The organism is Rhizobium sp. 21-4511-3d (assembly GCF_053522545.1).
In genome coordinates, this window is the sequence record NZ_JBNWCF010000007.1 from 54749 (window position 1) to 110469 (window position 55721).

The 55721-nt window shown below is 61.3% G+C and carries 54 protein-coding genes, 2 tRNA genes and 1 riboswitch (2 of these 57 running past the window's edge); of the genes, 33 read left to right on the forward strand and 23 right to left on the reverse strand.

The annotated features are described in order from the left end of the window. Positions 1 to 2276, reverse strand: the 5' portion of a protein-coding gene (locus ACQZ5H_RS16505) for a ligase-associated DNA damage response DEXH box helicase (protein ID WP_449098408.1). It extends 235 nt beyond the left edge of the window; the window shows 2276 of its 2511 coding nt (coding positions 1-2276); it begins with the start codon at positions 2274 to 2276; the stop codon falls past the left edge of the window. A 44-nt stretch (positions 2277 to 2320) separates the two neighbouring features. Then, positions 2321 to 2956, reverse strand: a complete 636-nt coding sequence (locus ACQZ5H_RS16510) for a YitT family protein (RefSeq protein WP_449098409.1) — start codon at positions 2954 to 2956, stop codon at positions 2321 to 2323. A 161-nt stretch (positions 2957 to 3117) separates the two neighbouring features. On the opposite strand from ACQZ5H_RS16510, the gene ACQZ5H_RS16515 reads away from it, so the two are divergent. The 3 genes from ACQZ5H_RS16515 to ACQZ5H_RS16525 all read left to right on the forward strand — a co-directional run bounded on the left by ACQZ5H_RS16515 (position 3118) and on the right by ACQZ5H_RS16525 (position 5123). Then, positions 3118 to 4050: an alpha/beta hydrolase gene (locus ACQZ5H_RS16515; protein ID WP_449098410.1), complete on the forward strand. Its 933-nt coding sequence runs from the start codon at positions 3118 to 3120 to the stop codon at positions 4048 to 4050. 81 nt (positions 4051 to 4131) lie between these two features. Continuing rightward, on the forward strand, positions 4132 to 4635 hold the full coding sequence (locus tag ACQZ5H_RS16520; RefSeq protein WP_112714362.1) for an Rrf2 family transcriptional regulator: 504 nt from the start codon (positions 4132 to 4134) through the stop codon (positions 4633 to 4635). Positions 4636 to 4661: 26 nt separating this feature from the next. After that, positions 4662 to 5123: a carboxymuconolactone decarboxylase family protein gene (locus ACQZ5H_RS16525; RefSeq protein ID WP_413710937.1), complete on the forward strand. Its 462-nt coding sequence runs from the start codon at positions 4662 to 4664 to the stop codon at positions 5121 to 5123. 43 nt (positions 5124 to 5166) lie between these two features. Here ACQZ5H_RS16525 and ACQZ5H_RS16530 read toward each other — a convergent pair whose 3' ends face one another. The 3 genes from ACQZ5H_RS16530 to ACQZ5H_RS16540 all read right to left on the reverse strand — a co-directional run bounded on the left by ACQZ5H_RS16530 (position 5167) and on the right by ACQZ5H_RS16540 (position 7178). After that, positions 5167 to 5322: a hypothetical protein gene (locus ACQZ5H_RS16530; protein WP_199626134.1), complete on the reverse strand. Its 156-nt coding sequence runs from the start codon at positions 5320 to 5322 to the stop codon at positions 5167 to 5169. An 82-nt stretch (positions 5323 to 5404) separates the two neighbouring features. Beyond that, on the reverse strand, positions 5405 to 6040 hold the full coding sequence (locus ACQZ5H_RS16535; protein ID WP_130279116.1) for a YitT family protein: 636 nt from the start codon (positions 6038 to 6040) through the stop codon (positions 5405 to 5407). A 205-nt stretch (positions 6041 to 6245) separates the two neighbouring features. Then, complete coding sequence (locus ACQZ5H_RS16540; RefSeq protein WP_449098411.1) at positions 6246 to 7178, reverse strand: tetratricopeptide repeat protein; 933 nt, start codon at positions 7176 to 7178, stop codon at positions 6246 to 6248. A 142-nt stretch (positions 7179 to 7320) separates the two neighbouring features. Here ACQZ5H_RS16540 and ACQZ5H_RS16545 point away from each other — a divergent pair, with 142 nt between their 5' ends. Genes ACQZ5H_RS16545 through ACQZ5H_RS16555 form a run of 3 tightly spaced genes read left to right on the forward strand, consistent with a single transcriptional unit; the run spans position 7321 to position 9464 of the window. After that, positions 7321 to 7587, forward strand: coding sequence for a DUF6460 domain-containing protein (locus ACQZ5H_RS16545; RefSeq protein WP_025555281.1), 267 nt, complete (start codon positions 7321 to 7323; stop codon positions 7585 to 7587). 2 nt (positions 7588 to 7589) lie between these two features. Next, positions 7590 to 8087, forward strand: a complete 498-nt coding sequence (locus tag ACQZ5H_RS16550; RefSeq protein WP_449098412.1) for a CAP domain-containing protein — start codon at positions 7590 to 7592, stop codon at positions 8085 to 8087. 30 nt (positions 8088 to 8117) lie between these two features. Then, positions 8118 to 9464 carry an MATE family efflux transporter gene (locus ACQZ5H_RS16555; protein WP_449098413.1) on the forward strand — a complete coding sequence of 449 codons (1347 nt, stop codon included), beginning with the start codon at positions 8118 to 8120 and terminating at the stop codon, positions 9462 to 9464. On the opposite strand, the gene ACQZ5H_RS16560 is transcribed toward ACQZ5H_RS16555, so the two are convergent. Together ACQZ5H_RS16560 and ACQZ5H_RS16565 are read right to left on the reverse strand one after the other, a co-directional pair. Beyond that, on the reverse strand, positions 9440 to 10528 hold the full coding sequence (locus tag ACQZ5H_RS16560) for a quinone-dependent dihydroorotate dehydrogenase (RefSeq protein ID WP_449098414.1): 1089 nt from the start codon (positions 10526 to 10528) through the stop codon (positions 9440 to 9442). The genes ACQZ5H_RS16555 and ACQZ5H_RS16560 overlap by 25 nt on opposite strands. After that, positions 10528 to 10878: a DUF952 domain-containing protein gene (locus ACQZ5H_RS16565; protein WP_449098415.1), complete on the reverse strand. Its 351-nt coding sequence runs from the start codon at positions 10876 to 10878 to the stop codon at positions 10528 to 10530. The genes ACQZ5H_RS16560 and ACQZ5H_RS16565 overlap by 1 nt, the downstream gene beginning before the upstream one ends. Positions 10879 to 10994: 116 nt before the next feature. On the opposite strand from ACQZ5H_RS16565, the gene ACQZ5H_RS16570 reads away from it, so the two are divergent. The 5 genes from ACQZ5H_RS16570 to ACQZ5H_RS16590 all read left to right on the forward strand — a co-directional run bounded on the left by ACQZ5H_RS16570 (position 10995) and on the right by ACQZ5H_RS16590 (position 14126). Then, positions 10995 to 11393: a hypothetical protein gene (locus ACQZ5H_RS16570; RefSeq protein ID WP_449098416.1), complete on the forward strand. Its 399-nt coding sequence runs from the start codon at positions 10995 to 10997 to the stop codon at positions 11391 to 11393. A 90-nt stretch (positions 11394 to 11483) separates the two neighbouring features. Next, positions 11484 to 12131: a response regulator gene (locus tag ACQZ5H_RS16575; protein ID WP_449098417.1), complete on the forward strand. Its 648-nt coding sequence runs from the start codon at positions 11484 to 11486 to the stop codon at positions 12129 to 12131. Positions 12132 to 12235: 104 nt separating this feature from the next. Continuing rightward, entirely contained in the window at positions 12236 to 12901 is a 666-nt protein-coding gene (locus ACQZ5H_RS16580; protein WP_112713502.1) for a S24 family peptidase, read from the forward strand. 11 nt (positions 12902 to 12912) lie between these two features. Further along, positions 12913 to 13650, forward strand: coding sequence for a thermonuclease family protein (locus tag ACQZ5H_RS16585; RefSeq protein WP_449098418.1), 738 nt, complete (start codon positions 12913 to 12915; stop codon positions 13648 to 13650). Positions 13651 to 13712: 62 nt separating this feature from the next. After that, positions 13713 to 14126: a tellurite resistance TerB family protein gene (locus ACQZ5H_RS16590; protein ID WP_112714368.1), complete on the forward strand. Its 414-nt coding sequence runs from the start codon at positions 13713 to 13715 to the stop codon at positions 14124 to 14126. Here ACQZ5H_RS16590 and ACQZ5H_RS16595 read toward each other — a convergent pair. Further along, positions 14123 to 14995 carry a transporter substrate-binding domain-containing protein gene (locus tag ACQZ5H_RS16595; protein WP_449098419.1) on the reverse strand — a complete coding sequence of 291 codons (873 nt, stop codon included), beginning with the start codon at positions 14993 to 14995 and terminating at the stop codon, positions 14123 to 14125. The two genes, ACQZ5H_RS16590 and ACQZ5H_RS16595, sit on opposite strands and share 4 nt — an antisense overlap. A gap of 61 nt (positions 14996 to 15056) precedes the next feature. Between ACQZ5H_RS16595 and ACQZ5H_RS16600 the strand changes: the two genes are divergently transcribed. The 6 genes from ACQZ5H_RS16600 to ACQZ5H_RS16625 all read left to right on the forward strand — a co-directional run bounded on the left by ACQZ5H_RS16600 (position 15057) and on the right by ACQZ5H_RS16625 (position 24037). After that, positions 15057 to 16961 carry a glycosyltransferase family 2 protein gene (locus ACQZ5H_RS16600; protein ID WP_449098420.1) on the forward strand — a complete coding sequence of 635 codons (1905 nt, stop codon included), beginning with the start codon at positions 15057 to 15059 and terminating at the stop codon, positions 16959 to 16961. Between the two features lie 277 nt (positions 16962 to 17238). Beyond that, positions 17239 to 19263: a methyl-accepting chemotaxis protein gene (locus tag ACQZ5H_RS16605; protein ID WP_449098421.1), complete on the forward strand. Its 2025-nt coding sequence runs from the start codon at positions 17239 to 17241 to the stop codon at positions 19261 to 19263. Between the two features lie 183 nt (positions 19264 to 19446). Further along, positions 19447 to 20220, forward strand: coding sequence for an ABC transporter permease (locus ACQZ5H_RS16610; RefSeq protein WP_449098422.1), 774 nt, complete (start codon positions 19447 to 19449; stop codon positions 20218 to 20220). 21 nt (positions 20221 to 20241) lie between these two features. Continuing rightward, positions 20242 to 20877, forward strand: coding sequence for an acyltransferase (locus ACQZ5H_RS16615; protein WP_449098423.1), 636 nt, complete (start codon positions 20242 to 20244; stop codon positions 20875 to 20877). Positions 20878 to 20994: 117 nt separating this feature from the next. Beyond that, the gene (locus tag ACQZ5H_RS16620; protein ID WP_449098424.1) at positions 20995 to 23202 is read left to right on the forward strand and encodes a capsular polysaccharide export protein, LipB/KpsS family; all 2208 of its coding nucleotides are present in this window, start codon (positions 20995 to 20997) and stop codon (positions 23200 to 23202) included. Between the two features lie 127 nt (positions 23203 to 23329). Beyond that, positions 23330 to 24037: a CatB-related O-acetyltransferase gene (locus tag ACQZ5H_RS16625; RefSeq protein ID WP_449098425.1), complete on the forward strand. Its 708-nt coding sequence runs from the start codon at positions 23330 to 23332 to the stop codon at positions 24035 to 24037. 57 nt (positions 24038 to 24094) lie between these two features. Here the strand turns inward: ACQZ5H_RS16625 and ACQZ5H_RS16630 are convergent. Continuing rightward, positions 24095 to 24168, reverse strand: a tRNA-Gly gene (locus tag ACQZ5H_RS16630). A 43-nt stretch (positions 24169 to 24211) separates the two neighbouring features. Beyond that, positions 24212 to 25306: a 2'-deoxycytidine 5'-triphosphate deaminase gene (locus ACQZ5H_RS16635; protein WP_162708642.1), complete on the reverse strand. Its 1095-nt coding sequence runs from the start codon at positions 25304 to 25306 to the stop codon at positions 24212 to 24214. A gap of 73 nt (positions 25307 to 25379) precedes the next feature. After that, a riboswitch (SAM riboswitch) is annotated at positions 25380 to 25458 on the forward strand. Positions 25459 to 25500: 42 nt separating this feature from the next. Here ACQZ5H_RS16635 and ACQZ5H_RS16640 point away from each other — a divergent pair. Together ACQZ5H_RS16640 and apaG are read left to right on the forward strand one after the other, a co-directional pair. Then, the gene (locus ACQZ5H_RS16640; protein WP_413710923.1) at positions 25501 to 26685 is read left to right on the forward strand and encodes an O-succinylhomoserine sulfhydrylase; all 1185 of its coding nucleotides are present in this window, start codon (positions 25501 to 25503) and stop codon (positions 26683 to 26685) included. Positions 26686 to 26897: 212 nt separating this feature from the next. Then, a complete protein-coding gene (apaG, locus tag ACQZ5H_RS16645; protein WP_199626117.1) occupies positions 26898 to 27290 on the forward strand; it encodes a Co2+/Mg2+ efflux protein ApaG in 393 nt (130 codons plus the stop codon). Between the two features lie 3 nt (positions 27291 to 27293). On the opposite strand, the gene ACQZ5H_RS16650 is transcribed toward apaG, so the two are convergent. The 3 genes from ACQZ5H_RS16650 to ACQZ5H_RS16660 all read right to left on the reverse strand — a co-directional run bounded on the left by ACQZ5H_RS16650 (position 27294) and on the right by ACQZ5H_RS16660 (position 30537). Further along, complete coding sequence (locus ACQZ5H_RS16650; protein WP_199626116.1) at positions 27294 to 28286, reverse strand: Hsp33 family molecular chaperone; 993 nt, start codon at positions 28284 to 28286, stop codon at positions 27294 to 27296. Positions 28287 to 28380: 94 nt separating this feature from the next. Continuing rightward, positions 28381 to 29298, reverse strand: a complete 918-nt coding sequence (gene argF / locus ACQZ5H_RS16655) for an ornithine carbamoyltransferase (protein WP_112713528.1) — start codon at positions 29296 to 29298, stop codon at positions 28381 to 28383. A gap of 39 nt (positions 29299 to 29337) precedes the next feature. Then, the gene (locus ACQZ5H_RS16660) at positions 29338 to 30537 is read right to left on the reverse strand and encodes an acetylornithine transaminase (protein ID WP_449098426.1); all 1200 of its coding nucleotides are present in this window, start codon (positions 30535 to 30537) and stop codon (positions 29338 to 29340) included. Between the two features lie 426 nt (positions 30538 to 30963). Here ACQZ5H_RS16660 and ACQZ5H_RS16665 point away from each other — a divergent pair, with 426 nt between their 5' ends. After that, positions 30964 to 31497 (forward strand): GcrA family cell cycle regulator, encoded by a 534-nt coding sequence (locus ACQZ5H_RS16665; RefSeq protein ID WP_112713532.1) that lies wholly within the window; start codon positions 30964 to 30966, stop codon positions 31495 to 31497. 81 nt (positions 31498 to 31578) lie between these two features. Here ACQZ5H_RS16665 and phoB read toward each other — a convergent pair whose 3' ends face one another. The 7 genes from phoB to phoR all read right to left on the reverse strand — a co-directional run bounded on the left by phoB (position 31579) and on the right by phoR (position 39299). Continuing rightward, positions 31579 to 32262: a phosphate regulon transcriptional regulator PhoB gene (gene phoB, locus ACQZ5H_RS16670; RefSeq protein WP_112713534.1), complete on the reverse strand. Its 684-nt coding sequence runs from the start codon at positions 32260 to 32262 to the stop codon at positions 31579 to 31581. Between the two features lie 33 nt (positions 32263 to 32295). Further along, positions 32296 to 33009: a phosphate signaling complex protein PhoU gene (gene phoU / locus ACQZ5H_RS16675; RefSeq protein WP_112713536.1), complete on the reverse strand. Its 714-nt coding sequence runs from the start codon at positions 33007 to 33009 to the stop codon at positions 32296 to 32298. 44 nt (positions 33010 to 33053) lie between these two features. After that, positions 33054 to 33869, reverse strand: a complete 816-nt coding sequence (pstB, locus tag ACQZ5H_RS16680; RefSeq protein ID WP_112713538.1) for a phosphate ABC transporter ATP-binding protein PstB — start codon at positions 33867 to 33869, stop codon at positions 33054 to 33056. A gap of 15 nt (positions 33870 to 33884) precedes the next feature. After that, the gene (pstA, locus tag ACQZ5H_RS16685; RefSeq protein ID WP_449098427.1) at positions 33885 to 35207 is read right to left on the reverse strand and encodes a phosphate ABC transporter permease PstA; all 1323 of its coding nucleotides are present in this window, start codon (positions 35205 to 35207) and stop codon (positions 33885 to 33887) included. Then, complete coding sequence (gene pstC, locus ACQZ5H_RS16690) at positions 35204 to 36685, reverse strand: phosphate ABC transporter permease subunit PstC (protein ID WP_449098428.1); 1482 nt, start codon at positions 36683 to 36685, stop codon at positions 35204 to 35206. The genes pstA and pstC overlap by 4 nt, the downstream gene beginning before the upstream one ends. Before the next feature lie 159 nt (positions 36686 to 36844). Then, positions 36845 to 37879, reverse strand: a complete 1035-nt coding sequence (locus tag ACQZ5H_RS16695) for a substrate-binding domain-containing protein (RefSeq protein WP_112713544.1) — start codon at positions 37877 to 37879, stop codon at positions 36845 to 36847. A gap of 199 nt (positions 37880 to 38078) precedes the next feature. After that, complete coding sequence (gene phoR, locus ACQZ5H_RS16700) at positions 38079 to 39299, reverse strand: phosphate regulon sensor histidine kinase PhoR (protein ID WP_449098581.1); 1221 nt, start codon at positions 39297 to 39299, stop codon at positions 38079 to 38081. A gap of 238 nt (positions 39300 to 39537) precedes the next feature. Here phoR and ppk2 point away from each other — a divergent pair, with 238 nt between their 5' ends. Together ppk2 and ACQZ5H_RS16710 are read left to right on the forward strand one after the other, a co-directional pair. Next, positions 39538 to 40419 (forward strand): polyphosphate kinase 2, encoded by an 882-nt coding sequence (ppk2, locus tag ACQZ5H_RS16705; protein ID WP_449098429.1) that lies wholly within the window; start codon positions 39538 to 39540, stop codon positions 40417 to 40419. 8 nt (positions 40420 to 40427) lie between these two features. Next, positions 40428 to 40850: a hypothetical protein gene (locus ACQZ5H_RS16710; protein WP_449098430.1), complete on the forward strand. Its 423-nt coding sequence runs from the start codon at positions 40428 to 40430 to the stop codon at positions 40848 to 40850. 9 nt (positions 40851 to 40859) lie between these two features. Here ACQZ5H_RS16710 and ACQZ5H_RS16715 read toward each other — a convergent pair whose 3' ends face one another. Then, entirely contained in the window at positions 40860 to 42068 is a 1209-nt protein-coding gene (locus ACQZ5H_RS16715; protein ID WP_449098431.1) for a regulator, read from the reverse strand. Positions 42069 to 42322: 254 nt separating this feature from the next. Here ACQZ5H_RS16715 and ACQZ5H_RS16720 point away from each other — a divergent pair, with 254 nt between their 5' ends. The 4 genes from ACQZ5H_RS16720 (at position 42323) to ACQZ5H_RS16735 (ending at position 46178) form a co-directional block, all read left to right on the forward strand. Continuing rightward, a complete protein-coding gene (locus ACQZ5H_RS16720; RefSeq protein ID WP_449098432.1) occupies positions 42323 to 43282 on the forward strand; it encodes an NAD(P)H-dependent flavin oxidoreductase in 960 nt (319 codons plus the stop codon). A 120-nt stretch (positions 43283 to 43402) separates the two neighbouring features. Continuing rightward, positions 43403 to 43478 (forward strand) — tRNA-Thr (locus tag ACQZ5H_RS16725). Positions 43479 to 43689: 211 nt separating this feature from the next. Continuing rightward, positions 43690 to 44493, forward strand: a complete 804-nt coding sequence (locus tag ACQZ5H_RS16730) for a hypothetical protein (protein WP_449098433.1) — start codon at positions 43690 to 43692, stop codon at positions 44491 to 44493. Positions 44494 to 44687: 194 nt separating this feature from the next. After that, positions 44688 to 46178, forward strand: a complete 1491-nt coding sequence (locus ACQZ5H_RS16735) for an MDR family MFS transporter (protein ID WP_449098434.1) — start codon at positions 44688 to 44690, stop codon at positions 46176 to 46178. A 3-nt stretch (positions 46179 to 46181) separates the two neighbouring features. Here the strand turns inward: ACQZ5H_RS16735 and ACQZ5H_RS16740 are convergent, their stop codons facing one another. Continuing rightward, a complete protein-coding gene (locus ACQZ5H_RS16740) occupies positions 46182 to 47078 on the reverse strand; it encodes a GntR family transcriptional regulator (protein WP_130279141.1) in 897 nt (298 codons plus the stop codon). Between the two features lie 228 nt (positions 47079 to 47306). Between ACQZ5H_RS16740 and ACQZ5H_RS16745 the strand changes: the two genes are divergently transcribed. From ACQZ5H_RS16745 to ACQZ5H_RS16775, 7 genes are all read left to right on the forward strand, one after another. Next, complete coding sequence (locus ACQZ5H_RS16745) at positions 47307 to 48809, forward strand: altronate dehydratase family protein (protein ID WP_112713563.1); 1503 nt, start codon at positions 47307 to 47309, stop codon at positions 48807 to 48809. A 33-nt stretch (positions 48810 to 48842) separates the two neighbouring features. Then, positions 48843 to 49862 carry an aldo/keto reductase gene (locus ACQZ5H_RS16750; protein WP_449098435.1) on the forward strand — a complete coding sequence of 340 codons (1020 nt, stop codon included), beginning with the start codon at positions 48843 to 48845 and terminating at the stop codon, positions 49860 to 49862. A gap of 9 nt (positions 49863 to 49871) precedes the next feature. Beyond that, on the forward strand, positions 49872 to 50324 hold the full coding sequence (locus ACQZ5H_RS16755; protein ID WP_449098436.1) for an RbsD/FucU family protein: 453 nt from the start codon (positions 49872 to 49874) through the stop codon (positions 50322 to 50324). A gap of 204 nt (positions 50325 to 50528) precedes the next feature. Beyond that, positions 50529 to 51515: an ABC transporter substrate-binding protein gene (locus ACQZ5H_RS16760; RefSeq protein ID WP_112713569.1), complete on the forward strand. Its 987-nt coding sequence runs from the start codon at positions 50529 to 50531 to the stop codon at positions 51513 to 51515. Positions 51516 to 51636: 121 nt separating this feature from the next. Continuing rightward, positions 51637 to 53190 (forward strand): sugar ABC transporter ATP-binding protein, encoded by a 1554-nt coding sequence (locus ACQZ5H_RS16765; protein WP_112713571.1) that lies wholly within the window; start codon positions 51637 to 51639, stop codon positions 53188 to 53190. Between the two features lie 28 nt (positions 53191 to 53218). Beyond that, the gene (locus tag ACQZ5H_RS16770) at positions 53219 to 54193 is read left to right on the forward strand and encodes an ABC transporter permease (RefSeq protein ID WP_112713573.1); all 975 of its coding nucleotides are present in this window, start codon (positions 53219 to 53221) and stop codon (positions 54191 to 54193) included. Positions 54194 to 54252: 59 nt separating this feature from the next. Then, entirely contained in the window at positions 54253 to 55272 is a 1020-nt protein-coding gene (locus tag ACQZ5H_RS16775) for a zinc-binding alcohol dehydrogenase family protein (protein WP_449098437.1), read from the forward strand. 6 nt (positions 55273 to 55278) lie between these two features. Here the strand turns inward: ACQZ5H_RS16775 and ACQZ5H_RS16780 are convergent, their stop codons facing one another. Continuing rightward, on the reverse strand, positions 55279 to 55721 hold the 3' portion of the coding sequence (locus ACQZ5H_RS16780; RefSeq protein ID WP_449098438.1) for a copper homeostasis protein CutC. 280 nt of this gene lie beyond the right edge of the window; the window shows 443 of its 723 coding nt (coding positions 281-723); the start codon falls outside the window, past its right edge; its stop codon occupies positions 55279 to 55281.

Consider the following 55721-nt stretch of genomic DNA (forward strand, 5'->3'; position numbering starts at 1 on the left):
TGATCCGGCTCGTGGCTGCGCAGCACGTCGTAGATCAGATCGGCCGAGACGGTGACCTGCCTTCCGGTCTTTTCCTTTCCGGGATGACGGCGCTCGATCAAGCCTGCAATCACGGCGCAATTGCGGAAGGTGCGCTTCAAAAGGAAGGATTCGTCGAGCCAGGCTTCGAGATCGTCGCCGAGCATGTCCTCGTCGAAAAGGTCGGCGAGACTGAGGCGGCCGCTACGGATCATCTCGCCCAGATCCTCCAGGCCCCAGATGCCGAGCGAATAATCGGTGCAGACGAAGCCGAGCGGTTTGGCGCCTGCGCGTTCGAGGCGGCGCGTCAGCAGCATGCCGAGCGTCTGGTGCGCCAAGCGTCCTTCGAAGGGATAGGCGACCATGTAGCAACGGCTGCCGCGCGGGAAAGTCTCGATCAGCAGTTCGTCGCGCCTCGGCAGCATCGACTTGTCCTTCTGGATCGACAGCCAGTCGCGCACCTGATCCGGCAGATCGTCCCAGCGATCGGGATCAGCGATCATCGAGCGGACCTGATCGGCGAGATAGGTCGAGAGCGGAAACTTGCCGCCGGCGTAGGAGGGGATCTTGGGATCGAGCGAGAAGGCTTGCGATGCCAGCGCCTCGTTCTCGCGGATACCCTCGAAACGCAGCACCTTGCCGGAGAAGATGAAGGTGTCGCCAGGAGAGAGCTGCTCGAAGAAATACTCCTCCATCTTGCCGAGCACTGCGCCGCCACGGCCGATCCGTCCACCCTCGCCGCGCTTGACCATCTTCAGATTCAGCATCGGGCTTTCGACGATGGTGCCAAGGTTCAGACGGTATTGCTGGGCGACCTGCGGATTGGAGACGCGCCAGAGACCATCCTTGTTTCTGCGAATGCGGGCATAGCGCTCATAGGTGCGCAGCGCATAGCCGCCGGTAGCGACGAAATCGACGATCCGTTCGAAGGTTTCCCAGGATAGAGACGCATAGGGAGAGGCGCTGGTGATCTCGTCATAGAGCTGCAGCATGTCGAAGGGAGCGGCACAGGCCATGCCGAGAACATGCTGAGCCAGCACATCCAACGCGCCCTGCCCGACCGGCGGCGTGTCCTGCGCGCCGATATAGTTGGCGTCGAGCGCCGCCTGGCACTCCATCACCTCGAAGCGATTGGCGGGGACGAGGATCGCCTTGGAGGGTTCGTCCATGCGGTGATTAGCGCGGCCGATGCGCTGGGCAAGGCGGGAGGCGCCCTTGGGGGCACCGACATGGATGACCAGATCGACGTCGCCCCAGTCGATACCGAGATCGAGCGTCGAGGTGGCGACGACGGCACGCAGCTTGTTGGCGGCCATCGCCGCCTCCACCTTGCGCCGCTGGCTGACATCGAGCGAGCCGTGGTGCAGCGCGATCGGCAGGTTATCCTCGTTGATCGTCCAGAGCTCCTGAAAGAGCATCTCCGCCTGAGAGCGGGTGTTGACGAAGAGCAGCGTCGTCTGGTGATCGAGGAGCTCTTTGTAGACATCGGGGATCGCATATTTGGCGGAATGGCCGGACCAGGGGATGCGCTCTTCCGTTCTCAGGATCGAAATCTCCGGCTTGGCCCCGCCTTCGACGGTGACCAGACCGGCGTGATGTTCCCGCCCCTCTTCCTGCGCGACCAGCCATTTCTGCAAGTCCATCGGCTCTGCGACTGTGGCCGACAGGCCGATCGTCTGCAGGTTCGGCGCCAGCCTGCGCAGCCGGGCGATGCCGAGCGACAGCATGTGGCCGCGCTTCGATGTGACGAGCGAATGAAGCTCGTCGAGCACGACATATTTCAGATCCTTGAAGAAGCGCTCCGCCTCGCCATTCGCAAGCAGCAGCGCCACCTGCTCCGGCGTCGTCAGCAGGATATCGGGCGGATTGAGCTTCTGGCGCTGGCGCTTGGCATTCGGCGTGTCGCCGGTGCGGTTCTCGATGGTGACGGGCAGGCCCATCTCCTCGACGGGCTTCGTCAGGTTGCGCTCGATATCGACGGCAAGTGCCTTCAGCGGCGAGACGTAGAGCGTGTGGATGCCTGTGAAGGCCGAGCCCGGCGGGATCTTGCCGCGACGGGTGAGATCGGTGAGTGCCGGGAGAAAGCCGGCGAGCGTCTTGCCGGCGCCAGTCGGCGCAATCAGCAGCGTGCTCTCACCGGCTTCGGCGCGTGCCAGCAATTCCAGCTGATGGGCGCGCGGCCGCCAGCCCTTTTCCGCAAACCAGCGGATGAAGGGGGCAGGCAGGGCGATGCTGGTTTCGGCGTCGACGTGATCCACGCCATAAAGGTAGTGAAATCAGACCGAAAGAGAAGGGCATCGCCTCACATGGCGATGTAGCGGTCCTTGCGGTGATTGATGGCGAGCGTGAGATTCAGGACCACGGCGCCAAGCACCGAGCAGGCGATGATGAAGGGGCTCGCGACAAAGAACGACAGCGCAAGAATGACGCCATCGAAGCCGAGCTGCACCAGACCGGCCCGCCAGCCAAAGCGCTCCTGGATATAGAGCGCCAGAATGCCCACACCGCCAAGGCTGGCGCGATGGCGAAACAGCGCCAGCATGCCCGCGCCAATGACCAGGCCGCCGAACAGCGCACCGACCATCGGATCGACATGCGAGAGGCTGATGAAGCGCGGCACGATTTCCGACAGTGCGGAGGTGAGCGCGATGGCGGCGAAGGTCTTGACGGTGAAAGCCGGGCCGAGACGGCGGAAGGCGAGATAGTAGAAGGGCAGGTTGACCGCGAAGAAGCAGAGACCGAAGCTCCAGCCGGTGGCGTAGTGCAACAGAAAGGCCATGCCCGCCGTGCCGCCCGTCAGAAGGCCTGCGCCGGAGAGAAGCGAGACGCCGAGCACCGCCAGCATGCTGCCGGCGACCAGTCCCTGGGCATCATCGAAGAGCGAGTGGCGATCCGCCGAAGAGTTCAGGGCGCCTGCGAAAGCAGTCCGAGCGGCCATTATTTTCCCCTCTGAGTTTTCGTTCTTTCTATCCTGGCGCCGCTGCTTGGCAAGATGATTTCGGGGGTGGGATCACATGCGGCCTTTTATCCATTCCAGCGGCCTGCATTTTCGCCGCATTCCGGGCGCCGCCTGACGGTCAACGCAGATGAGAGACATCGATGCCGACACGCCGCGCGATCCTCGCCACGATGGGCGCCCTCGCCCTGTTTCCCCGGACCTCGAATGCAGCGCCCGCTGCTGCCGCTAGCCTGGCGCTCTGGCCGGGCACTCCCCCTGAAGGCGGCGGCCCGTCCGGCGATGTCGAGGAAAATGCCAAGGGCGCGATCAGCAATATCGCGGTGCCCAAGATCGACATCTACCAGCCGGCCTCGCCGAACGGCATGGCGGTTCTGATTGCTGCCGGTGGCGGCTACAAGCGCATCGAGATGCGGAACGAGGCGCTGCCAGCCGCCCGCTGGCTGAATGCGCGTGGCATCACCGCCTTCGTGCTCTCCTACCGGCTCCCGGATGAAGGCTGGGAGGCCGGTCCGCTGGCGCCATTGCAGGATGCGCAGCGGGCGTTGCGACTGATCCAGGCCAATGCCGGAAAGTTCAAGATCGATCCCGAGCGGCTGGGCGTCCTGGGCTTTTCGGCCGGTGGGCACCTTCTGGGCATGGCGGCGGCGCGGTCGGCATTCGCGTCCTATCCGGCGATCGACGATGCCGATGCGCTGTCGGCGCGGCCCGCCTTCGCAGCCCTCGCCTATCCCGTCATCACCCTGAAGCCGCCCTATGACCATACGTCGACGCGCAAGGTGCTGATCGGAAGTCATCCGAGCCCTGCCCTCAGTTCGGAATGGTCGGTCGAAGACCATGTCAAAGCCCACTGCCCGCCGGTGTTTCTGGCGCAGGCGGAAGACGATCCGGTTTCCGATCCACAGAACACGCTGATCATGCAGGCGGCGTGCGAGCAAGCGCATGTGCCCGTCGAACTGCACCGGCTGGCCGATGGCGGACATGGGTTCGGCATGGGCAAGCCCGGCACCGCCTCGATGCAATGGCCCGGCTTTTTCGCAAGCTGGCTCGACAAGCAGCCACTGTCTCCCGGCTGAAAATCGGTACGTTTCAAAAGCCGCTTGACTCCTGCGTTAATCGTGGATATTTTTTATCCACGATTTGAGGAGATGATTTCGATGAAACTCAGCGACGGTGTCGAGCAGGCTATTCACTGCGTGGCGGTTCTCGCCGGCTTGTCCGCCGATGGCGTGCTTTCGGCGGCAGCCCTTGCGGAATTTCACGGTGTCTCGACCAGCTATCTGCTGAAGCATATGCAGGCGCTGTCGGGCGCCGGTCTGGTCAAGACCGTGCCCGGGCCGAAGGGCGGATACCGGCTGGCGAAGGAACCGGGCGAGATTTCGCTGCTCGACATCGTGCTCGCCGTCGAAGGCCCGGCACCCGCCTTCCGCTGCAGCGAAATCCGCCAGCGCGGGCCGAACCCGCTGCCGCAGCGCTATTTCACCAAGCCGTGCCAGGTGACGGCGGCGATGCTGAAGGCGGAGCGCGCCTACCGCGCCGAGCTCGCCAAGACGAAAATTGCAGACATTCTGGCGGACCTTTCCGCCGATGACGACGGAGGCATCGCCGCCCGCGGCTGCGCCTTCATGGAATTGCACGAACGCAAATCAGCGGCTCGCTGAGCCTCAACCCCCAAAGGAGAATGACGATGCAACCCCGTTTCAATTTCGCCAAAGCCTCGCAGGATGCCTACAAGGCCGTCGTTGCCCTCGAGCAGTATGTGCAAACATCCGGCCTCGAGCGCCGCTTCATCCACCTGATCAAGCTGCGGGCATCGCAGATCAACGGCTGCGCCTATTGCGTCGACATGCATGTGAAGGAAGCGCGTCACGACGGTCTCTCCGAACAGTGGATCAATCTGATGTGCGTCTGGCGTGAATCGCCGGTCTACGACGCGCGGGAACGGGCACTGCTGGGCTGGGTCGATGCTGTCACGAACATCGCTTCGACGGGCGCTCCGGATGCGGATTTCGAAACGCTGAAGGCGCATTTCAACGAAGAAGAGATGACCAAGATCACGGTTGCCATCGGCACGATCAACGTCTGGAACCGTCTTGCCGTGAGCTTCCGGGCACAGCACCCGATCGATCAGCCGGCAAAGGCCGCCTGAGCCTGCGAGCCCCTCTCTCCATTTGGGGAGAGGGGTTCATTCATCAATTCGTCTTGGGTGCGGTCTGGGCCGGCCGTTCGGCTGTGGGATCGACGCCATTGAAGAGCTGGCGGAGGGTCTGGGAGATTTCCTCGGCTGAGGCACCCTTCGCGTATTCTTCCTTCATGCGGCGTCTGACAAGCTTTTCCAGTTCTGACATATCGTCACCTCATCATTTCCGGCGCGGGATGAGTTTCGCGCTGCAGCATGGATGAGGCAAGTTACGATTTGTTCACGCACGCTCACAGAGCGATGTAGCGATCGGCGCGATGGTTGATCGTGAGAAAGAGATTGAGCACGACGGCGCCCAGCACCGAGTAGAAAACCACCGGCGGCGTGGTGACGAAGAAGGCGGCGGCAAGCACGCACATATCGACGGCGAGTTGCACGAGGCCGGCGCGAATGCCGAAGCGCTCCTGCATGTAGATGCCGAGAATGCCGACGCCGCCGAGGCTGGCGCGGTGGCGATAGAGCGCCAGAAGACCGAAGCCGAGCAGCAGACCGCCGAGAAGAGCGGCCCAGGCCGGATGGATCGTGGCGATCGCCATGACTTTCGGCTGCAGACTGGTCAGCGCCGAGGTGAGGCCGATGGCGATGAAGGTCTTGATCGTGAAGGCGACGCCGAGCCGCTTCCAGGAGAGATAGAAGAACGGCAGGTTCAGGAGGAAGAAGGCCAGGCCGAAATTGATGCCGAAGGCATAGTGCAGCAGGAAGGCGATACCGGCGGTGCTGCCGGTGAGCAGGCCGGCGCTGGCGAGCACATAGAGGCCGAGAGCCGAAATGAGCGCGCCGGAGAAGATGCCCTGCACGTCCTCGACCGGGGTATGCCGGGTGGCGGTGGTGTTCCAGAAACCGAGGGCACTGATGAGCTGGGTCATGTCGCTAATCTCCAAACGGCAGACAAGTTCAAGAGCGCCGGAGACATTCCCGCGCGACGGATTTTCAATGATGAGAGGGCCGAGGCGTTCCTGCTGATCGCGGCGCTTGTCGGCTATGGGCTAAATTATCAGGCTTTTCGCAGGTGCGAGCAAGCGAAATATGTAAGCAATGTTGACCTATTTCAAAATCGCAACAAAGATGCGTTCAGCCATTTCGCCGCGTAAGGAAGAGAATGCCGGAAACCGGTTTGCCGCCATCTTTGCGAATGGTGGTTTTCTCGACTTTCAGGATATCGAAGCCGTAGCGGGCGCAGAGACCACGCACATAGGCTTCGGAGTGGGCGTAGCGCAGCGACGGCGCCAGATGGAAGCCATCGCCCTCGCCTGCATCCTCGACCGAGAAGGCAAAGTCCGCGCCTGAGGCTGCAAGCCGGGCGGTGATTAGGAAGACGCTTTCGAGATTGCCGAGATACATCAGCACGTCGGCAGCCGTGACGAGATCGGCCCGGCTCTCGGGCTCGCCCGAGAAGATGCCGGAAGCTTCCGGCTCCAGCGACAGGTCGGCCTGCGCCAGAAGCGCATAGACGTGTTTCTCCTCGGCCTTGGCCAGCATGTTCTGCGACAGGTCGTAGCCTTCCAGCCGCGCCACTTGGCCTGCGATCTCAGGCCCGAGCAGGCCGGTGCCGCAGCCGAGATCGACGGCCAGCGTGTAGTGCCTGCCGGTGGAAGTGACGAGGGCGGCAAGCTTCTGCGGCACGGAATAGTCGAGCTTCTCGACGAGCGAGGTCTCGAAGCGGCCGGCATAATCATCGAAGAGCCGCTCGACATAGCGGCTCGGCGGCTGGTCCGGGGTTTCGGTTTCGCCGAGCAGCGCGAGCTTCAGCGTTGCGCCGAAGATGTCATCGGGGTCGAGCGCCAAGGTTTTCCGGTAGGCTTCGGCAGCCTCAGTGCGATGGCCGGCCTTCTCGCGGTAGGTCGCCAGCCGGTACCAGCCGGCAGCCCAGCCGGGTGTGAGCTCCAACGCCTGCTCCATCAGTTCGGCGGCCGCGTCCGGCTCGCCGCCCTCATCGAGCATCTTGGCGTAATCGGCGCGGCGGTCGGCGATGACGTCGCCTGAAGTGAGCTGGCTCTGCTGCATGATGAGACCCGTTGAATGCCCGCGCATTTGGCTGCGGCCACAAAAAAACTCAAGTCCTATTTCAGAGGCGAAGCCGTCGGCTCTGGAAAAGGCTTGCGGGCAGCGATTCGCGACCGTATCTCAGAGCAAACAGGAGATGTGAATGTCCGATCAGGTGAACAAGTTTCTCGGCGACTCGCTCGGCCGCACATTGGTGAAGCTCTTGGTGGTTTCGCTGATCGTCGGCTTCGTGATGACGATCTTCGGCTGGACGCCCTATGAGATCGTTTACGGCATTCGCGATTTCATCCGGGAAATCTGGTACCGTGGCTTCTCGGCTCTCGGCCGCGTCGGCGATTACCTGCTGCTTGGCGCCACGATCGTCATCCCGATCTTCGTCATCATTCGTCTCTTCAACTACCGCCGCTGACCATGACCTTCACAATCGTTTCCCGGCGCGGGCTGCTGCGTCTTTCAGGCCTCGCGCTCGTCGCGGGCGTCGCAAGCTGCACCACCACACCGAAAATGTCCTCGACGCCCTCAGACGGCCAGGACGAGACGGCGGCGGCCCTGCCCCTCGTCAACCAGCTGCGTGCCAAGAACGGCTTGCCGCCGCTCAGCATCAATCCGGCAGCGAGCGCGGCTGCGATCTTCCAGGCAAAGCGCATGGCAAGCGCCGGCAAGATGGCGCATCTGATGGGCATGACAGACAGCTTTGGTGCCCGTGTGAAGGCGAGCGGCGTGCAGCTGCCCGCAGCCGAGAATATCGGCGTCGGCCAGAAGTCGGTCGACGGTATCGTCCAGGCCTGGATCAACTCGCCGCATCATCTGGAAAACATGCTCGGCCGCTATAGCGGCGTCGGCGTTGCCGTCGCGCATAATCCATCTTCCAACAACTGGCCCTATTGGGCCATGGTGCTCTCGAACTGAGGCGATTCTGCCTCCTGATCCGAGGCAGGCATGAGCGCTACCAGCGAACGCAATCTACTGGCATTTGACGTCACGCACCGGCTGGTGCTGTCGATCGCCATTCCGATGACGCTCGGCTTCATGACGACGCCGCTGCTTGGCCTCGTCGATACCGGCGTCGTCGGCCATATGGGCCAGCCGGATGCGCTGGCGGGCCTCGCGATCGGCGCCATGCTGTTCGACCTGATCCTCGGCAGCTTCAACTTTCTGCGCGCCTCGACAACCGGCCTGACGGCGCAGGCGCTCGGGCGCCACGATCTGCGCGAGCAGCAGGGCGTCTTCTGGCGGGCCTTCATCTCGGCGATCGCCTGCGGTCTCGCGCTGCTCTGTCTTTCGCCGCTGCTTCTCATTGCCGGGCTGAAGCTGATGGGGCCGGAAGCCGGTGTGGCGCAGGCGACCAGCACCTATTTCTCGATCCGCATTCTCGCAGCGCCCGCAGCCCTTGCCAACTATGCCATTCTCGGCTTCGTGCTGGGCCGCGGCCAGGGCACGATCGGTCTGGCGCTGCAGATCCTGATCAATGGCATCAATATCGTGCTCGCCATCTATCTCGGCCTAGAGCTCGACTGGGGCGTAGCGGGCGTTGCCTGGGGCACGATGGTCGGCGAAAGCGTCGGTGCGCTGGCCGGTCTCGCGATCGTGCTGCGCGGCTTCAAGGCGGGCGAGCGGCCGCAGCGCACCGAAATCTTCTCGCGCCACCGTCTCTCAGAGCTCTTTGCGCTCAACCGCGACATCCTGATCCGCACCTTCGTGCTGATCGGCTCCTTTGCGATCATGACCCGGATTGGCACCAGCTTCGGCGCGGTAACGCTCGCCGCCAATGCGGTGCTGATGAACTTCTTCCTGCTGTCCGGCTACTATCTCGATGGTCTCGCCAATGCCGCCGAGCAGATCACAGGACGGGCGATCGGTGCTGCACACCGCCCGGCTTTCGACCGTGGCCTGAAGCTGACGGCGATCTGGTCCTTCGGCCTTGCCGCCGCCGTCTCGGCCTTCTTCTTTGCCGCAGGTCCCTGGCTGATCTCGGTACTGACAACCTCGGAAGACGTTCGCGCCGCGGCCAATACCTACATGCCCTGGGCGGCGATCACCGGCCTGACCGGGGCGCTCGCCTTCCTGATGGACGGCGTCTTCATCGGCGCCACGTGGTCGTCGGACATGCGCAACCGGATGCTGATGTCCTTTGCCGGATATCTGGCAGCGCTCGCGGTCTTCGTGCCGCTCTTTGGAAATCACGGCCTGTGGCTGGCGATGAACGCCTTTCTGCTGTTTCGCGGCATCTTCCTGGCGATGCTGGTGAAGCCGCGGGCCGATCAGACCTTCGCAGCCGCCCAGTAATCCATCCTGGTGTCGCGGAGTTCGCGGATCGACGAGACTTTCTCGCGGTCGAGGAGCTTCGACAGGCCGCGGACGATATCGCCGGGCAGGCCCGGTCCCTCATAGACCATGCAGGAATAGAGCTGTACGAGATCGGCGCCAGCCTTGATCTTCTCCAGCGCCGTTTCCGCCGATGACACGCCGCCGACGCCGATGATCGGCAATGCCGGACCGACGCGCTTGCGCATGCGGGCGAGAACCGCCGTCGACTTGGCAAAGAGCGGTGCGCCGGAAAGACCACCCGCTTCCTTCGCCTGACGCTGATCCTTCAGACCATCGCGCGCCAGCGTGGTGTTGGAGACGATCAGGCCGTCGAGCGCATGAGACAGCACTTCGGCAGCGATATCATCCATGCCCTCTTCCGTCAGATCGGGCGCGATCTTCAGGAAGACCGGGATCTTGCGCCCGGCCTTGGCGGCCTCTTCATCGCGAGCGGCGAGAACCGCCGACAGCAGCGCGGCGAGGCTTTCGCGCGCCTGCAGGTCGCGCAGGCCGGGCGTGTTTGGCGAGGAGATATTGGCGGTGAAATAGCGGGCGACGGAATAGAAGCGGCGGATGCCGGTGACGTAATCGCCGATGCGGTCCTCGCTATCCTTGTTGGCACCGATATTGACGCCGATGATGCCATCGCCGCGGATCGGCGCGAGGCGCTGGAATGCGGCCTCATGGCCCTCGTTGTTGAAGCCCAGGCGGTTGATGACGGCGTTGTCCTCGACGAGGCGGAACATGCGCGGGCGCGGATTGCCGGATTGCGGCTTGGGGGTGACCGTGCCGATTTCCGTGAAGCCGAAGCCGAGCCGCAACAGCGCTTCCGGCACCTCGGCATTCTTGTCGTAGCCGGCGGCCATGCCGAGCGGATTGGCGAAGGTGAGGTCTGCGACGGTCTGCGCCAGACGCGGATCGGCAGGGATGCGGCAGGCCGGAACCAGGCCGGATTTCAGACCGGCGATCGACATGCCATGCGCGGTTTCCGGATCGAAGAGGAAGAGGCCTTTGCGCGTTGCCTGCTTGAAAAGGTCCATCATCAGATAAGCTCCGGAAAGATATGATTGCCTGCCTCGTCGAGCAGCAGCGGCTTTTCCCAGATGACGGCCGAAAGCGGCAGCTCGCCATAGAGATGCGGGAAGAGATCGCCGCCGCGCGAGGGTTCGAAGATCAGCTTTTCGCCGAGCTTTGCCGTATCGGCCGCGATCAGCATCAGGCCCGCCTGACCGGCGAAATAAAGCGCTGCCGTCTGGCGCGCCTGAGCCGCCGTCGAGAGATGGATGAAGCCGTCGTTGAGATCGATCCCGGCGCCGCGGAAGACGCCTGCTTTCCGCGCCTGCTGCCAGAGGGTTTCCGTCACGATCTTGTAAACCGCCGGTGTCACGGTCATGATGGCCTCACGAATGGCTGATCCTGGTTGCCAGCGCTTTGCCGCAAAGAGACGGCGATGTCCACGGCCCGCAGGCGAAAAACGACAGCCGCACCGAAAATCCGGAGGATGATCAGATGAAGACGATCGCAATCGGACTTGCCACCCTGCTTTTCCCCGCCACGCTGCTTGCCGCCGAACCCGATACGGCGCGTTTCCAGCTCGAACGCAGCGGCGATCATTTCGTGCGCCTCGACAAGCAGACGGGCGCGATGTCGCTCTGCGAGGAGAAGGACGGATCGCTCGTCTGCCGCATGGCAGCCGACGAACGCGCCGCCTACGAGGACGAACTCGACCGTCTCTCGGACCGGGTCAGCGCGCTCGAAAACAAAAGCATCGTCAACAAGGCGCTGCCCTCTGATGCCGAAATCGACCGCTCGATCAGCATCATGGAGAAGATGATGAAGAGCTTCATGGGCGTGGTGAAGCAATTCCAGGAGGATGAAAAGACGGCGCCTCTTCCGCAGAAGACCTGATTTGATATAGTCATATAAGGATGGAGACATGTGTGGCGGGCGCCGCCGCGCATGGGAGGACAGGATCGAGCTCTTGGGAGGGAGTGATCGATGCAGGAACAGACGATCATCATTGCCGATGACCACCCGCTTTTCCGGGATGCGCTTCGCCAGGCCGTGTCAGGGATGGAGGGCGAGCAGAGCATTATCGAAGCCGGTGATTTCAGCGCGGCCCGGGCCGCGGCCAGCGATCATTCCGATGCCGATCTGATGCTGCTCGACCTCGCCATGCCGGGTGTCAGCGGTTTCTCCGGGCTGATGTCATTGCGCTCGGAGTATGCCAGCCTGCCGATCGTCATCATCTCCGCTACCGACGACGCGACGACCATCCGCCGGGCGCTGGAACTCGGCGCCTCGGGCTTCATCTCGAAATCCTCAGGGATCGAAGACATCCGCCGCAGCATCCAGACGGTGCTCGCCGGCGATATCGCGACGCCCGAGAATTACCGGGACGGTCAGGAACAGGATCCTGACGTCGCCGACCTGATCCACCGCCTGCACACGCTGACGCCGCAGCAGAGCCGCGTTCTGACCATGCTTGGCGAGGGGCTGCTCAACAAGCAGATCGCCTATGAACTCGGCGTCTCCGAAGCGACGATCAAGGCGCATGTTTCGGCCATCCTCTTGAAGCTCAATGTCGACAGCCGCACACAGGCGGTGATCCAGCTCGGCAAGATCAACATGGCGATGGTCGCCTGATCCAAAACAGGATTTTATTCCTCTGTCCTCTTTACTATGCGTGAGCTTGGCGTTAATCTTTGCGCCGACTGGAGAGTAGCGCTCAGGGCGCAGGATCACGCACGATGCTGTCACACGAGCAGATTTGGGGAGCGATCGACAGGCTTGCCGAGCGGCACGACCTGACGCCGTCAGGTCTTGCGCGGCGCGCCGGCCTCGACCCCACCTCCTTCAACAAATCCAAACGTCTTTCGGCTGACGGCAGGCTGCGCTGGCCATCGACGGAGTCGATCGCCAAAGTGCTCGATGCGACCGGCGCGACGATGGAGCAGTTCCTGACCTTCATGCGCCCGGCAACGAGCTTTTCCGGGCTTCCGGACGGATCGTTCCCGGCACAAGGCAGTTCCATTCCCCTTCTCGGCTTTGCGCAGGCGGGCGCCGGCGGCTTTTTCGACGATGGCGGCTTTCCGGCTGGCCAGGGCTGGGATGTCGTCGAGTTTCCCGCCGCCCCCTCGCAAAAGGCTGGCGTCTATGCGCTCGAAGTCCAGGGGGACAGCATGATGCCGCTCTACCGCGACGGCGACGTGCTGATCGTCGAGCCCGGCGCGCAGGTTCGCCGCAACGACCGCGTTGTCGTCAAGACACGCGAGGGCGAGGTGATGGCGAAGGTGCTCTTACGCCAGAGCCCGCGCTCCATCGAATTGATGTCGCTCAATCCCGAGCATCCGAACCGGACGATCGAGCTTTCCGATGTCGACTGGATAGCCCGCATCATCTGGGCCAGCCAATAGGAAAATCTTCCATGAGGCCTGCGGCACTTCTGACAGCTGTTGCGGGTATCGCCACCGTCATGGGCATGCTGATGGCAGGACGCGAGCGGTTTTCCGGGCCGGATGCATCGGCTGTCGCCAGCGAAGCGGCCGCGCCTGACGCAGGTAGCGCCGACGCTCCTCCACCGCCGCCAACCGCCGATCCGCAGGCCAGCATGAATGCCCGGCCGGTCGACGATGCAAGCCAGTTCTATCCGGCACAGGTGGAAGGCAAGCCGCTGGAGCGTGTCGCAGCGCCGGAGCCCGAAAAGCCAAAGCCGGAACCGAAGAAAGATGCTGTCCTGCCGCGGCCGGTTGCCGAGAATGCGGGTGTGCTTGCCTTCGGCGACCGCAAGCTCGCGCTATCAGGCGTCATCGCCACGCCCGACGACAAGACCTGCAAGGATGCGGATGGCAGCGAATGGCCATGCGGCATGCTGGCCAAGACGAATTTCCGGCTGTTCCTGCGGCTACGCTCGGTCACCTGCGATCTCGACGACGCCAACTGGTCGGGCACGGCAACGGCAAGCTGCAAGATCGGCACCCAGGATCTTTCCGCATGGCTGGTCGACAATGGCTGGGCCGAGGCGGCTACCGGCTCGCCGCTGATAGAAGCCGGTGAGAAGGCCAAGACGGAGAAAAAAGGAATCTTCGGCGACGATCCACGCAAGGGCGCGCCCGTGGCGCCGCCGCCCGATCCGCCTGCAGACAATCCTCTCGATCCGATCTGACAATCCCTTGTAATGCCTGAGGGCAATTCCTAAACTTCGGAAGAACAGAGGGAATGACTGAAATGAACAAGCCGCTTTCCGCCCATGATGCCCTGATCTACGTGATGGTGATGGCCTCGGCCGTCGACAGCACGATGAACGACCGCGAGATGGAGCGTATCGGCCAGCTGATCGGCTTCCTGCCTGTGTTCCGCGATTTCGACGACGAGAAACTGATCCCGATCGCCCGCGATTGCGCCTCGCTGCTCTCCGGGCCGGAAGGGCTCGATGTGGTGCTGGAGACCGTCAAGGATACACTTCCGGCGAAGCTTTACGACACCGCCTATGCGCTCGCCGTGGAAGTGGCCTCGGCCGATCTTTCGGTCAAGGCGGAAGAACTGCGCCTGCTCAGCCTGCTCCGCGACCGGCTCGGGCTCGACAAGCTGACCTGCGCCGCAATCGAGCGCAGCGCCATCGCCCGCTTCCGCAAGGGCTAATACAAACCGTTCGGGAAATAGCGCAGGTAGATTTCCTGCAGGCGGCCGTTGCGTGACAACGCTGCCAACGCATGGTCGAGCGCCGCCGTGAGGATCGCATCGTTCCGGCGCAGCATGATGGTCATCCCCTCGCCCAGGAACTGTTCCGACGGGTATGGCCCGTCGAAGAGCGAGCAGCATTTCGCAGAGGCCTGGGACGATACCCAGAAGGATAGCTGCAGCGCATCGGCAAAGGCGGCATCGGTCTTGCCATCCTTCAGAGCCGTCAGCAGCGCTTCCTTGTTATCAAAGGGGACAGACTTGATCGCCGGGAAGTAGGCGGCGAGCATGGCTTCGTGCACCGTTCCCTTGACGACGCCGACCTGCTTTCCAGCGAGCGCCGCGGCGCTATTGCCCTTGATATCGGCCTTGTCGTTGCGGGCGAAACGGGCGGGAAGCATCAGATAGGGCCGCGAGAAGGTAAACCGGCTGCGCAGCTCCGGCGAGACAGCGAGCCCGGCAATGACGGCGTCCCCTTGCGAGGCCGCCAACGCTTCCGTCATATCGGCGAAAGGCAGCGCCTGGATCTCGCATTTGGCGGCAATCTCCAGCTCATTGCAGATCTCGCGGGCCAGATCGACATTGAAGCCGGCAAGCTTGCCGTTCTGATCGGTAAAGTTGAACGGCGGAAAATCGACCGAGGTCAGAAAGCGCAGCCGCACCAGAGCCGAGAGATCCGGCTTGGCAAGGCGTTCGCGCGAGTCGAACAGCAGAGGCAACGCGGCAGACGGCTGCTGCGCACCGGCGACCGACGGCAGAAACACAACCAGCGACAGCAGAAAGGTGAAGAATCCCTTAAAAGCTAGGGATGCAATTGAGGATTGTGCCATTACTATCCAGCCTCGGGTTAGGGGCAGGGCGTCGCCGCTTCGGTGACGGTGTATCAGAGTCATGCGTATCGGGGAATATGCGCCCGGCGGTGCCATCAATGGCGCACGGGAAAACCATGGCAGCAATACCCAAACTATCTCCGCCGCGGCGGAGGACGATGACCTGTTCCGCACGGAAGCACGCGTCCTTCTGGAGCTCGGCATCGGCAAGCCGATGATCGCCGAGGCAGTGGCGCTTGCACGCGCCAACGGCACCTCGATCGAGGAACAGCTGCTGGCATCAGGCTGGCTTCTGCCTGAAAATTACTATGCTGGACTGGCGCGCATGCTCCGCCTGAACTTCGTCGAGACGCTGGATCCCGATCTGATCTACGATATCGACAATCTGGACAGCCAGCTGCTCGATCCGAAGATGCTCAAGCTCCATCACATGCCGCAAAGCATGAACGTGATCGTGCCGCAGGCGCGGCAGATCCCGGCATTGCAGGCACGGCTCGCGGCGCGGCCGGACCTTCGCCCGCACATGCAGGTGACGACGCCTTCGGAAATGCGCCGGGCGGTCTGGGAGCGCGGTGCTCAACGGCGGGTCAGGCAGAGCGTCAACACGCTGTTTGATCGCGAGCCTGATATGAGCGCGCGCATCGTGCTGCTCGGCAAACAGGGTTTTGTCGCAGGCGTTGCGGTGACCGCCCTTGCCGCCGGCATATTGGCAAGCGCTGACGTTCTGCTTCTTCTCCACCTCTTCGTCTCGCTATTCTATCTCGCGGCCATGGCGATCCGGTTTCTGGCGCTGGCAAAGCCCGCCCCGCGCTTCAATCTGCGCGCGGAAGAGAATGGACCGCTGCCGGTCTACACCGTCATGGTTGGCCTCTACCGGGAGGCGGCGGTCGCGGAACAGCTCGCAGCCTGTCTCAAGCGGCTGAACTGGCCGGTGTCGAAACTCGACATCAAGTTCGTCTGCGAGGCCGACGACCGCGAGACCATCGCGGCCCTCAAGGCGCAGGATCTCGGCTCGCATTTCGAGATCGTCGAGGTGCCTGCCGCCCGGCCGCGCACCAAGCCGAAGGCGCTGAACTACGCCCTAACATCCGCCCGCGGGAAATACCTGGCGGTCTACGACGCCGAGGACAGGCCGCATCCGGATCAGCTGCGCGAGGCCCATGCCACCTTTCTCAAATCGCCCGATGATATCGTCTGCCTGCAGGCGCCGCTGGTCATCGCCAATGCGCGCGACTCCTGGATCTCAGCCGCCTTCGCGCTCGAATATTCGGCGCTGTTTCGCATGCTTCTGCCGGTGCTTGCCATGCTGCGGTTGCCGATGCCGCTTGGCGGCACCTCGAACCATTTCAAGACCAAGATCCTGAAAGACGCCGGGGGCTGGGATCCGCACAATGTCACCGAGGATGCCGATCTCGGTATGCGTCTCTACCGGCGCGGCTATCGCTGCGGCGTTCTCAGCAGCCATACGCTGGAGGATGCGCCCTCCACAGCCAAGACCTGGCTTCACCAGCGGACCCGTTGGTTTAAAGGCTGGCTGCAAACGTGGCTGGTACTGATGCGCGATCCGGCCCAACTGTTGCGCGAGATGGGAATACCCGGGTTTGTCGTCTTCCAGCTTTTGATCGCCGGCATGCTGCTATCGGCCCTTGCTCACCCCTGGATGCTGTTCTTCATCGGTACCACGATAATCGATCTCTTCCAGCAAGACGCGGCCATGGATCCGGCGCATAGGGTGTTGCTTGTGATGGACAGCTGCAACGTGATCGCCAGCTACATTCTTTTCATCCTGCTCGGCCGCAAGCGCATGACGCCATGGGAAAGGCGTGCGCTTCGTCTGCGCTGGCTGGCATTGCCGCTCTACTGGATGATGCTGTCGATGGCCGCCTGGCGGGCGGTCTGGCAGCTCCGCAGCAATCCGTTCTTCTGGGAAAAGACGCCACACGCGCCAAGCCGCAAAACGGCATAGATTTTCGATCCCGCCATTTTCCGATTTCGCGGGGCGAGCATCTCTTTTCTGTGGTTTGGCCTCGGGACGTTAGGGCCGAATTAAGCAATCTGGATTCTTATCAGCCGCGACGACACCGGCCCCCACACCGTCTGCATGATGCGCGCTCGTCTGACCTTTCCAGGGTATTTCGGAATGCCGCAAGAACGCAGCAGATTACAGCTGAGTTTCAAACATTGATTTCAATCTCTCGCCGCACGCCAGCAACAAGCCGCAGCGAATGCAACGGGCTTTTTCCATGCTCAAACATCTGAAAATCCGGACAAAAATCCTCTCCGTCATCGCGCTTCTCGGGGTGATCACGATTGCCGGCGTGGGTTACATCATCACCGAATTCCGCCGGGCGGACGCCAATTACAGCGCCTTCATCGACCATGAAGCACTCGCCGCCATGCAGGGCTCGCGCGCCAGCGCCTCGCTGGTGTCCTCCGTGCTGCAGACCTCAACGCTTGCCAATATGAAGCCCGATACGCCGGCCTTCAAATCGGCGCTCTCCAGCCCGAGCAAGATCCCGCAGGCGCGTGATCGCCTGCAGCAGGCGGCGGACCTCGTTCCCGCTCGCAAGGAAGCGATCGGTGAGCTCTTGAAAAGCATCGACGAGATGGAAGCGCTTTCGGCAAAGGTCGTCGAGGCGGGCAAGGCTGGTGACATGGGTGCCGCACAGCTGGCCTCCGCCATGATGGTCGCCAAGCTCAATGCGCTGACGCCGAAGATGACGGCCAATAACGATGCGATGATGTCGATGCTCAACGACGGCGGCGACGCGCTCTCGGTCACCGTCAACCAGCGCATCAATATCTGCCTTGCGATCATCGCCGCTGCGATCGCCGCGGCCATCGCGCTCGGCGTGTACATGGCGCAGATCGGCATCACCGCGCCGATGATGCGGCTGCGCGAACGGATGACCTCGCTTGCCGAAGGCCAGACCGATGCCGATGTACCCGGTCTCGACCGCAGCGACGAAGTCGGCCAGATGGCGGCTGCCGTCGCCGTCTTCCGCGACAATGCCGTCGAACGCCGCCAGATCGAGGCGCGTGCCGAGAGCGAACGCAATCTCAGCGACAGCGAACGCCGCCAGCGCGAAGCGGAAAAGATCCGCGAAGCCAACGAGCTTGCCCGCACCGTCGACGAATTGGCAAACGGCCTGAAGCGCCTCGCCTCCGGCGACCTCGTCTCGCAGATCGATCAGGCCTTCCCTGAGCACCTCGAAGGTCTGCGCGCCGACTTCAACAATTCCGTCGGCCGCCTGAACCAGACGATGAATGCCGTCGGCGCCAATGCCCGCGCGATCGGCGCCGGCGCCAACGAGATCCGTTCTTCGGCCGACGAGCTGTCGCGCCGCACCGAGCAGCAGGCAGCTTCCGTCGAGGAGACCGCCGCCGCCCTCGAGCAGATCACCACGACGGTCAGGGACGCGGCCCGCCGCGCTCAGGAGGCGAGCCAGCTCGTCACCCGCATGCGAGGCGGCGCTGAAAAGTCCGGTGAGATCGTCCAGAAGGCGGTCAATGCCATGCAGCAGATCGAGCAGTCGTCGGTCGAGATCGGCAACATCATCGGCGTCATCGACGACATTGCCTTCCAGACCAACCTTCTTGCCCTGAACGCCGGCGTCGAAGCCGCGCGTGCCGGTGAAGCCGGCAAGGGTTTTGCGGTCGTCGCCCAGGAAGTGCGTGAGCTCGCCCAGCGCTCGGCCAATGCGGCCAAGGAAATCAAGTCGCTGATCACCAATTCCGGCACGCATGTGCAGACGGGCGTGGCGCTCGTTGGCGAGACCGGCAAGGCGCTCGATGCGATCGTCCACGAGGTGCAGGAGATCAACCAGCACGTCCACGCGATCGCCGAAGCCGCCCGCGAACAGTCGACGGGACTGCAGGAGATCAATACGGCGGTCAACACGATGGACCAGGGCACGCAGCAGAATGCCGCCATGGTCGAGGAAAGCACGGCCGCCAGCCACAGCCTGGCAACCGAGGCAGCCTCGCTCAACAACCTGCTCTCCGAGTTCCGCCTGACCGGCACCGGCGGCTTCGCCGCGGCAGCCCCGGCATCGGCAACCACCCGTCCGATCGCCTCGCGCCCCGCGCCGATCCAGCCGGCGACACCCGCCGCCAAACCCCGCCCGGCCTCAATCCGCGTCGCCAACTCTGCCACCGCAAGACCGGCGGCCTCGCCTGCCCGCGCGCTCGGCCAAAAGCTGATGAGCGCCTTCAGCGGCGGCAACACCGCCAGTGAGAGCAAGGAAGCGGATTGGACGGAGTTCTGATCGGCCGAACCTTAGTAGACGATGGGCGGCTCCGGCCGCCCATCGCAATTTCAGGGCTGCTTATCAGCGATCGCTCAAACCCCATCAGCAACCGGAAAGCGTGCAGAGACGCTCCGGCGAACTTGCCCTCCGCCCGGCTTTCGGCTACTTCCTAAGCCGATCTCATCGTGGAAGTCGCAGCCGTTGAGCCTCATCAAACTTCATTTCCGGGTCGTTGCCAGCCTTATCATCCGCGAGATGAACACGCGCTATGGCAACAAGATTGGCGGCTATATCTGGGCGATCGTCGATCCGCTCGCCTATATCGTCTTCCTGAGTTTCATCCGCCGCTCGCTGAGCGCCACGCCCCCCCTCGGCGGCAGCGTCGCGCTGTTCATCTCGACCGGCTATCTCGGCTTCCTGTTTTACGTGAACCTGTCATCCTACGTCTCGTCGGCCGTCAAATCCAACAAGGCGCTGATGAACTACCCGCGCGTCGCGCCCTTCGACGCGATCGTCTCACGCGTCGTGTTGCAGTTTTCGACCACGGCGGTGGTGACGGCGCTGACACTGTTCACACTGGCGGAGGGCCTTGGCGGCCTACCCAGCGTCAATTGGCCGACGATCATCGAAGCGGCACTCTCGACCTCGATGATCGCGATCGGCATCGGCCTGATCAATGCCGGCCTGTTCGTTCGCTGGCCTTGGTACGAAGAGGTCTTCGGCATCGTCAACCGCCCCCTCTTCATCCTCTCCGGTGTCTTCATGCTGCCCGACGAGCTGCCGCATCCCTATTCGGATTACTTTCTGATGAACCCGCTGGTGCATTGCGTGATCTGGTTCAGGACGGGGTTTTATCCGGAATATCGGGCTTATGGGCTTGATAAGGGGTATGTTCTGGAGACGGGGATTTTGCTGATGTTTGTTGGGATGGCGTTGTTTACCGTTCATAAAAAAATGATCAAAAACAGCGACTAAGTCTTAGCCCCGGAGGATGTTTTGAGAATCACAGAATTGGCCGACTACGTTGATGACGAGGGAAACCGCTTGTCCGTAGGCGAAAACTTACGTTTTGCTGCAAGCAGCATAATCTTCAATGAAAGAAACTCTGTCGTAAATATAGGAAGTAACGCGAATATCACCCAATGCACGATAACAATGGGCCGCAATTCCGAGTTAAGTATTGCTGAAGGCTGCTCAATAAGCGGAAAAATAACCGTCGGACTGAACAGCAAAATCATCATAGGCAGAGATTTCACCGTAACAAGCAATATAACTCTGCGCGCCGTCGAATCTACAAAAATCGATATTGGTGACGACTGCCTCTTTGGATCGGATATAATTATACGCACGACCGATGGTCACCCGATTTATAACGCACACACTAAAAAACGGATTAACCTTTCTCAATCCATTACCATTGGCAAGCATGTTTGGATAGCCGACCGCGCGGTGGTTTTAAAGGGCGCGTCTCTCGGCAATGCGTCAGTACTAGGCGTTGGTAGCGTACTTACCAAGAAGATAGGTGACCACAGCGTAGCTGTAGGAAATCCGGCAAAAGTCGTCAAAAGCGACATCACATGGGAACGGAGTCCGAACATTAGAAGTGAAGAATTTTACTTTAATGAAGAGTAGATAGCTCTCAAGGCCGGAAACGCCGTTGGCAATTTTACGTTGCACCACCTTAGTTGGCGACATATAGGCGTACAGAGGGCCGGTTGGTCCGATGGTAGTAATAGCCGGGGGGTTACAATGCCAGAAAATACTGAACCGCTAATCACAGCGATCATTCCAGTTCGCCTGTCAAAAGATAGCCTTTATGATGAAGTCGAGCGCATTGAGCGAATTGCAAAAACGTTGCCGGCTGGCTATGAGCTTGTCATTGTTGATTACGGTACATCCGTCCAGCGCGCTCATGAATTAGCAACTGTCTCACAAAAGCATGGAGCTCGGTTAGTCAGAGTTGAGACCGAGGGACAACCGTTTAGCATCGGCGCAGCCAGAGATATAGGCACGCAACAAGCCCGCACACCATTGGTGGTGTATCACGACATCGACTTCCTTATGTCCACGGACGGATACAAGCGAGTCTTGATGGAATGCCGATTGCGAGGAATGCCAGAGAACGCCTACGCTTTTTTCGCGTTACCGGGCATATACTTAACTCAATCTTTCACCAGGCGATATCTTGAGCTTCATTCCGCTGGCGAAGGAAACTTCGCTGACCTTATGGCGCATGATGGCGTCATAAAGCACGATAGATCAGTCTACGACAGCCACACCTACGCCATCTCAGCAATTGTCGCTAATCGCTATCACTTGCTGGCGATTGGAGGGCATGACAAGAGTTTCACCGGACATGGTGCGGAAGACTTTGAGTTGATGCATCGCCTCAGCTCATATTACCGACGCGGACCAAGACCAAGAGACTACTATCTAAATACTCGGAACAATTCCATTCTGAAGTATGAGGGGTTTCGGGCCTTCTACGCGCTCTACGGGATAGACGTCTTCCAACGAGGTGTTGCAATCGTTCACTTATGGCATCCTCGCAGGGAAGAGGCTGATTACGTAGGCACAAGCAACCAAACGCGCGTATCGAAGAGCATGGCCGACTACGATCGAGGGCTGACCTCTATACCTCCGCTGGAGGATATGAACTCGACGGAGATGACACTTGTGCTCGTCGATCCGAGCTCCATGCCATCGCGCGCACTTCGCCACATATATCCGGCTCTGGGTCGGTTTCGCTCGATACCGGAAAGATCGTTCGCAGACGCGCTTTCGCTTAGCGACTTTATAAAGGCAGAGGGCTTCACCCGTGTCTTCTTCCTAAATCCATATGGCAATGCCCACCGTCTTTCACTCTACCAGGGCGTCAAGGCAGCCGGGATTAGATTTATAGCCTACGATCGCGGCGCACTGCCGGACAGTTGGTTTTTTGATACCAAAGGTTTTCTGGGAGAGAGCGACTCATATGCCCGCACCGCTTGGGATCACCCGCTATCTGATCGCGACCGAGAGGCTATTCTTGACTGGTTCCAGGCGTTCAATCGTGAAGAGCAAACTCTTGAGATCAACGGTCCGCGAACCGGCGCGGATCATCTTCGCCGGAGTTTGCCGCTAGGGGATCGCAAGGTGATATTCGTTGCTTTGCAAAGACCTTCAGATACCGCAACGGTTTACTTTTCGGGCGCATGCAAGGATGCCGCAACATTTAACGACTGGGTAGCGCAACTTGCAGCAACGTTGGATCCACGAAAGTACGTGGTCGTTGTAAAAAAGCATCCGCTTGAGACGGTCAAGCCTGCGATCGACGGCGTCGTCTTCGCTGACGACAATGCCCATATCCGCGATCTGATCGACTTGGCGGACAAAGTTGTGCTGATAAATTCAGGAAGCGGGCTTATCGCGGCTGCCTTAGGAAAGCCAGTCATCTGCTGCGGTCAAGCCTTTTACCAGCATAACGGATTTGCTTTCGCGGCAACTTCGCCAGCTGAACTGGTCGAGCTGTCCACAGCCAGCCTTTCTGTTGACGACGAAGTAAAGCTGCGATTTATGAAATATCTTGTTTTCGACTATTATTCTTTTGGTAAAACAGAATACTCAAGCAAAGTCGAACCCGATGGATCCTTGCGACGCCTAGCGACCAGAACGGCTTTCTCCGAGATTCGAGGTTTGACACCGACCCCCTTGCGACTGGGGGCGATCCCGGAAGGCCACAGTCTAAACTCGCCGATCTTTCATTCATTTGGTGGCGCAAACGGCGTAATGGCACGACCGAAGGTCGTGCCATTATCTAGAAGAGCCTTGATGCCGATCGTTAGGCCCTTCGTGAGGGCTATCGGCAATCAGAAGGACCTACAGAAATTCAACGCCGATCCCGCGGCTTTCTTTGCTAGCCTTAGGAACCCACTACAGCGTAATGTTGGAGCACTGCTATTTGGGACCGAAAAATGATCACGCGCTAGCGTCTGCGGCAGTCAGGTAGTCGGATTCGCATATTCGGTTTAGTAGCGATCAGCTGCCTTAGCCAGGCCCCTATCTATGAACTCACTCAAGCAATCGATCTTACTGGATGCGAAAGATGGACGATGACGCAGACCCAAAGTTCACCGCGAGCGCAACGTCCACCATTCCTAAATCAGTAAGTATCGCATCGAGGACCGTAATTGAGCACCCCGTTCATGTTGGCCCGGGGTGCGTAGTGATGGCCGATAGCATAGGGCGATATTGCTTTATCAACGCGAACACTTGCATCTTCGATGGTGTTTTGGTTGGCAAGTTCGTCTCATTCGCCCGCAATTGCCAGATTGGCGGGGAAGAGCACCCAATCCACCACGTCTCAACTAGCTTCTTTCGTATATCTAAAAAGTGGTTCCCTAACGACCCAGTGGCCCAAGGCGCTGAGATCATCGCTAACACAAAACCAAAGAACAGAAAGCGCTCACACTCGATTGTAATCGGTAACGACGTTTGGTTTGGTGCCGCGAGCCTTGTGCTGAAAGGCATCACCATAGGCGACGGTGCAGTGATTGGAGCCGGCGCGGTTGTAACCAAAGATGTGCCACCGTATGCAATTGTAGCAGGCAATCCCGCTAGGATCATACGTTACCGTTTCGAACGACGACTTATCAAAGAACTTCTGCGCCTCAAATGGTGGGATCGCGACATGGATGTGATCCTAAAACTTCCTCTGAGTGACGTCGAAAAAACTGTGGCATATCTTTCGAGAATCGACGCCCAAAAAAATCCGGCCACTTCGAGATTCTCTATGAGACGATGGTTTTCGTAGCCTTGCAACTCTCTTAGCACGAAGCGCCAACAGCAGGCTGGCAGCGAAGAAGACAACTGGAGCGGGTGAAGGGAATCGAACCCTCGTATTCAGCTTGGGAAGCTGCTGCTCTACCATTGAGCTACACCCGCGCAGCACCAGCCTTCCAACAGATGGGAGGCGGTGTCAAGGCGGTCAGATGCGGAAGTGTTTCGAGAGCTTCAGGCCCTGGGCCTGGTAGTTGGAGCCGAGGCCGGAGCCGTAGAGGCTGACGGGCTTTTCCAGCATGTGCTCGTAGATGAGGCGGCCGACGATCTGGCCGTCTTCGAGGATGAAGGGGACTTCGTGGCTGCGCACCTCGAGAACGGCGCGACTGCCGCGGCCGCCGGCGGGCGCGTGGCCGAAGCCGGGGTCGAAGAAGCCAGCGTAGTGGACGCGGAATTCGCCTACCAGCGGGTCGAAGGGGGTCATCTCGGCCGCGTAATGCGGCGGGACGTGGACGGCTTCGCGGGAGACGAGGATGTAGAATTCGTCCGGATCGAGGATCAGCTCGTTGCGGCCGCGGCTATAGAGCGGCTCCCAGAAGTCGAAGATATCGTGCTGGGCCTTCTTGTCGACATCGACGACGGCCGTGTGGTGCTTGCCGCGGTAGCCGATCAGGCCTTCCTTGTCGCCGGTGAGATCGATCGACAGTGCGATGCCGCCGCCCGAGACGTTCGGCTTGCTGCTGGCGACCAGCGTTTCGGCGTCGTGCAGGGCCTGCAGCTCCGGTTCACCCAAGATGGAGTGGCCGACGCGGAAGCGGATCTGCGACAGGCGCGAGCCGCGGCGCACGACGATCGGGAAAGTGCGCGGCGATATCTCGAGATAGAGCGGCCCGGAATAGCCAGCCGGGATCTTGTCGAATTCCTGGGCGTAATCGGTGATGACGCGGGTGAAGATATCGAGACGGCCGGTCGAACTCTTCGGATTGGCCGAGGCCGACATATCCGATGGCAGGTCGAGGCGCTCCATCAGCGGCACGATATAGACGCAGCCGGTTTCGAGAACCGCGCCTTCCGAAAGATCGATGACGTGCAGGCTGAGGCGATCGAGCTTGTCGGCCACCAGATGCGAGGGGCCGGGCATGAAGCTGGCGCGGACCCGGAAAGCCTTGGCGCCGAGGCGCAGATCCAGGCTCGCCGGCTGGATCTGATCGCGATCAAGCTCCCGCTCCGACACGAGGCGGCCGGCTTCAAACAACGCAGCAATGGCACGATCGGCCAAAATTCCAGTTTCGCGAGCCATCATGCTCCATCCATAGTTCGTGGCCGACAAAACCAAATACAGGGAATTGACGCAAGAAGCTAACGGCAGTATTGCAGCTTTATCCCGTGGTGATTTGGCCGGTCGGCTTGCAGCCACGTTAAACAAGTGGCTAAAAAGACCGGGTGTGAAACCGGTCTGCATTTGCGGCCGGTTTTTTTTGTTTTTGAGGTGATGGCATGAGCAAGTCCTGGCGCCCTGCAACCCAACTCGTTCACGGAGGCACTCTGCGCTCGCAATATGGCGAGATGTCGGAAGCGATCTATCTGACGCAGGGCTTCGTCTATGACACGTCCGAAGCGGCCGAGGCGCGCTTCAAGGGCGAGACCGACGGCTTCATCTATGCCCGCTACGGCAGCCCCACCAACGACATGTTCGAAAAGCGCATGTGCGCGCTTGAAGGTGCTGAAGATGCGCGCGCCACGGCTTCCGGTATGGCTGCCGTTACCGCGGCGATCCTCTGCCAGCTGAAGGCCGGCGATCATATCGTTGCGGCCCGCGCCCTGTTCGGCTCCTGCCGCTGGGTGGTCGAGACGCTGGCACCGAAATACGGCATCGAATGCACGCTGGTCGACGGCCGCCACCTGGAAAACTGGGAAAAGGCGATCACCCCAAAGACCAAGGTGTTCTTCCTGGAAAGCCCGACGAACCCGACGCTCGAGATCGTTGATATCGCCGGCGTTGCCAAGCTCGCCAACCAGATCGGCGCCAAGGTCGTCGTCGACAACGTCTTTGCGACGCCGCTCTTCCAGAAGCCGCTGGAGCTCGGCGCTCATATCGTCATCTATTCGGCGACCAAGCATATCGACGGCCAGGGCCGCTGCCTCGGCGGCGTCGTTCTCTCCGACAAGCAGTGGATCGACGAGAACCTACACGACTATTTCCGCCATACCGGCCCGGCCATGTCGCCGTTCAACGCCTGGACGTTGCTGAAGGGCATCGAGACACTGCCGCTGCGCGTCGCGCAGCAGACGAAGAACGCCTCGAAGATTGCCGACTTCCTGGCGGAGCAGAAGCAGGTTGCCCGCGTCATCTATCCGGGCCGCAAGGACCATCCGCAGGCCGACATCATCGCCAAGCAGATGACCGGTGGCTCGACGCTGGTCTGCTTCGAGCTGAAGGGCGGCAAGGAAGCCGCCTTCAAGCTGCAGAACGCGCTCGACGTCGTGACAATCTCCAACAATCTCGGCGACACCCGCAGCCTGATCACCCATCCGGCAACGACGACGCACAAGAACCTGTCGGATGAGGCGCGCGCCGAGCTCGGCATTTCGGCAGGCACCGTTCGCCTGTCGGCTGGCATCGAAGACACGGACGACCTGCTGGAAGATTTCGCGCAGGCCCTGTCGAAGATCCCCGCCTAAGCAAAGAGCCGCCGGACTTGCCGGTCCGGCGGCCTGCCCCACCTAAGGGACAAGCCAGCTCTACCTTATTAGAGTCATTAACTTTGAATGTTAGGATTAACAATCAAAACGGCGTGCAATCGTCTGTATTTGACTGATGATGCAGCGGCATTTCTTGACGGAGCCAATGCCGTATAAGATACGAGTAAGATATCCCGACTAAGGTGTAAGGCATGTACCGGGCCCTCACACGCGATATAGAAGTTGTTGTCGAGCCGTTTTATCTGGAGGAGCAATCCGATCCGGACGACGATCGCTATGTCTGGGGATACCGTATCGTCATCAGCAACAATTCCGAGCTCTCTGTAAAACTCGTCAACCGTTACTGGAACATAACGGATCAGAACGGCGTGGTTGATGAAGTGACGGGACCGGGTGTCGTTGGCGAACAGCCCCGGCTGGAGCCCGGTGATACCTATGAATACTCATCGGGATGCCCGCTCGATACGCCATCGGGGCTGATGTTCGGCCATTACCAGATGGAGACGGATGAAGGCGAGCTCTTCGATGTCGAGATACCCGCCTTCTCCCTGGATTCACCCGGCCTGCTCAGAGTGCTGAACTGACCGTCACTCGGCCGGCTGCAATTCGGCCGGCTCGAAGCGGTAGGTCGTCGAGCAGAACTCGCAGGTGACCGCGATTTCGCCATTCTCCTGGCTCGCTTTGATCTCGTCTGCCGAGAAGCCCTTCAGCACGCCCTTGATCTTGTCGCGCGAACAGCTGCAGCGGTCGAAGACCTCCTTGGCGTCATAGACGCGCACGCCGCGCTCGTGGAAGAGGCGGAAGAGCAGACGCTCAGTTCCGACCTGCGGGTCGGTCAGCTCGTCGGCATCGATGGTTTCCACCATCGTGCGTGCCTCGGTCCAGGAATCGTCTTCCTTCAGCGGCTGACCGGTCTCGTCGCCATCGCCACCGTGCAGATCCTGCTGGCGCATGCGCTCAGGCGCTTCCGGCAGGAACTGGGCGACGAGGCCGCCTGCCCGCCAGCGATGGCGCGGCTTGCCGCTGTCGTCACGGTCGAGCAGTTCGGCCGCAGCGAGACGAACCCGGGTCGGGATCTGCTCGGACTGACGGAAATAGGTGCCGGCAATCTCTTCCAGCGAGGCGCCGTCGAGCGCGACGATGCCCTGATAGGGCTGGCTGAACTTGCCCTGGTCGATCGTGAAGGCGAGCACGCCCCTGCCGAGCAGCTGTTCGGGCTCGGTCTGGCCGGCGGCGATCGCTTCGTCGAGCAGCGCCTGATCGAAGCGCGCATAGGCGCGCACATTCTCAGGCGTCGAGAAATCGGCGACCAGCAGATCGACCGGGCCATCGCCCTTCGTCTGGACGGTGAACTTGCCGTCGAATTTCAGCGACGTGCCGAGCAGCACCGTCAGCACGATCACTTCGGCGAGAAGGCGGGCAACGGGTGCGGGATAGTGGTGGCGCTCCAGGATGGCGTCCAGCATCGGGCCGAGCTGGACGGCGCGGCCGCGCACATCCAGACCTTCAACCTGAAACGGGACAACATGATCATCACCGGCGAAATCGAACTCGCCAAGAGCGGCTGCAGCTTCTGCCATGGTCTTACTCCTAGTATTCAGAGCGGCAGACCAAGGCGTCTCTCCGCTCGCGCGGCCACGAGGCCGTCAGGCCGGATGTGGCGTCCAGTATGGTTCAGATCGCGCCCAGGCACCATGCAAGAATCGACTTCTGCGCATGAAGACGGTTTTCCGCTTCATCGAAGACCACGGATTGCGGGCCATCGATCACTTCGTCCGTGACTTCCTCACCACGATGGGCAGGCAGGCAATGCATGAACAATGCATCCTTGCCGGCCTTTGCCATCAAAGCCTGATTGACCTGATAGGGCTGGAAGACGTTGTGACCGCGAGCCCGATGTTCCTGATTCATGGAGACCCAGGTATCGGTTACCACGCAATCGGCGCCTTCGACCGCACGGTCGGCATCATGGCTGAGCAGGATCTCGGCGCCCTCATTGCGGGCCCAGTTCAGATAGTGATCCTTCGGCTCAGAACCAAGGGGTACGGCCATGTTCATGCGATAGCCGAAACGGGCAGCCCCTTCGACCAGCGAATGCAGCACGTTGTTGCCGTCGCCCGTCCAGGCGATCGTCTTGCCCTTGATCGGGCCGCGATGCTCTTCGAAGGTCATGATATCGGCCATGATCTGGCACGGATGCGTATCGTCCGTCAGCGCGTTGATGACCGGCACGGTGGCATGCTCGGCAAGCTCGAGCATGCGGTGATGCTCGGTGGTGCGGATCATGATCGCATCGACATAGCGCGACAGGACCTTGGCGGTGTCGCCGATCGTTTCGGCGCGGCCGAGCTGCATTTCGGTGCCCGAGAGGAACAGTGTCTCGCCGCCGAGCTGGCGCATGCCGACATCGAAGGAGACGCGGGTACGTGTGGACGGCTTTTCGAAGATCATCGCCAGCATCTTGCCGGCGAGCGGCTTGTCGCCGGCGCCGGCCTTGAAAGCCTGCTTGCGCGAGATCGCATCATTCATGATGACGCGCAGATCGGCGGAGCTGACCGCCGAGAGATCGAGGAAGTGTTTGGGGGAAGCCATGTCGTCCTTACCTGTTTGCCTCGTAAGGCATCTATCCGTTCAAGCCGTCTTCTTGGCCTTGGCTGCGCGAATGCTCTCGGCGGCCTGCTCGATGCGTGCGAGGCCTTCGCGGGCTTCTTCCGCAGTCACCACCAGAGGCGGCAGGAGACGGATGACGTTATCGCCCGCCGGGACACCCAGCAGATGCGCGCTGCGGATCGCAGCCAGGAGTTCGCTCGAGGGAACGGCGGCCTTGATGCCGAGCAGCAGGCCTTCGCCGCGGATATCCTCGATCACGTCAGGATAGCGATCCTTCAGCGACGCCAGACCCTGGCGGAAGACCAGCGACACATCGCGGACGTGCTGCAGGAAGCCATCGGCGAGCACGATATCGAGAACAGCACTGCCAACGGCCATGGCAAGCGGATTGCCGCCATAGGTCGAGCCGTGCGTGCCAGCCTTCATGCCGGAGGCCGCCTCATCCGTCGCAAGGCAGGCGCCGAGCGGGAAACCGCCGCCGATGCCCTTGGCAACAGCCATGATGTCAGGTGTCACGCCCGACCATTCATAGGCGAAGAACTTGCCGGTACGGCCAACGCCGGTCTGCACTTCATCGAGGATCAGCAGCAGGCCATGCTCATCGCAGAGCTGGCGCAGCGCCTTCATGAACTCGACGGTCGCCGGGCGGATACCACCCTCACCCTGTACGGGCTCGATCAGAATGCCTGCCGTTGCGTCGGTGATCGCCGCGCGGACGGCTTCGACATCGCCGAACGGCACCTGGTCGAAACCGGGGGTCTTCGGACCGAAGCCTTCGAGATACTTCTCCTGGCCGCCGGCGGCGATCGTCGCCAGCGTACGGCCGTGGAAGGCGCCTTCGAAGGTGATGATATGGAAGCGCTCCGGATGACCCTTCGAATACTGGTAGCGGCGCGCGGTCTTGATTGCGCATTCCAGGGCTTCCGCACCCGAATTGGTGAAGAACACCTTGTCGGCGAAAGTCGCTTCCGTCAGCTTAGTTGCGAGCTTTTCCTGACCGGGGATCTCATAGATATTGGAGAGGTGCCAGACCTTCTCGGCCTGCGCCTTCAGCGCATCGACAACGTGAGGATGGCTGTGGCCAACGGAGGTCACGGCAACGCCCGCGCCAAAATCCAGATATCGCTCGCCGGTCTCGGTAATCAGCCAGACGCCCTCACCTCGCTCGAACCGCAGAGGGGCACGAGAATAGGTATCATATAGCGGCGCGGCTTCAGCCATGGCGCGGTCTCCTGTCAGCGTTATGGGCAACCGGACTCCGGCTAAAAAACCAGGTCCGAAAAATTAAAAATGCCGCCTCTCGGCGGCGCTGTGCACTATTTACTTTTCGCACTGCAATGTCAACAAAACTACGGCTTTCGTGGCTTCTGGGTGACGCTCAAGCGATGTCGCGTTTCATCAACAGCTAATGTTGCAGAAATGACTCTGTGGGGAAGCAAGTTGGGGAAAACTTGAAATTCGATTCATCCGGATTCCCGCGACTCTTGTCACGGAGTCAGCCTCACACTAGGTTAAAACTCAATTACTAGACTGCATGCGGCGGAACTAGTCACCAAAATTAGTCAAGCGTTTCTTGTGTCGGATTCATCCGGGGCAAACGGTGAAGGATTCTGCCTTCACAACGCTTAAACGGCGGAGACACAGGGCATGAACTGGACAGACGAGCGGGTCGAGAAACTCAAGAAACTGTGGTCCGAAGGGTTGAGCGCGAGCCAGATCGCGGCGCAACTTGGAGGCGTAAGCCGAAATGCCGTCATCGGCAAGGTTCACCGTCTGGCACTGCCGGGCCGTGCCAAGGCCGGCGGCAATGCAACGGCGGCACGGGCTCCGAAGCGCACGACTTCGGCACCGCGCGCTCCGAACTACGCATCGCGCATGACGACCCGCACCGTTGCCCGCCCGCAGGGCGCAACGATGCTGAAGGAAGAGATCGAAATCGACGTCATGGAGGAGATGGAATATCGTCCGGCTTCCAACGTTGTCGTGCCGATCTCCCGCCGTCTTGGCCTGACGGAACTGACCGAACGCACCTGCAAGTGGCCGGTCGGCGATCCGCTGAAGGACGATTTCCATTTCTGCGGCTGCGAAAGCCCGGATTCTTCGCCCTACTGCACGTATCATCAGCGTCTGGCTTACCAGCCGGTCAATGATCGCCGCAGGGCCGCAGCCCGGGCAAACTGAGCCGGGTAAAGACAAACGAAAAACGGGCCTTTCGGCCCGTTTTTTTGTATCTGCATGTCAGGAGGCCGTAGCCTCCCTCACTCAGGCTTCCATGGAGTAGCCGGCACCGCGGACGGTGCGAATGACATCCTGCATGTTCGAGAAGTTGAGCGCCTTGCGCAGGCGACCGACATGGACGTCGACGGTGCGCTCGTCGACATAGATGTCGTGACCCCAGACGCCGTCGAGCAGTTGCGAGCGCGAGAAGACGCGACCCGGCGACGACATCAGGAACTCCAGAAGACGAAACTCGGTCGGCCCGAGACGGACTTCGCGGGTCTTGCGGTGAACGCGGTGCGTTTCGCGGTCGAGTTCGATATCGCCGCACTTCAGCACGGTCGAGAGAACTTCCGGCTTGGCGCGGCGCAGCATCGCCTTGACGCGGGCAACGAGCTCGGGCGTCGAGAACGGCTTGACGACGTAGTCGTCGGCGCCGGTCGACAGGCCACGGACGCGCTCGCTCTCTTCGCCGCGCGCCGTCAGCATGATGATCGGCAGGCGCTCGGTTTCCGGGCGCATGCGCAGCCGGCGGCAGAGCTCGATGCCTGATACGCCAGGCAGCATCCAATCGAGGATAAGAAGGTCCGGCGTGCGCTCCTGAAGGCGGATTTCCGCCTCGTCGCCGCGCAGGATGGTATCGACTTCGAAACCTTCGGCTTCGAGATTATAGCGAAGAAGCACGCTCAGTGCTTCTTCGTCTTCAACGACTGCAACTCTCGGGATCATTCTATTCTGTCTCCTGAGGCCCGGTCCGGATGATTATTCCGTTACCGCGCCGACGGTGTTGGCGGTGTCGTCCTTCGGACGCTCGCCTTCCGGCTGAGCGCCGGTCGCCATGTAGTAGATTGTTTCAGCAATGTTCGTGGCGTGGTCGCCGATGCGCTCGATGTTCTTGGCGCAGAAGAGCAAATGCGTGCAGCTGGTGATGTTGCGCGGATCTTCCATCATGTAGGTCAGGAGCTCGCGAAACAGCGACGTGTACATCGCGTCGATTTCCTCGTCGCGCTCGCGGATCGACTTCGCCTTGTCGGCAGCGCGCGTCGTGTAGACGTCGAGCACTTCCTTCAGCTGGACGAGAGCGAGCTCGGAGAGATGCTCCAGGCCACGGGCGAGCTTGCGCGGAACGCCGGTGCTCTGCACGGCGATGACGCGCTTTGCGGTGTTCTTGCCGAGGTCGCCGACGCGCTCGAGGTCGGCGGCGATGCGGATCGAACCCATGATCTCGCGCAGGTCCGACGCCATCGGCTGGCGGCGGGCGATGGTGACAATCGCCTTGTCGTTGATCTCGCGCTCGGCGTGATCGAGGATCACGTCGTCGGAGATGACCTTCTGCGCCAGCGCCGCGTCGCCATTGACGAGGGCGCGGACAGCGTCGGAAACCATCTGCTCGGCCAGGCCGCCCATTTCGGAAATGCGGCGCGAGAGGAACTTCAGGTCTTCGTCATACGCAGAAAAAATATGTGTCGATGCCATGGGTAAAGTCCTTGAGTGTCTATCGGGGGTCGTGACGCCAAAGATCAGCCGAAGCGGCCCATGATGTAATCCTGGGTGCGCGGATCGTCCGGATTGGTGAACATCTTGTCGGTGTCGTTCTCCTCGACGAGGTTGCCGAGGTGGAACATGGCCGTGCGCTGCGAAACGCGGGCGGCCTGCTGCATGGAGTGCGTGACGATGACGATCGTGTAGGCTTCGCGCAGCTCGTGGATCAGTTCCTCGACCTTTGCGGTGGCGATCGGGTCGAGTGCCGAGCACGGCTCGTCCATCAGGATAACTTCAGGCGAGACTGCAACGGCGCGGGCGATGCAGAGGCGCTGCTGCTGACCGCCGGAGAGGCCGGTGCCGGATTCATGAACGCGGTCCTTGACCTCGTTCCAGAGGCCGGCGCGCTGCAGGCTGGTCTCGACGATCTGGTCCATGTCGGCCTTGGTCTTGGCCAGACCATGGATGCGCGGGCCGTAGGCAACGTTTTCGTAGATCGACTTCGGGAACGGGTTCGGCTTCTGGAACACCATGCCGACGCGGGCGCGCAGTTCGACCACGTCGATATCCGGATCGTAGATATCGTCGCCATCGAGCGTGATCTTGCCGGTGACGCGGCAATTGTCGATCGTGTCGTTCATGCGGTTCAGGCTGCGCAAGAAGGTGGACTTGCCGCAGCCCGACGGGCCGATGAGCGCCGTAACGGTGTTTTCGCGGATGTTCAGCTTGACGTCGAAGAGGGCGCGCTTTTCGCCGTAATAGACGGAAACGTCCTGGCCGATCATCTTGTAGGGAATGCTGTTCATCTTCTGGTCCAGAGCCTTTTCAACTGCTGCTTCTGTCAACATGTTCATTGGGTTTTACTCCGTTTACCAGCGGCGCTCAAAGCGACGGCGCAAGAGGATGGCTCCGAGGTTCATGACGATCAGGAACAGGAGGAGGACGATGATGGCACCCGACGTACGTTCTACGAAGGCGCGTTCGGCTTCGTTGGCCCACATGTAGACCTGGACGGGGAGCGCGGTGGACGGGTCGAGAGGCGTGGCCGGTGCACTGGCGACGAAGGCGACCATGCCGATCAAGAGAAGCGGCGCGGTTTCGCCGAGCGCGTGCGCCAGGCCGATGATGGTGCCGGTCAGAATGCCCGGCATGGCGAGCGGCAGCACATGGTGGAACACCATCTGCATCTTCGAGGCGCCGAGACCGAGAGCGGCCGCGCGGATCGACGGCGGGACGGCGCGAAGAGCCGCACGCGTCGCGATGATGATCGTCGGCAGCGTCATCAGCGTGAGCACCAGACCGCCGACCAGCGAGGCCGAGCGCGGCATGCCCATGAAGTTGATGAACACAGAGAGACCGAGCAGACCGTAGACGATCGAGGGAACGGCAGCGAGGTTGTTGATATTGACCTCGATCAGGTCGGTCAGCCGGTTCTTCGGTGCGAATTCCTCGAGATAGATCGAGGCGGCGACACCGATCGGCAGCGACAGCACCAGAACGATCGCCATCAGATAAAGCGAGCCGATGAGGGCAACGCCGAGGCCGGCGGCTTCAGGACGGCTGGAATTGCCGTTGACGAAGAGGCCCGTGTTGAACTGCTTGAAGAGAGCGCCGCTCGACTTCAGTTCGTTCATCCAGCCAACCTGCTTGTCGTTGACCTTGCGGTTCTTCTCATCGACGGAGAGATCGATCTGGCCCTTGTTGGCGCTGTCGACATTGGCGTCGGCGAGAACCGTGACGTTGATCGTCTTGCCGATGATCGACGGGTCGGCGACGACCATGTCGCGCAGCTGGATCGGAGCGCCCTTGGAGAGCATCGCCGATGCGTCACGCACGTCGGGACGGCTCGATGCGTTGATGTTGAGCTGCTTGACGATGGCGTCACGCAGCAGGGCGCCGTAATTGGCGGCGATCAGGACGGACGGATCGGTCGCGCGCTTGTTGCCCGGATCGATCGTCTTCTCAGTGAACTCGATCGGCAGCGAGATCGCCGTCTGCTGGAAGGCGGTGTAGCCCTGACGGATGACCGTCGACAGCAGGATGACCAGGAAGATCAGGCCGAAAGCGATAGCGGCCATGCCGTAAGCCTGGAAGCGGCGTTCGGCGGCGTAGCGGCGCTTGATGCCGATGTCGCGGCGCGCAGGTGCCTTGGATACGAGGGTGCCGGAAACCGGAGAAGCGATATTCGTCATTCGTACTGCTCCCGGTATTTGCGCACGATGTAGAGCGCGTAGATATTGAGGCAAAGCGTGATCAAGAAGAGCGTGATGCCGAGCGCGAAGGCGACGAGCGTCTGCGGCGAGGTGAACTCAAGGTCACCCGTCAGCTGGTTGACGATCTTGACCGTCACGGTGGTCATCGGCTCGAAAGGATTGATCTGCATGCGGGCGGCAACACCGGCCGCAAGCACGACGATCATGGTTTCGCCGATGGCGCGCGAGGCGGTCATCAGCAGTGCGCCGACGATGCCCGGGAGAGCAGCGGGAAGCACTACCTTCTTGATGGTTTCGGAGCGCGTGGCACCGAGGCCGAGCGAACCGTCACGCAGGGCACGCGGCACGGCGGTGATGATGTCGTCCGACAGCGAGGAGACGTATGGGATCAGCATGATGCCCATGACGATACCGGCGGTCAGAACGCTCTGTGCCTGGATGAAGTTCGTGTAGTTGCCCGTCAGGAGGCCGCTGACCTGCGAGGAAAGATCGCGCAGGAACGGGCCGACGGTGACGAGGGCGAAGAAGCCGTAAACGATTGTCGGGATACCGGCCAGAACCTCGAGCAGCGGCTTTGCCAGCGAGCGAAGCTTCGGCGAGGCATATTCGGCCATGTAGATCGCCGCAAACAGGCCGACCGGAACGGCGACCAGCATGGCGACGAAGCCGATATAGAGCGTGCCGAGCAGCAGCGGGATAAGGCCGAACTGGCCTTCCGACGAGCTGCCGGCACCGGCAAAGCGCGGATCCCAGACCGTGCCGAAGAAGAATTCGAGCGGTGGGACGCTGGCGAAGAAGCGCAGGGCTTCCGACAGCATCGACAGAACGATGCCGATCGTCGTCAAAATGGCGATCGAGGATGCCAGGAGTAGACCCCAGAGCATGACGCGCTCGACGCGGTTGCGGGCGCGGAAGCGGGGCGTGATGCCGCGCAGAGCATAGAGCGCACCGGCAACGGCAAGCACCAGCACGATGGCGCTCATGATCAGGCGGCTGCCGGCGCTTTCGGCGTTCAGCAGCTTGGCGGCGTCCAGCATGTAGGGCTGCGGCTCGCCGGCGAGCGGAACGCCCTTTTCGTTGAGCTTGGCCTGGACGGCCTTGGTGTCGGCACCGAGCGCGGCGAGCTCGTCAGCCGTCAGCAGATTGAAGCCGCGGCCGATGGTGGCGACCATGCTGTAGCTCAAGTCCTGCTCGGCAGCACTCTTGGCCTTCACATCTTCAGGGAAGGCGTTGCGGACGGTGGATTCGATGATGCCCGGGCTGGCGGCGAGCCAGACACAGAGAACGACGAGGGCCGGAAGGACGGCCCAGATGGCGGCATAGGCGCCGTAATAACCCGGCCGCGAATGCAGCGCGGAAGACTTGCCTCCGGCAAGCGCCGTGGCACGGCTGCGGGCGGCCACATAGGCCAGCGCGCCGAACACCACAAGACACAAGAGTATAATGGATGTGCTCATTCTTTACGTCCCCAGGCGCTCAGCCCCAAGAGCATATGCGGCGATGTCCCCGCACAGCTTCCCAATCATGGACAAACTCAAAACCTTGCCATGCAGCGGCAAGGGTACTGTCATTAGAAAACCGGCGCGGCACCCCCTGATGCCGCGCCGGCTTATGCATTACATTGTCTTTTCAGCTTCGACGGCCTTGCGGATTTCTTCGCGCTCGGCGTCCGGAGCAGCAACCAGGCCGTATTCGACGAGCGGGCTGTCAGGGCCGATCATCTGGTCGGATACGAAGAAGTTGACGTATTCCTTCAGGCCCGGGACGGCGCCGAGATGTGCCTTCTTGACGTAGAAGAACAGCGGGCGGGAAACCGGGTAGGTGCCGTTCGAGATGGTCTCGGTCGACGGAACGATGCCGCTCATGGTCGCGACCTTGAGCTTGTCAGCGTTGTTTTCGTAGAAGGAGAGACCGAAGACGCCAACGCCGGTCTTGTTGGCAGCGATGCGTGCCAGCGTTTCCGGATAGTCGCCGTCGATGTCGACTGCAGCGCCGTCCTTACGGACTGCAACGCAAGCCTTGGCCTGAGCAGCCTTGTCGGTGATTTCCTTGGCGATAACTTCCTGAGCGCCCGAAGCCTTGCAGCCTGCAGCGAGAACGTTCAGTTCGAAGACTTCGCGGGTGCCGTGCTTTTCGCCCGGGATGTAGGCAGCGATATCAACAGCCGGGAGCTTCGGGTTGACTTCCGACCACTTCTTGTAGGGGTTGGCAACGAGTTTGCCATCAACGACGACCTGAGCAGCCAGCGCCTTGTAGAGATCTTCCGGAACGTAGGCGACGTCAGGGTTGGAAGCGTCGGTTGCGAAGACGATACCGTCATAACCGATCTTGACTTCCTGGATGTCCGTTACGCCGGCAGCCTTGCAGGCTTCCATTTCGTTCTTGTTGATCGGACGCGAAGCGTTGGCAACGTCGATCGTGTCTTCGCCGACGCCCTTGCAGAATTCCTTGAGGCCAGCGCCCGTGCCGCCAGATTCAACAACCGGCGTCTTGAAGTTGGTGAAGGTTTCGCCGAAGGACTCGGCAACGATCTTGGCGTAAGGCAGAACGGTGGACGAACCGGCAACCTGGATCTGGTCGCGAGCGGCTGCAGCGCCTGCAAAAGCAACGGTTGCGGCGAGAGCGGCAACGGTGAGTTTAAGCGTGTTCATCAGAAAAATCTCCCGGCATTGGGCTTTGTGTGGGCAGGCCCCCCAGGGCCCTCGCATTGCCTTTTTTCATCGGCAGCCACTCTTTAGCCCCTGATGCACAGAGCTTTTATGTCACTTTGATGAAACATTTGTGACAGTCTAAAATACTGAAATTCATAGATAAAATTTTTCGATGTAATGGGTGTGTTGCGGCTTTATGTCAAAACCGCACGGTAAAGGCCGTTCCCTTGCCAACCTCGGACTTAACGATCAGCCGTGCACGATGGCGGGTCAGGATATGCTTGACGATGGCAAGCCCCAGACCGGTGCCCTTTTTCGAGCGGCTGTCCTCGATATTGACGCGGTAGAAGCGCTCGGTAAGGCGCGGCACATGCTCGGCGGGGATGCCGGGCCCTCGGTCCGCGACGGTGACTTCGACAGGCAGGCCCTGGCCGTTCTTGATCGAGACGTCAACCGTCTTGCCTTCCTGGCCGTATTTGCAGGCGTTCTCGATCAGGTTCTCGAAGACCTGCACCAGCTCGTCTCGATCGCCGAGCACCTCCGCCCGGCCTTCCGGCAGATTGAGATTGATCTCGACGCCGACATCCTTCGCCAGCGGCTGCAGGGAATCCCGGACATGGCCGAGCAGCGGCACGAGATCGACCTTTTCGTCGGGCGCGATATGTGACTTCAACTCAAGCCGCGACAGCGACAGCAGATCGTCCACGAGACGGCTCATGCGCGTCGTCTGGTCGAACATGATGCCAAGGAAGCGTTCCTGCGCCTTGGCATCGTTCTTGGCCGGACCCTGGATAGTCTCGATGAAGCCGCGCAGCGAGGCGAGCGGCGTGCGCAGCTCATGGCTGGCATTGGCGACGAAATCCGAGCGCATGCGGTCGATGCGGCGGACTTCCGAAATATCGCGGAAGGAAAGCATGAAGAAGCGCTCGCCGCCTTCCCCCTCACCGAGATCGATCGGGGCGCTGCGGACGATATAGACCCGCTCGGAAGGAAGCCGCTCGGAATGCTCGATCTGGTTCGGCGCATTGGTGGCGATCGTTTCGCGCACCATGTCGAGAATGCCGGGCGAGCGCAGGCGCGCCGAAAGATGCGCACCGATGATCATCTCGCCGAAGGCCTTTTCGGCCGCGCGGTTCTGGAACAGCACCGAGGCATCGCCGGAGAGAACCATGACGGGGATATCGAGCCCGGCAAGCGTGGCGGCCACTTCAGGCAAGCGGCTCTTCGGCGCTTCCGGCTCAGGCTCAGGAATTTCGGCAAGCTTGGCCTGCACCACCGGTTCGGCATTCATGACGACGACCAGCAGCATCAGGATGACGAGCGCCAGAACGCCCCATTTATTCATCCCCGAAACCAGCGCCACCAGCCCGATGACCAGAGCGGCAAGAAGCACAGGGCGTTCCTGCCTGATGCGGGCCATCAGCCCCGATGTCCACGGCATTTCCTCTTCCACTTGCCCCTCGCCCGGCTTTCAGTCGCAATCATTGCTTCAAACTTTGCCTGATAGCCGTGATTCATGACAGAAGTTTTCGACTGCTTCCACCAAGCGAAAAAGCCGCAGTGGAAACACACAACTATTTTCATGCCGCGGCGAGCAATTTGATTTTTAACGCGAAATATGATCGCCTGCTCAGAAGCCGAAGCGCCGGGAGGAAATGATGGCCGAAGATGTCGAGAGCCGCGCAGTCGAACTGGATATCAGAGGCAAGAAGCGCGTCTTCGACGTGGACGATCCGGTGCTGCCTGCCTGGATCGACGAAAAGGCACTCGAATCCGGCGACTTTCCCTACAAGAAGAAGCTGAAGGAAGAAGAGTATCTCGAAGATCTCGAGAAGCTTCAGGTGGAGCTCGTCAAAGTGCAGTTCTGGCTGCAGGCGACCGGCAAGCGCGTCATGGCGGTCTTCGAGGGACGCGATGCGGCCGGCAAGGGCGGCGCGATCTCTGCCTCCTCCGGCAAGATGAACCCCCGCCTTGCGCGTGTCGTGGCACTCGCCAAGCCGAACGACCGCGAGCTCGGGCAGTGGTATTTCCAGCGCTATATCGCGCAGTTTCCAACGGCCGGTGAATTCGTGCTCTTCGACCGTTCCTGGTATAACCGCGCCGGCGTCGAGCCGGTCATGGGCTTCTGCACACCGAAGCAATACGAGGATTTTCTCGAGCAGGCGCCGCTACTCGAAAAGGTCATCGCCCATGAGGGCATCTATCTCTTCAAGTTCTATCTCGATATCGGCCGCGAAATGCAGCTGAAGCGCTTCCATGACCGGCGGCACGATCCGCTCAAGGTTTGGAAGCTATCTTCCATGGATATCGCGGCACTGACGAAATGGGGCGACTACAGCGACAAGCGCGACCGGATGCTGAAGGCAACGCATACGGACGCAGCGCCCTGGACCGTCATCCGCGCCAACGACAAGCGGCGCGCCCGTCTCAATCTCATCCGTCACATGCTGAAGACGATGGATTATGACGGCAAGGACGAGAAGGCGATCGGCGAGCTGGATGAGAAGATCATCGGCTGGGGTCCGGGCTTTCTGAAATAGGAGTGAAGATGCGGCCTACGGCTGTAATCGGCGGACTACTCGTGATGATGGGGCTGGCGGCTGAGGCGCAGGCCTGCGTGCTGCTGCAGGATGTCGATTACAGCGTGCTCTACCGCTCGGATGCGATCGTCCGCGCCAAGGTCATCGGCTATCAGGCGCGTCCCGAGCAGAAGGATGCGCTGTTCCGCCTGGAAATCGAGCAGGTGCTATCAGGAAAGCCGCTTGCCGCACCCATCATCGAAGCGCGCTGGGAACGGCGCTACAAACCGGCGCCGCAGATCTGGGATGGCTACAACAACGTCATCGTCGGCCTGAAACTGACCAATGACGCTCCGGCATTGATCGTGCGTGAAAGCTGCGGCTTCGACGGCATCGTCGAGGATACGCCGCAGGACCTCTCGATCCTGCTCAGCCAGGCACCAGGCACCTGACGCGTCGGCTTATTGGCCCGGCAGGATGCGGACGGCGTAGAGGTTGATGCCGCGAGCCTTGCCGTCGACATCGCTGTTGATCAGCAGCTTGCCGGCGGAGCTCGGCGCCAGCGACCGGTCGAAATTCACCTGAACCAGCACATCCGACTTTTCGCGCGTGACACTGAAGCGATGGCGGGCGCAATTGCCGAGCGTCTGGAAATTGCACTCGACGGTGATCTGCGTCGGCTCATCGCTCGTCGACTGCAGAGTAATGGCGATGGTCGAGGACTTGCCCGCCAGCTGCTGCAGCACATCGGCGGCGACAGGAATGGCGATATTGCCATCGACGCCGTTGCTCTGCGAGATCAGGCGGACGGCCGCCTCGTCATTTTCGGTGATGTTTTCGGTGCGCGCCTGGGCGCCGTTCTCGATCTTGCCGGCATCCGAGGCCTTGAAGACTTCGATCCAGGCAGCCGAGAAGCTGTTCTGCGGGTCGATCGTCACCGGCTGATCGGTGTGCGTACCGGCATTATTGTTATTGTCGGCGGTCTGGCTGTCGCTGCCGTCGAAATCTTCGGGCTGGGTGCTGGCCGGCGGATTGGCGACGCTGGTGTCGCGCTCCTGCGCCGTGAGCAGCAGGCCGGACTTGTGCGCCCACCAGGCGCCGGTGCCGACGAAGGCGATCAGCACGCACCAGACAAGCAGGCGCGAGAAGATCTTGCGCGGCTTGCGGCGCTTGGCCGCTCCTTCCGGGCGGAAATCCATACTGGCGGCGGCAGACGGCGCCCGGCGCTCGGCGGCGAAGCTCTCTTCGGCAGCGGGCGCTGCACCCAGATGATCGGCCTCGCCGGCATGCACTCCATGAAGGCTGGCGTCGTCATAGGCACGGCGCGGCTCTTCGGCATAGCGGGTCTCGCCAGCGAGTTCCGGCGCCGGGGCTTCCGGCTCAACCTGGTGATGGACGGGCTCGGGGACATCGACAACCGGCGGAACCGGCACTTCCGGCGGCCCCTGGCGCGGATGCATGCGCTCGCGCTCCTCGGCCTCGATCATGTGGATCGTGGTTTCCAGACGGTGGCGGTGATGGGCGATCGCCTCGCGGTCGGTAATGTCCTGCTTGCGCAGCCCCGCTTCCAGCGCCTGACGGGCAGACTGATAGATTCTGGCGCGGATCTCGGGATTGTCGCGATCGGAATTGCCAAGCGCAGTTCTGATGGCCGTTTCTAATCCGCTCACGTGCGATCCTTCACTCTTGAAACCGGCATTCCGCTCAAATCTTTACAAATGCCTAACAAAATCCGGTAGCGGCAACAGCGCCAAACCGCAAGCCTCCGACGCGCCGCCCGGCCGATCGGCAGGGGAAAACGCTGCCTTTCAGAATATCCGAAAATCGCGAAATCGGTAGCCTGCCCAGTTGGGTGGCCTTTTCGGCGCGATGGAACTCTGTTATCAAATTGACGCTTCCGTAAACGTCAATTGATGGTGATCTCATGGCCCTGCCCGAAATCCTGACGAAGAACCTGCGCCTGCCGGTCGTGGCCTCGCCGCTGTTCATCATCTCGCATCCGGCGCTGACGCTGGCGCAGTGCAAGGCAGGAGTGATCGGCGCCTTTCCGGCGCTCAACGCCCGCCCCGAAAGCCAGCTTGACGAGTGGCTGGCGATGATCACCGAGGATCTCGCTGCCCATAATGCCGCCAATCCCGACAGACCGGCCGCCCCCTTCGCCGTCAACCAGATCGTCCATATGTCGAACAAGCGCCTTGAGCACGATCTCAGGCTCTGCGTGAAATACAAGGTGCCGGTCGTCATCTCCTCGCTCGGCGCGGTGCCGGAGGTGAATGCCGCGGTCCATTCCTACGGCGGCATCGTGCTGCACGACGTTATCAACAACCGGCACGCCAACTCGGCGATCCGCAAGGGCGCAGACGGGCTGATCGCTGTGGCAGCGGGCGCCGGCGGCCACGCGGGCACGCTTTCACCTTTCGCGCTTGTCCAGGAAATCCGTGAATGGTTCGACGGGCCGCTGCTGCTTGCTGGCGCGATCGCCAATGGCGGGGCGATCCTGGCGGCGCAGGCAATGGGCGCCGACATGGCCTATATCGGCACCCCCTTCATCGCCACAGAAGAGGCTCGTGCCAGCGACGCTTACAAGAACGCCATCGTAGAGGGCGCCGCCAACGATATCGTCTATTCCAACTATTTCACCGGCGTGCACGGCAATTACCTGAAGCCTTCGGTGAAGGCCGTCGGCCTCGATCCCGACAATCTGCCGGTTGCCGATCCCTCGAAAATGGACTTCGAACAGGCCGTCGGCGGCGCCAAGGCCTGGAAGGATATCTGGGGCAGCGGCCAGGGGATCAGCGCGATCAAAGCCGTCGAGCCAGTCGCCAAGCTGGTCGGCCGCCTCGAGAGCGAGTACCACGCCGCCCGCACCCGCCTCTCGCTTTGAACGGATTTCCACAGCGCCGTTCTTTTTTACCAAAGCGATCAGACGGTGCTTGAAATCTTCAAACAATGCCTGTATCAGCGCCATGCAAATCGCGGGCCGAACGCTTCGCCCGCCTGGATTGCCGCTTTAGCTCAGTCGGTAGAGCACATCATTCGTAATGATGGGGTCACGTGTTCGAGTCACGTAAGCGGCACCATTCTCTCTCCCGACGCACTCTTCCCCTTCGCAAAAACTACAGCCTATGGGTTTGTTCAGTTTTTGTTTGATTACGCAATGATTGAAATACATGGTTAACCCTTGGTTGATACGGTCTTGCCAGTTTTGATTACTGGGGGACTGCTTCGATGAAGGTTTTGGCGGCTTGGATGTTGGGTCCGGGCATTTCGTTGCTTGCTGCGCAGGGCGCTTTGGCTGCTGATCTGGCGCCCAACGACGTGATGGTGCCGAAGTTTTTGCTGGATGAACCGGCAACGACGCCGGCGACGGCGAGCCGTTTTACCGGCTATGTGGAGGGCGGTTTCGAGGCTGGGTCTTCGCGGGACACGGATCTCGACAGCCACTCGTGGCGGTTGCGCGGATCGATGAATGCGAGCTCCGACACCGGGCTCAACCTGCAGGCGGATGCCGACTATGCGCATTCCTATCTCCAGGAATTCGGCTGGAACGACAATATCGGCGGCACGCTGCATGTCTACTACCGGCCGGACAGCAACTATGCGGTCGGCGTCTTCGGCCAGACAGGACGATTTGAATCGCGCTTCCTGCCTGATACGACGGCGCGCGACTATCTCGGCGGCCTGGAAGCCGCATGGCTCGGCACAGACATGACCATCTATGGTCAGGCTGGCCTTGGCACGACCGATATCGGCGGGTTCAACTACGATCACTATGCCGGCCGCGCCGGCATGCGCTATTTCTTCACCGACAATATCCGTGCCGATGCCGAAGTCGCGTTCGACCGCTATCAGGACGATGTCGAGACGGCCGATGTCTGGAAGATCTCGGCGATCGGCAATTACCGGCCGGATGGCACCCCGGTTTCCTTCTATGCCGGTTACCGCTTCGAGCATGCCAAGCTCTCTGTCGACGGCTTCGGCAGCGACAGCGACAGCGCCAACAACTTCCTCGTCGGCATGCGCTATCACTTCGGCTCGAGCAGCCTGAAGGATGAAGAGGGCAACGGCCCGATCTGGCGCGGCTCGTCGTTCTAAGCTTGAAACCATTCCCGGCCGCCGCAGCGAGACCAACGCTGCGGCGGCCGGGCTTTTGTAACTGTACGGATAATTACCTTTACAGCAGCAGCAGCTAGGGCCTAAAAACCAAAGCAGCACTTCGCGCCGGCACTGCCCCCTTCTGCCGAGCCGCCCTCTGACGGCCTGCCGCGAAGCATCCTGAAAGGTAAGTCATGTCTGATACGGCCCAGCGCTCGAACCGCGTTCTCGTTGTCGCGACCATCATGTTTGCCACCTTCATGGTGGCGATCGAAGCCACGATCGTCGCGACCGCCATGCCGCGCATCGTCGGCCAGCTTGGCGGCTTTACCTATTACAGCTGGGTATTCTCGGCCTTCCTGCTCGCGCAGTCGACGACAACTGTCATCTACGGCAAGCTTTCCGATATTTTCGGCCGCAAGCCGGTGCTGATCGCCGGGATCGTCGTCTTCCTGATCGGCTCGCTGCTGTGCGGCCTCGCCTGGTCGATGACCTCGCTCATCCTGTTCCGTCTGCTGCAGGGGCTCGGCGCCGGCGCCATTCAGCCGGTGACGATGACGATCATTGGCGACCTCTTCAAGCTCGAGGAGCGCGGCCGTGTTCAGGGCATCATGGCGACCGTCTGGGCCACATCTGCGGTCGTCGGGCCACTCGCCGGCGGCATCATCGTCGACAATATCTCCTGGGCCTGGATTTTCTGGATCAACCTGCCGATCGGCATCTTCTCGATCATCGCCTTCTCGCTCTTCCTCAAGGAAACCGTGACGCACAAGCAGGCGAGTATCGATTATCTCGGCTCCATCCTCTTCTCGATCGCCATCATCGCGCTGCTGGTCATCCTGACCGAGACGGATGCCGAAGCCTGGATCCTGCTGTCGCTCGCCGCCGTCTTCATCATCTCTGGCGCCCTGTTTTTCTGGCAGGAGAAGCGCGCGCCGGAACCGATCATCTCGATCGCGCTCTGGAGCCGCCGCCTCGTGGCGACCAGCAATATCTGCATGCTGCTCGCCGGCATGGCGCTGATCGGCCTCTCCACCATTCTGCCGGTCTATATCCAGGGCGTACTCGGCCGCTCGCCGATCGTTGCCGGGTTCACGCTCACCATGCTCGTCGTCGGCTGGCCGCTGTCGGTGATGATGTCGAGCAAGCTGTTCAAGGTTTTCGGCATCCGCAACACGCTGCGCTTCGGCAGCCTGCTCTTCCCGTTCGGCGCGCTCTTCCTGTTGTTCCTGACGCCAGACAGTTCGCCCATCGTCGCCGGCGCCGGTTCGTTCTTCATGGGCTTCGGCATGGGGCTCATCAATCTCACCAGCATCGCGCTGGTGCAGGACAGCGTCGAATGGTCGATGCGCGGCAGCGCCACAGCGTCGATCATCTTTGCCCGCAGCCTCGGCAATACACTGGGCGCCACGGTTCTCGGCGCGATCCTGAATGCGGGGATCAATCACTATGCCAGCGGCGATACCGCCGACAACCTGCACAACGTCCTGAACCAGCCGACGGGGCTGACGGAGCTTGCAGGCGATCCTGTCGTCCGCGGCATCTTCGATGCGTCGCTGCACTGGAGCTTCTGGGGCATCGTCGTGGTCGCGGTCATGACGCTGGTTTCGACCTGGCTGATCCCGGTCGGCCACCACGGCCGCAAGACGACCAGCGTTCCCGCCAGCGAGGCGGCCTCACATTAACAGTCAGGCGTCGGCCGGATTCTGCGGCAGCGATTGCAGCAGGGTCTGGCGGGCCGAGCGCAGATGCAGACGCGCGGAGAAATCGATCTGGGCCTGATCGCCTGATTCAAGGGCGGCGATATAATCGAGATGCTCATGAATGGCGCGCTCGTTGCGCTGGCGGGCGGCCGCCTTGTTCCACTGGTAGTGATAGTGGAAGATGATGGCGATCGCGTCGTAGAAGTCGGCGATGAAGCGGTTCTTCGAGGCGCGGTGGATCAGCAGGTGGAAGCGCTCGTCGAGGGCGGAGAATTCCTTGTAGCGCTGATCCATGTCGGAGAGCACGTCGAGGTGATCCTGCTTGATCGCCGCAAGATCGGTCCAGGCCGCGTGATCTTTCGGGAGCCTGCCGAAATCGGCGGCGGAATGCAGCTCGAACATCTCGCGCACGTCGGCAAGCTCCAGCGCGAATTCGCGGGTGAAGCCCTTCAGGATCCAGTGACTGTTCGGGCGCTTCTCGATCAGGCCGAAGCGGGAGAAGCGGATCAGGAATTCGCGGACGCTGGTGGTGCCCGTACCGATCTCGCGGGCAAGCTCGAGCTCGTTGATCTGCATGCCCGGCGCCGCATCATCCGAGAGAATGCGCTGCATGAAGCTGCGCTCGATGATGTCGTGCAGTGAATCCGTTTCCTCGGATGGGAAGAGATCCTTGGCGGTCGGGGCGCGGAGCACCACTTTCTGGCGCTTGTTCCAGCGGATGATGCCCTCGTCGCTCAACCTCGTGAGGATGGCGCGGGCGGTGCTGCGGCTGATGCCGAGCTGGGCCGCGATTTCAGGCTCCGACGGAAGTGCGGCCTCCGGACGCAATGCGGCGGCATAGCGATTGTATGCTTCCTTGAAGACTGTATTCTGTCTTGCCATGCGACCCCACTCCTGCCCGTCCGCTATCGGCGCACGCGATGGTGCGGCCGGTGCGCCGGGAGCTTATCTATTGCAATCCTTATATTATTCTGGATCGCTTGCGGCTGTTTGCCTCCCTCGTCCACAGGAACAATATTCCCGTTGACTTGAAAATGTTTATTGTAGATAAAAAACAAAATCAATGCGCATTTCGCCGATGCAGCGAGCGTTTCCTCAGGGAGAAGTAAATTGGATAAACTGCCTTGGCTCATCCTTTCGGCCGGAGATAACGTTGCCGTCGCAACGGCGGCGATCGAGCCCGGAGCCATCGTCGCCGGCGTTGCCGCGCGCCAGAAGATCGACCCCGGCCACAAGGTCGCCATCGCCGATATCCCGTCCGGCGGCGCCGTGGTCAAGTACGGACAGGCGATCGGCCGCACGACCGCGGACGTGAAGGCCGGCGATCACGTTCACAGCCACAATCTGCATTTTGAGAACGACCGCCTGGCAGCCACCGCCAATTCCGCGCCGGAAGCGGCGACCGCCGAAGACAAGGCGCGCACCTTCATGGGCTACAAGCGCGCCGACGGCCGCTCGGCCACCCGCAACTATATCGGCATCATCGCCAGCGTGAACTGTTCCACCACCGTCTGCCGGGCGATCGCAGACGAGGCGAACCGGACGATCCTGCCGCATTACGAAGGCATTGACGGCTTCGTGCCGATCGTTCACGACCAGGGCTGCGGCATGAGCTCGACCGGCGACGGCATGGCCGTTCTGCATCGGACGCTTGCCGGCTATACGCGCCACGTCAATTTCGGCGGCGTGCTGATGATCGGCCTCGGCTGCGAGGTCAACCAGCTGACGCTGTACGGCCAGAGCGGTGCGGGTGACACCAAGCGCCATTTCAACATTCAGGATGCCGGCGGCTCTCGCCGCGCCGTCGAACGCGCCATGGGCATGCTGCGCGAGATCGCTGCCGATGTCGGCAAGGAGCGGCGCGTGGCGCTGCCGATCAGCGACATCATCATCGGCCTGCAGTGCGGCGGCTCGGATGGCTTTTCGGGCATCACCGCCAATCCGGCGCTCGGCGTTGCAGCCGACCTGCTGGCGGCAGCGGGCGGCACGTCCATTCTTTCCGAGACTTCGGAAATCTATGGCGCCGAACACCTGCTGCGCAGCCGCGCCGTCAGCGATGACGTCGCCAGGAAGCTCGACGAGAAGATCGTCTGGTGGGAGAAATATGTCGGCCTGCATGGCGCATCGCTCGACAACAACCCCTCGCCCGGCAACAAGCGCGGCGGCCTGACGACCATTCTCGAGAAGTCGCTCGGCGCAGTCGCCAAGGGCGGACGCTCGCCGCTGACGGCCGTCTATGGCTATGCCGAGCGCGTCACCGCATCCGGCCTCGTCTTCATGGATACGCCTGGATACGACCCGGTTTCGGCAACCGGCCAGGTGGCCGGCGGCGCCAACATGATCGCCTTCACCACCGGACGTGGCAGCTGCTTCGGCTGTCGTCCGGCCCCGTCACTCAAGCTGTCCAGCAATTCGGCGCTCTATGCGGCGATGGAAGAGGACATGGATATCGACTGCGGCACAATCGCATCGGGTGACGCGACGATCTCCGGCAAGGGCCGCGAGATTTTCGACCTGATCATCGACACCGCATCGGGCAAGAAGACCAAGAGCGAAGAGTTCGGCTACGGCGATAACGAATTCGTGCCATGGCATCTCGGAGCGACGCTCTAATATACTGACAGACAAGTCTTCAGAGGAGGAATGATGAAGACGAGGAGGATCGGCAAGACGGATCTGCAGGTGACCGAAATCAGTTTCGGCGCCGCAGCTCTCGGCGGCCTTTACCGCGCCTGCCCGCGCGACCAGGCCATGGAAACGCTGGAAGCCGCCTGGTCGGCTGATATCCGCTATTTCGACGTCGCGCCCTGGTATGGCCTCGGCCTCGGCGAGCGCTATGTCGGCGATTTCCTGCGGGCGAAGCCGGAGAACGACTACGTGTTGTCGAGCAAGGTCGGACGTCTGCTGCGGCCGGTCCCGACGGGCACCGTGCCCGACTACAGCTATGTCGACCCGCTCTCCTTCGATGCCGACTACGACTATTCCTATGACGGCATCATGCGCTCGGTCGAGTTCAGCTATGCGCGCCTCGGCCTCAACCGCATCGATATTCTCTATGTCCACGACATCGGCGGTTATACGCATGGCGCGGCCAAGAATGCGATCTATCAGAAGCAGCTGCTCGACAGCGGCATCAAGGCGCTGGACCAGCTAAAATCCAGCGGCGCGATCAAGGCATTCGGCCTTGGTGTCAACGAGGTGCCCGTCTGCCTCGACGTGATGCGCAACGCCGATATCGACGTCATCCTGATGGCCGGACGCTACACGCTGCTCGACCGTTCCGCCGTTGCTGAGCTGATCCCGCTTTGCCGCGAAAAGGGCACCAGCCTCGTGGTCGGCGGCGTCTTCAATTCCGGAATCCTGGCGACAGGGGCGGTCCCCGGCGCGCATTTCGACTATATGGCGCCGACGCCTGACGTCGCCGCCAAGGTGACTGCCATGGAGGAGATCGCCAGGCGCCACGGCGTGCCGCTGGCCGCGCCTGCCCTGCAGTTTCCGCTGCGCGACCCGATCGTCTCGTCGGTGCTGATCGGCACTGCCAAGGCATCGAGCGTCGACCGCAACATGCAGCTCTTCGAGCCGCGGCTGCCGGACAGTATTTACCCAGAATTCGAAAGCCAGACGCTGGTCGCCAAGCCCTTGGGCAGCGACGCCGTCCGCGTATAGGAGTGAAGCATGCTCAAGGGTATCCATCCCGTCCTCAGCCCCGATCTGCTTCTGGCAATCGCCAGGATGGGGCATGGCGACGAGATCGTCATCGCCGACGCCAACTTTCCGTCGGCCAGCATGGGGCCGGAAATGATCCGCGCCGATGGCGTTTCGGCGACCGATATGGCCGAGGCGATCCTGACGCATTTCCCTCTCGATACCTTCGTGCCGGAAAGCGCCTGGCGCATGGAAGTGGTCGGTGATGCCGCCGCCGTGCCGGAGGTCTGCAAGGAGTTCCAGGCGATCGTCGACCGCAAGGCCGGCGACTTCCGCATCGCCACGCTGGAGCGTTTCGCCTTCTACGAGCGTTCGCGCAAGGCGGCCTATATCGTCGCGACAACGGAATTCCGGCTCTACGGCAATCTGATCCTGAAGAAAGGCGTCGTTCTTCCGGAAGAGGTCTATCGCGGCCGATTGTAATTTTAGAGAATCTTTGAATTGATGGAAAAACATAAGCTTACGGAGGATTGAAGAGAGCAAAAAAGGCGAAATTGCCCCACTTGCAATTTCAAAAGGCCTCAGCTAGCTTCATCGAGTAAATGTTTTTTATCGATAAAAATCGTCCGCCTGCGTTCAGCGGTCTGGTTTCCTGGAGGAGAACGCAACTTGGGAGGAGAACCCGCAATGAAAATGAAGTCCCTTCTGTCGCGCCGTAGCTTCACGGCGCTCGCAGGCGCAGCGATGATCGCAACCACAATGCCGGCCGCGTCCTTCGCTGCCGACGTGACGATCCCGATCATCGTCAAGGACACGACGTCCTTCTACTGGCAGATCGTTCTGGCCGGCGCCCGCAAGGCCGGCACCGATCTCGGCGTCAAGGTACCGGAACTCGGCGCGCAGTCTGAATCCGACGTCAACGGCCAGATCAGCATCCTCGAAAACGCCGTTGCCGGCAAGCCGGCCGCTGTCGTCATCTCGCCGACCGAATTCAAGGCGCTCGGCAAGCCGATCGACGAAGCTGCCAAGTCCGTTCCGATCATCGGCATCGACTCCGGCGCCGACTCCAAGGCCTTCAAGTCGTTCCTGACCACCGACAACGTCCAGGGCGGCCGCATCGCTGCCGACGGTCTGGCCGCTGCCATCAAGGGCGCCACCGGCAAGGAAGAAGGCGAAATCGCCATCATCACCAGCATTGCCGGTGCCGGCTCGCTGGAACAGCGCCGCGAAGGCTTCCTCGATCAGGTCAAGACCAAGTATCCGGGCCTCAAGGTCATCGCTGACAAGTATGCTGACGGCCAGGCAACCACCGGCCTCAACATGATGACCGACCTGATCACTGCCAACCCGAACATCGTTGGCGTCTTCGCGTCCAACCTGATCATGGCACAGGGCGTTGGCCAGGCGATTGCTGAAAACAAGCTCGGCGACAAGGTCAAGGTCATCGGCTTCGACAGCGACGACAAGACGGTCGGCTTCCTGAAGGACGGCGCACTTGCCGGTCTCGTGGTGCAGGACCCCTATCGCATGGGCTACGACGGCATCAAGACCGCGCTGGCCGTCTCCAAGGGCGAGAAGGTCGAGCAGAACGTCGATACCGGCGCCAATCTGGTGACCAAGGCCAACATGGCTGAACCGAAGATCGACGCTCTTCTGAACCCGAAGATCAAGTAATCTTCAGTCGAGGCCGCGCGCAAGAAATTCCGCGCGGCCTTTTCTTCACCTGTGTTATCGTCCGCACATGGAGAGCGGGCGACGGTGGAGGACCGGAATTCGCATATGGGAGGAGAGGTCCATGGACGGACTGGAAGAGGTCAGTCATCGCCACGATGACAGTGCCACGCTGAAAGAGGCAAGCCGTATTCCGGCAGGTTCGCCCATTCTGGAACTCAAGGGATTGCAGAAGAATTACGGCTACGTCCAGGCGCTGAAGCCGGCGACAGTGACGTTTCTGGCCGGTGAAATTCATGCGATCGTCGGCGAAAACGGCGCCGGAAAATCCACACTCATCAAGCTTCTGACCGGCGTCATCACCAGAACCGCCGGTGAAATTCTCTGGTGCGGCCATCCGGTCGGCCTGTCATCGCCGAATGAGGCGATCGCCCGCGGCATCAACGCCGTTCACCAGGAAGTGGTGCTCTGCCCGCACCTGACTGTTGCGGCCAACCTCTTTCTCGGCGACGAGGTCAACAAGTTCGGCCTGATGCGCAAACGGCAGATGGTCAACATGGCGCAGACCGTGCTCGACGACCTCGGCTTCGGCCTGCCTGCTGGTGCGCTGCTCAGCGATCTGACAATCGGCCAGCAGCAGCTGGTCGCGACAGCGCGTGCGGCAATGCGCGGCACGCAGTTCCTGATCTTCGACGAACCGACAGCCTATCTGACGCGCCAGGAATCGGCACAGCTCTTCAAGCTGATCCGCCGTCTGCAAGCCGAAGGCGTGACGATCGTCTATATCAGCCATCGCATGGAAGAAGTGTTCGAGCTCGCCGACCGGGTTTCGGTGCTGCGCGACGGAACGCATGTCGGCACTCGGCTGATCGGCGAGACCAACGAGAACGAATTGATCGCCCTGATGATCAACCGCTCGATCGAGCAGATCTATCACAAGGAGCAAGTGCCGATCGGCGAGACGATCGTCGAAGTGCGCGGTCTCTCGGGACCGGGTTTCGAGGACGTGTCGCTGAGCGTCAAGGCAGGGCAAATCGTCGGGCTTTATGGCCTGATCGGCGCCGGGCGCAGCGAATTCGCGCTCGGGCTCTACGGCCGGGAGAAGACGACCGCAGGCGAAATTCACTGGATGGGCAAGAAGGTCGATATCAAGAACGAGCGCGCCGCCATGGACCTCGGCATCGCCCTGGCACCAGAAAGCCGCCGCGATCAGGGTCTCTGCCTCAACCTGCCGATCGGCCTCAACATCAATCTGCCGGTCTTCAAGCGGCTGAGCAGCGGTCCGGTGATCAACCACAGCGTCGAAACGGCCAACGCCGAAAAGCAGATCCGTGATCTCAGCATCAAGACGCCGAGCCGCCGCGTCAACGCGTCCAGCATGTCCGGCGGCAACCAGCAGAAGATCGTCATCGGCAAGTGGCTGAGCCATGGCGCGCGGCTGTTCATCTTCGACGAGCCGACCGTCGGTGTCGACGTCGGTACCAAGGCGGAGATCTACCGGCTGTTTTCCAAACTTCTGAAGGAAGGCGCGGGCATCATCCTGATCTCCTCCTACCTGCCTGAGGTTTACGAGCTCGCTGACCGGCTGCACGTGTTCCGCGCCGGCAAGCTTGTCGCCAGCCATGATTTCCACGCGGCGTCGCACGAAGAAGTGCTTGGCGAAGCGATCGGCGTCTGAGCAAGAAGAATAAGAGGGAGAGAGAACAGTGACTGCAACCCCCACCGAAATTGCACCGCCGCCGCCACGCCGCAAGGTCAACATCCTCTTCGGCCTGACGCTGATCGGCCTGCTGCTCTTCCTCTGGCTAATGCTCGGAATTTTCACCGCCAGCTTCTGGACGCCGCTGAACATCAGCAACCTGCTGCGGCAGGGCTCGATGACAGCAATTCTGGCGCTGGGGCAGACCTTTGTCATCATTACCGCAGGTATCGACCTGTCGGTCGGCGCAATCGTCGGCTTTGCCGGTGTCATCATCGCCTGGCTGCTACAGGCAGGGGTGCCGGTGTGGGCAGCGATCCTGATCACGCTGCTGTTCGGCGTCCTGATCGGCACGTTCCACGGCTTCGGCATCGTCAAGATGGGCCTGCCGCCCTTCATCATCACGCTGGCGACGCTGACGTCGCTGCGTGGCGTCGGCCTGCTGATCACCAACGGCTCGTCGATCAACATCGTCAACGAGGACTTCTCGAACTTCGCCCGCGCCGATTTCCTGGGCATCCCGAGCCTGTTCTGGATGGTCATCCTGGTAGCGGTGCCGAGTTTCGTCTTCCTGCATCTCAGCCGCTGGGGACGCTACCTCTTCGCCGTTGGTTCGAATGCGGAAGCCGCGCGCCTTTCCGGCGTCAACGTCAACCGGATGATCTTCCTCGCCTATATCCTCTCCGCCACCTTTGCCGCCTTCGTCGGCGTGCTGCTCGCCTCGCGTATCGCCATTGGCAACGCGACACAGGCTGATGGCTGGGAGTTGCAGGCGATCGCCTCGTCGGTTATCGGCGGCACGTCGCTCTTTGGTGCTGTCGGCTCGGTTCACGGCCCGCTGATCGGCGCCTTCATCCTGGCGACCATCAACAACGGCGCCAACCTGTTGAACGTCAACTCCTTCTGGCAGCGCATCATCACCGGTCTTCTGATCATCGTGATCGTCTATTTCGACCAGCTGCGCCGCCGCCGGAGCGTCTAGGACAAGAAGGGAAGCCGGTCGCGAGGCCGGCCTTTTCATTTCAGAATGCGAGAACCAAGATGAAAGCAGTGCTTTGCCAGAAGCCCGGTGTGCTCGAAACCGTCGAGCGCCCTTCCCCCGGCACGCCCGCTCCCGGCTGGGTGCGGCTGGCGGTCAGCCATGTCGGCATCTGCGGCACGGACTACCACATCTTCGAAGGCAAGCACCCCTTCCTCGAATATCCGCGCGTCATGGGCCACGAGATTTCGGCAACCGTCATCGAGGCCGGCGACGGCGTGGCGATGGCGGTCGGTACGCCTGTCATCGTCAATCCCTATCTCTCCTGCGGAAGCTGCGTTGCCTGCCGCAAGGACAAGCCGAACTGCTGCACCAACATCAAGGTTCTCGGCGTTCACACCGACGGGGCTTTCTGCGAGGAGATTACCGTTCCGGCCGGCAATCTCTACGCCGCCAAGGGGCTAAGTCTCGAGGCCGCCGCGACCGTCGAATTCCTGGCGATCGGCGCCCATGCCGTCCGCCGGTCGATGGCGCCTGCGGGCTCTCGGTCCCTGGTCATCGGTGCCGGGCCGATCGGGCTTGGTGCAGCAATCTTCTCGCGGATCGCAGGTCATGAGGTGACGCTGCTCGACACCAGCGCCGAGCGGCTGCAGATGGCGGCAGAGCGTTTCGGCTTCCAGTCGGGCATCGTTGCGAATGAGGCGGTTGCCGATGCGGTCAGGGCCGCGACGGATGGCGATGGCTTCGACGTGGTGTTCGATGCGACCGGCTACGGGCCATCAATGGAAAAGGCCTTCGGCTTCGTCGCCCACGGCGGCGCACTGGTGCTCGTCAGCGTCGTCAAGGACGATATCCGCTTCTCCGATCCGGAGTTCCACAAGCGCGAAATGATGGTGATCGGCAGCCGCAACGCGACACGCGTCGATTTCGAGCATGTGGCGGATTCGATCGCCAAGGGTCTCGTCCCGGTCGAGAAGCTGATCACCCACCGCACGACGCTTGCCGATGCGCCGCAGGATCTTGCCCGCTGGGCGCATGAGAAGAGCGGCCTGATCAAGGCCGTCATCAAGGTCGCCGGCTGATCGCGGTCAGATCGCGTCTATGACCTGACGCATCTGCCTGACAACTGCGGTATCCGTCTGATTGGAGCTCGGCGCTTCGAAGCCGAAGGCAACGGCGCGCGGGTCCATGCTTGCGACCGGCGAGCTGCAGGAGCCGTGGATTTCCCGGGCACCGGTGGCACGCAGGATTTCGGCGGCATTCGACGGACGAACGCCGCTTCCCGGCATGATCGAGATGCGGCCGGCAGCCTTGGCGGAGAGACGCTTCAGGGTTTCCAGACCATCCATCGCCTTCGGCACGCAGCCCGAGGTGAGGATGCGTTCGCAGCCGAGCTCGACCGCCTGCTCCAGCGCCGCGTCGGCATCCGGAACGAGATCGAAGGCGCGATGCAGCGTCGAGCCGAGGCCCGCGGCATGCGCCCTGAGACGATGGATGAGCGGCATGTCGAGCGTGCCATCGGGCCGGTTGG

Excerpts from the sequence above, each read along its gene's own strand:
- ACQZ5H_RS16510 (WP_449098409.1), bottom strand. The coding sequence starts at position 2,956 with ATGGCCGCTCGGACTGCTTTCGCAGGCGCCCTGAACTCTTCGGCGGAT.
- ACQZ5H_RS16515 (WP_449098410.1), top strand. The coding sequence starts at position 3,118 with ATGCCGACACGCCGCGCGATCCTCGCCACGATGGGCGCCCTCGCCCTG.
- ACQZ5H_RS16520 (WP_112714362.1), top strand. The coding sequence starts at position 4,132 with ATGAAACTCAGCGACGGTGTCGAGCAGGCTATTCACTGCGTGGCGGTT.
- ACQZ5H_RS16525 (WP_413710937.1), top strand. The coding sequence starts at position 4,662 with ATGCAACCCCGTTTCAATTTCGCCAAAGCCTCGCAGGATGCCTACAAG.
- ACQZ5H_RS16530 (WP_199626134.1), bottom strand. The coding sequence starts at position 5,322 with ATGTCAGAACTGGAAAAGCTTGTCAGACGCCGCATGAAGGAAGAATAC.
- ACQZ5H_RS16535 (WP_130279116.1), bottom strand. The coding sequence starts at position 6,040 with ATGACCCAGCTCATCAGTGCCCTCGGTTTCTGGAACACCACCGCCACC.
- ACQZ5H_RS16540 (WP_449098411.1), bottom strand. The coding sequence starts at position 7,178 with ATGCAGCAGAGCCAGCTCACTTCAGGCGACGTCATCGCCGACCGCCGC.
- ACQZ5H_RS16545 (WP_025555281.1), top strand. The coding sequence starts at position 7,321 with ATGTCCGATCAGGTGAACAAGTTTCTCGGCGACTCGCTCGGCCGCACA.
- ACQZ5H_RS16550 (WP_449098412.1), top strand. The coding sequence starts at position 7,590 with ATGACCTTCACAATCGTTTCCCGGCGCGGGCTGCTGCGTCTTTCAGGC.
- ACQZ5H_RS16555 (WP_449098413.1), top strand. The coding sequence starts at position 8,118 with ATGAGCGCTACCAGCGAACGCAATCTACTGGCATTTGACGTCACGCAC.
- ACQZ5H_RS16560 (WP_449098414.1), bottom strand. The coding sequence starts at position 10,528 with ATGATGGACCTTTTCAAGCAGGCAACGCGCAAAGGCCTCTTCCTCTTC.
- ACQZ5H_RS16565 (WP_449098415.1), bottom strand. The coding sequence starts at position 10,878 with ATGACCGTGACACCGGCGGTTTACAAGATCGTGACGGAAACCCTCTGG.
- ACQZ5H_RS16570 (WP_449098416.1), top strand. The coding sequence starts at position 10,995 with ATGAAGACGATCGCAATCGGACTTGCCACCCTGCTTTTCCCCGCCACG.
- ACQZ5H_RS16575 (WP_449098417.1), top strand. The coding sequence starts at position 11,484 with ATGCAGGAACAGACGATCATCATTGCCGATGACCACCCGCTTTTCCGG.
- ACQZ5H_RS16580 (WP_112713502.1), top strand. The coding sequence starts at position 12,236 with ATGCTGTCACACGAGCAGATTTGGGGAGCGATCGACAGGCTTGCCGAG.
- ACQZ5H_RS16585 (WP_449098418.1), top strand. The coding sequence starts at position 12,913 with ATGAGGCCTGCGGCACTTCTGACAGCTGTTGCGGGTATCGCCACCGTC.
- ACQZ5H_RS16590 (WP_112714368.1), top strand. The coding sequence starts at position 13,713 with ATGAACAAGCCGCTTTCCGCCCATGATGCCCTGATCTACGTGATGGTG.
- ACQZ5H_RS16595 (WP_449098419.1), bottom strand. The coding sequence starts at position 14,995 with ATGGCACAATCCTCAATTGCATCCCTAGCTTTTAAGGGATTCTTCACC.
- ACQZ5H_RS16600 (WP_449098420.1), top strand. The coding sequence starts at position 15,057 with ATGCGTATCGGGGAATATGCGCCCGGCGGTGCCATCAATGGCGCACGG.
- ACQZ5H_RS16605 (WP_449098421.1), top strand. The coding sequence starts at position 17,239 with ATGCTCAAACATCTGAAAATCCGGACAAAAATCCTCTCCGTCATCGCG.
- ACQZ5H_RS16620 (WP_449098424.1), top strand. The coding sequence starts at position 20,995 with ATGCCAGAAAATACTGAACCGCTAATCACAGCGATCATTCCAGTTCGC.
- ACQZ5H_RS16625 (WP_449098425.1), top strand. The coding sequence starts at position 23,330 with ATGGACGATGACGCAGACCCAAAGTTCACCGCGAGCGCAACGTCCACC.
- ACQZ5H_RS16635 (WP_162708642.1), bottom strand. The coding sequence starts at position 25,306 with ATGATGGCTCGCGAAACTGGAATTTTGGCCGATCGTGCCATTGCTGCG.
- ACQZ5H_RS16640 (WP_413710923.1), top strand. The coding sequence starts at position 25,501 with ATGAGCAAGTCCTGGCGCCCTGCAACCCAACTCGTTCACGGAGGCACT.
- apaG (WP_199626117.1), top strand. The coding sequence starts at position 26,898 with ATGTACCGGGCCCTCACACGCGATATAGAAGTTGTTGTCGAGCCGTTT.
- ACQZ5H_RS16650 (WP_199626116.1), bottom strand. The coding sequence starts at position 28,286 with ATGGCAGAAGCTGCAGCCGCTCTTGGCGAGTTCGATTTCGCCGGTGAT.
- argF (WP_112713528.1), bottom strand. The coding sequence starts at position 29,298 with ATGGCTTCCCCCAAACACTTCCTCGATCTCTCGGCGGTCAGCTCCGCC.
- ACQZ5H_RS16660 (WP_449098426.1), bottom strand. The coding sequence starts at position 30,537 with ATGGCTGAAGCCGCGCCGCTATATGATACCTATTCTCGTGCCCCTCTG.
- ACQZ5H_RS16665 (WP_112713532.1), top strand. The coding sequence starts at position 30,964 with ATGAACTGGACAGACGAGCGGGTCGAGAAACTCAAGAAACTGTGGTCC.
- phoB (WP_112713534.1), bottom strand. The coding sequence starts at position 32,262 with ATGATCCCGAGAGTTGCAGTCGTTGAAGACGAAGAAGCACTGAGCGTG.
- phoU (WP_112713536.1), bottom strand. The coding sequence starts at position 33,009 with ATGGCATCGACACATATTTTTTCTGCGTATGACGAAGACCTGAAGTTC.
- pstB (WP_112713538.1), bottom strand. The coding sequence starts at position 33,869 with ATGAACATGTTGACAGAAGCAGCAGTTGAAAAGGCTCTGGACCAGAAG.
- pstA (WP_449098427.1), bottom strand. The coding sequence starts at position 35,207 with ATGACGAATATCGCTTCTCCGGTTTCCGGCACCCTCGTATCCAAGGCA.
- pstC (WP_449098428.1), bottom strand. The coding sequence starts at position 36,685 with ATGAGCACATCCATTATACTCTTGTGTCTTGTGGTGTTCGGCGCGCTG.
- ACQZ5H_RS16695 (WP_112713544.1), bottom strand. The coding sequence starts at position 37,879 with ATGAACACGCTTAAACTCACCGTTGCCGCTCTCGCCGCAACCGTTGCT.
- phoR (WP_449098581.1), bottom strand. The coding sequence starts at position 39,299 with ATGGCCCGCATCAGGCAGGAACGCCCTGTGCTTCTTGCCGCTCTGGTC.
- ppk2 (WP_449098429.1), top strand. The coding sequence starts at position 39,538 with ATGGCCGAAGATGTCGAGAGCCGCGCAGTCGAACTGGATATCAGAGGC.
- ACQZ5H_RS16710 (WP_449098430.1), top strand. The coding sequence starts at position 40,428 with ATGCGGCCTACGGCTGTAATCGGCGGACTACTCGTGATGATGGGGCTG.
- ACQZ5H_RS16720 (WP_449098432.1), top strand. The coding sequence starts at position 42,323 with ATGGCCCTGCCCGAAATCCTGACGAAGAACCTGCGCCTGCCGGTCGTG.
- ACQZ5H_RS16735 (WP_449098434.1), top strand. The coding sequence starts at position 44,688 with ATGTCTGATACGGCCCAGCGCTCGAACCGCGTTCTCGTTGTCGCGACC.
- ACQZ5H_RS16740 (WP_130279141.1), bottom strand. The coding sequence starts at position 47,078 with ATGGCAAGACAGAATACAGTCTTCAAGGAAGCATACAATCGCTATGCC.
- ACQZ5H_RS16750 (WP_449098435.1), top strand. The coding sequence starts at position 48,843 with ATGAAGACGAGGAGGATCGGCAAGACGGATCTGCAGGTGACCGAAATC.
- ACQZ5H_RS16755 (WP_449098436.1), top strand. The coding sequence starts at position 49,872 with ATGCTCAAGGGTATCCATCCCGTCCTCAGCCCCGATCTGCTTCTGGCA.
- ACQZ5H_RS16760 (WP_112713569.1), top strand. The coding sequence starts at position 50,529 with ATGAAAATGAAGTCCCTTCTGTCGCGCCGTAGCTTCACGGCGCTCGCA.
- ACQZ5H_RS16765 (WP_112713571.1), top strand. The coding sequence starts at position 51,637 with ATGGACGGACTGGAAGAGGTCAGTCATCGCCACGATGACAGTGCCACG.
- ACQZ5H_RS16775 (WP_449098437.1), top strand. The coding sequence starts at position 54,253 with ATGAAAGCAGTGCTTTGCCAGAAGCCCGGTGTGCTCGAAACCGTCGAG.